The 48,202-nt window shown below is 42.5% G+C and carries 61 protein-coding genes, 3 tRNA genes and 1 pseudogene; 48 read left to right on the top strand and 17 right to left on the bottom strand.

Annotated elements, in window-relative coordinates:
* The 30 genes and pseudogenes from rpsJ to rplQ all read left to right on the top strand — a co-directional run.
* Positions 1–81: pseudogene (gene rpsJ, locus ACEYKX_RS05000) on the top strand (30S ribosomal protein S10); the annotation flags it as partial.
* Positions 82–97: 16 nt separating this feature from the next.
* Positions 98–724 (top strand): 50S ribosomal protein L3, encoded by a 627-nt coding sequence (gene rplC, locus ACEYKX_RS04995; RefSeq protein WP_010786462.1) that lies wholly within the window; start codon positions 98–100, stop codon positions 722–724.
* Between the two features lie 15 nt (positions 725–739).
* Positions 740–1,342 carry a 50S ribosomal protein L4 gene (rplD, locus tag ACEYKX_RS04990; protein WP_373767389.1) on the top strand — a complete coding sequence of 201 codons (603 nt, stop codon included), beginning with the start codon at positions 740–742 and terminating at the stop codon, positions 1,340–1,342.
* On the top strand, positions 1,339–1,644 hold the full coding sequence (gene rplW / locus ACEYKX_RS04985) for a 50S ribosomal protein L23 (RefSeq protein WP_005599290.1): 306 nt from the start codon (positions 1,339–1,341) through the stop codon (positions 1,642–1,644). The genes rplD and rplW overlap by 4 nt, the downstream gene beginning before the upstream one ends.
* A gap of 20 nt (positions 1,645–1,664) precedes the next feature.
* Positions 1,665–2,486 (top strand): 50S ribosomal protein L2, encoded by an 822-nt coding sequence (gene rplB, locus ACEYKX_RS04980; RefSeq protein WP_005711173.1) that lies wholly within the window; start codon positions 1,665–1,667, stop codon positions 2,484–2,486.
* A 28-nt stretch (positions 2,487–2,514) separates the two neighbouring features.
* Positions 2,515–2,790: a 30S ribosomal protein S19 gene (gene rpsS / locus ACEYKX_RS04975; RefSeq protein WP_005539416.1), complete on the top strand. Its 276-nt coding sequence runs from the start codon at positions 2,515–2,517 to the stop codon at positions 2,788–2,790.
* 10 nt (positions 2,791–2,800) lie between these two features.
* On the top strand, positions 2,801–3,133 hold the full coding sequence (gene rplV / locus ACEYKX_RS04970) for a 50S ribosomal protein L22 (RefSeq protein WP_005599292.1): 333 nt from the start codon (positions 2,801–2,803) through the stop codon (positions 3,131–3,133).
* A gap of 17 nt (positions 3,134–3,150) precedes the next feature.
* Complete coding sequence (gene rpsC, locus ACEYKX_RS04965) at positions 3,151–3,855, top strand: 30S ribosomal protein S3 (protein WP_373767388.1); 705 nt, start codon at positions 3,151–3,153, stop codon at positions 3,853–3,855.
* A gap of 13 nt (positions 3,856–3,868) precedes the next feature.
* Positions 3,869–4,279: a 50S ribosomal protein L16 gene (gene rplP, locus ACEYKX_RS04960; protein ID WP_006249357.1), complete on the top strand. Its 411-nt coding sequence runs from the start codon at positions 3,869–3,871 to the stop codon at positions 4,277–4,279.
* The gene (gene rpmC, locus ACEYKX_RS04955; protein ID WP_005711179.1) at positions 4,279–4,470 is read left to right on the top strand and encodes a 50S ribosomal protein L29; all 192 of its coding nucleotides are present in this window, start codon (positions 4,279–4,281) and stop codon (positions 4,468–4,470) included. The genes rplP and rpmC overlap by 1 nt, the downstream gene beginning before the upstream one ends.
* A complete protein-coding gene (rpsQ, locus tag ACEYKX_RS04950) occupies positions 4,470–4,727 on the top strand; it encodes a 30S ribosomal protein S17 (protein WP_373766574.1) in 258 nt (85 codons plus the stop codon). The genes rpmC and rpsQ overlap by 1 nt, the downstream gene beginning before the upstream one ends.
* A 230-nt stretch (positions 4,728–4,957) precedes the next feature.
* Entirely contained in the window at positions 4,958–6,067 is a 1,110-nt protein-coding gene (gene ald / locus ACEYKX_RS04945) for an alanine dehydrogenase (protein WP_373766575.1), read from the top strand.
* A 75-nt stretch (positions 6,068–6,142) separates the two neighbouring features.
* Positions 6,143–7,504, top strand: coding sequence for a sodium-dependent transporter (locus tag ACEYKX_RS04940; protein ID WP_373766576.1), 1,362 nt, complete (start codon positions 6,143–6,145; stop codon positions 7,502–7,504).
* Between the two features lie 286 nt (positions 7,505–7,790).
* Entirely contained in the window at positions 7,791–8,162 is a 372-nt protein-coding gene (gene rplN, locus ACEYKX_RS04935) for a 50S ribosomal protein L14 (RefSeq protein ID WP_005711998.1), read from the top strand.
* A gap of 12 nt (positions 8,163–8,174) precedes the next feature.
* Complete coding sequence (gene rplX / locus ACEYKX_RS04930; protein ID WP_135675885.1) at positions 8,175–8,486, top strand: 50S ribosomal protein L24; 312 nt, start codon at positions 8,175–8,177, stop codon at positions 8,484–8,486.
* A 17-nt stretch (positions 8,487–8,503) separates the two neighbouring features.
* Positions 8,504–9,043: a 50S ribosomal protein L5 gene (gene rplE, locus ACEYKX_RS04925; RefSeq protein ID WP_047977345.1), complete on the top strand. Its 540-nt coding sequence runs from the start codon at positions 8,504–8,506 to the stop codon at positions 9,041–9,043.
* Between the two features lie 11 nt (positions 9,044–9,054).
* Positions 9,055–9,360 carry a 30S ribosomal protein S14 gene (gene rpsN, locus ACEYKX_RS04920; protein WP_042802522.1) on the top strand — a complete coding sequence of 102 codons (306 nt, stop codon included), beginning with the start codon at positions 9,055–9,057 and terminating at the stop codon, positions 9,358–9,360.
* 36 nt (positions 9,361–9,396) lie between these two features.
* The gene (gene rpsH, locus ACEYKX_RS04915; RefSeq protein ID WP_005705955.1) at positions 9,397–9,789 is read left to right on the top strand and encodes a 30S ribosomal protein S8; all 393 of its coding nucleotides are present in this window, start codon (positions 9,397–9,399) and stop codon (positions 9,787–9,789) included.
* 16 nt (positions 9,790–9,805) lie between these two features.
* A complete protein-coding gene (gene rplF / locus ACEYKX_RS04910) occupies positions 9,806–10,339 on the top strand; it encodes a 50S ribosomal protein L6 (RefSeq protein ID WP_135675881.1) in 534 nt (177 codons plus the stop codon).
* A 14-nt stretch (positions 10,340–10,353) separates the two neighbouring features.
* Positions 10,354–10,707 carry a 50S ribosomal protein L18 gene (gene rplR, locus ACEYKX_RS04905; protein ID WP_005711987.1) on the top strand — a complete coding sequence of 118 codons (354 nt, stop codon included), beginning with the start codon at positions 10,354–10,356 and terminating at the stop codon, positions 10,705–10,707.
* A gap of 14 nt (positions 10,708–10,721) precedes the next feature.
* Entirely contained in the window at positions 10,722–11,222 is a 501-nt protein-coding gene (gene rpsE / locus ACEYKX_RS04900; RefSeq protein ID WP_005625147.1) for a 30S ribosomal protein S5, read from the top strand.
* A gap of 6 nt (positions 11,223–11,228) precedes the next feature.
* On the top strand, positions 11,229–11,405 hold the full coding sequence (gene rpmD, locus ACEYKX_RS04895; protein WP_006250021.1) for a 50S ribosomal protein L30: 177 nt from the start codon (positions 11,229–11,231) through the stop codon (positions 11,403–11,405).
* 4 nt (positions 11,406–11,409) lie between these two features.
* On the top strand, positions 11,410–11,844 hold the full coding sequence (rplO, locus tag ACEYKX_RS04890; protein ID WP_373766577.1) for a 50S ribosomal protein L15: 435 nt from the start codon (positions 11,410–11,412) through the stop codon (positions 11,842–11,844).
* Positions 11,845–11,847: 3 nt separating this feature from the next.
* On the top strand, positions 11,848–13,170 hold the full coding sequence (secY, locus tag ACEYKX_RS04885) for a preprotein translocase subunit SecY (RefSeq protein WP_373766578.1): 1,323 nt from the start codon (positions 11,848–11,850) through the stop codon (positions 13,168–13,170).
* A 26-nt stretch (positions 13,171–13,196) separates the two neighbouring features.
* Positions 13,197–13,310, top strand: coding sequence for a 50S ribosomal protein L36 (gene rpmJ, locus ACEYKX_RS04880; RefSeq protein ID WP_021117565.1), 114 nt, complete (start codon positions 13,197–13,199; stop codon positions 13,308–13,310).
* Positions 13,311–13,447: 137 nt separating this feature from the next.
* Positions 13,448–13,804, top strand: a complete 357-nt coding sequence (gene rpsM / locus ACEYKX_RS04875) for a 30S ribosomal protein S13 (RefSeq protein ID WP_005599322.1) — start codon at positions 13,448–13,450, stop codon at positions 13,802–13,804.
* Positions 13,805–13,820: 16 nt separating this feature from the next.
* Entirely contained in the window at positions 13,821–14,210 is a 390-nt protein-coding gene (rpsK, locus tag ACEYKX_RS04870; RefSeq protein WP_100289161.1) for a 30S ribosomal protein S11, read from the top strand.
* A 28-nt stretch (positions 14,211–14,238) separates the two neighbouring features.
* On the top strand, positions 14,239–14,859 hold the full coding sequence (gene rpsD, locus ACEYKX_RS04865; RefSeq protein WP_373766579.1) for a 30S ribosomal protein S4: 621 nt from the start codon (positions 14,239–14,241) through the stop codon (positions 14,857–14,859).
* Positions 14,860–14,891: 32 nt separating this feature from the next.
* Positions 14,892–15,881, top strand: coding sequence for a DNA-directed RNA polymerase subunit alpha (locus ACEYKX_RS04860; RefSeq protein ID WP_373766580.1), 990 nt, complete (start codon positions 14,892–14,894; stop codon positions 15,879–15,881).
* A gap of 35 nt (positions 15,882–15,916) precedes the next feature.
* Positions 15,917–16,303, top strand: coding sequence for a 50S ribosomal protein L17 (gene rplQ / locus ACEYKX_RS04855; RefSeq protein WP_373766581.1), 387 nt, complete (start codon positions 15,917–15,919; stop codon positions 16,301–16,303).
* A 143-nt stretch (positions 16,304–16,446) separates the two neighbouring features.
* Here the strand turns inward: rplQ and ACEYKX_RS04850 are convergent, their stop codons facing one another.
* From ACEYKX_RS04850 to truD, 11 genes are all read right to left on the bottom strand, one after another.
* Positions 16,447–17,823, bottom strand: a complete 1,377-nt coding sequence (locus ACEYKX_RS04850) for a factor H binding protein domain-containing protein (protein WP_373766582.1) — start codon at positions 17,821–17,823, stop codon at positions 16,447–16,449.
* Between the two features lie 387 nt (positions 17,824–18,210).
* A complete protein-coding gene (gene nudF, locus ACEYKX_RS04845; RefSeq protein ID WP_373766583.1) occupies positions 18,211–18,825 on the bottom strand; it encodes an ADP-ribose diphosphatase in 615 nt (204 codons plus the stop codon).
* 9 nt (positions 18,826–18,834) lie between these two features.
* Positions 18,835–19,257 (bottom strand): phosphate-starvation-inducible protein PsiE, encoded by a 423-nt coding sequence (psiE, locus tag ACEYKX_RS04840; protein WP_373766584.1) that lies wholly within the window; start codon positions 19,255–19,257, stop codon positions 18,835–18,837.
* A gap of 2 nt (positions 19,258–19,259) precedes the next feature.
* Positions 19,260–19,997 carry a 4'-phosphopantetheinyl transferase superfamily protein gene (locus ACEYKX_RS04835; protein ID WP_373766585.1) on the bottom strand — a complete coding sequence of 246 codons (738 nt, stop codon included), beginning with the start codon at positions 19,995–19,997 and terminating at the stop codon, positions 19,260–19,262.
* A complete protein-coding gene (locus tag ACEYKX_RS04830) occupies positions 19,998–20,564 on the bottom strand; it encodes a DNA-3-methyladenine glycosylase I (RefSeq protein WP_373766586.1) in 567 nt (188 codons plus the stop codon). It abuts the gene before it with no gap.
* 54 nt (positions 20,565–20,618) lie between these two features.
* On the bottom strand, positions 20,619–20,759 hold the full coding sequence (locus ACEYKX_RS04825) for a hypothetical protein (protein ID WP_373766587.1): 141 nt from the start codon (positions 20,757–20,759) through the stop codon (positions 20,619–20,621).
* 11 nt (positions 20,760–20,770) lie between these two features.
* Positions 20,771–21,967 (bottom strand): peptidoglycan DD-metalloendopeptidase family protein, encoded by a 1,197-nt coding sequence (locus tag ACEYKX_RS04820; RefSeq protein ID WP_373766588.1) that lies wholly within the window; start codon positions 21,965–21,967, stop codon positions 20,771–20,773.
* A 101-nt stretch (positions 21,968–22,068) separates the two neighbouring features.
* A complete protein-coding gene (locus tag ACEYKX_RS04815; RefSeq protein WP_373766589.1) occupies positions 22,069–22,566 on the bottom strand; it encodes a LysM peptidoglycan-binding domain-containing protein in 498 nt (165 codons plus the stop codon).
* Positions 22,567–22,574: 8 nt separating this feature from the next.
* A complete protein-coding gene (locus ACEYKX_RS04810; protein WP_373766590.1) occupies positions 22,575–23,159 on the bottom strand; it encodes a YqaA family protein in 585 nt (194 codons plus the stop codon).
* A 2-nt stretch (positions 23,160–23,161) separates the two neighbouring features.
* The gene (gene surE, locus ACEYKX_RS04805) at positions 23,162–23,926 is read right to left on the bottom strand and encodes a 5'/3'-nucleotidase SurE (protein ID WP_373766591.1); all 765 of its coding nucleotides are present in this window, start codon (positions 23,924–23,926) and stop codon (positions 23,162–23,164) included.
* Between the two features lie 9 nt (positions 23,927–23,935).
* Complete coding sequence (gene truD / locus ACEYKX_RS04800; RefSeq protein WP_373766592.1) at positions 23,936–24,949, bottom strand: tRNA pseudouridine(13) synthase TruD; 1,014 nt, start codon at positions 24,947–24,949, stop codon at positions 23,936–23,938.
* Positions 24,950–25,221: 272 nt separating this feature from the next.
* Here truD and tpiA point away from each other — a divergent pair, with 272 nt between their 5' ends.
* The 8 genes from tpiA to ACEYKX_RS04760 all read left to right on the top strand — a co-directional run bounded on the left by tpiA (position 25,222) and on the right by ACEYKX_RS04760 (position 29,812).
* A complete protein-coding gene (tpiA, locus tag ACEYKX_RS04795; protein WP_373766593.1) occupies positions 25,222–26,013 on the top strand; it encodes a triose-phosphate isomerase in 792 nt (263 codons plus the stop codon).
* A 163-nt stretch (positions 26,014–26,176) separates the two neighbouring features.
* Positions 26,177–26,252 (top strand) — tRNA-Lys (locus ACEYKX_RS04790).
* Positions 26,253–26,275: 23 nt separating this feature from the next.
* Positions 26,276–26,351, top strand: a tRNA-Lys gene (locus tag ACEYKX_RS04785).
* Between the two features lie 22 nt (positions 26,352–26,373).
* Positions 26,374–26,449: transfer RNA gene (locus tag ACEYKX_RS04780), tRNA-Lys, on the top strand.
* Positions 26,450–26,559: 110 nt separating this feature from the next.
* On the top strand, positions 26,560–27,594 hold the full coding sequence (gene mltG / locus ACEYKX_RS04775; protein WP_373766594.1) for an endolytic transglycosylase MltG: 1,035 nt from the start codon (positions 26,560–26,562) through the stop codon (positions 27,592–27,594).
* The gene (tmk, locus tag ACEYKX_RS04770; RefSeq protein ID WP_373766595.1) at positions 27,594–28,226 is read left to right on the top strand and encodes a dTMP kinase; all 633 of its coding nucleotides are present in this window, start codon (positions 27,594–27,596) and stop codon (positions 28,224–28,226) included. The genes mltG and tmk overlap by 1 nt, the downstream gene beginning before the upstream one ends.
* A gap of 44 nt (positions 28,227–28,270) precedes the next feature.
* Entirely contained in the window at positions 28,271–28,756 is a 486-nt protein-coding gene (locus ACEYKX_RS04765; protein WP_373766596.1) for a transposase, read from the top strand.
* A 66-nt stretch (positions 28,757–28,822) separates the two neighbouring features.
* Complete coding sequence (locus ACEYKX_RS04760) at positions 28,823–29,812, top strand: DNA polymerase III subunit delta' (protein WP_373766597.1); 990 nt, start codon at positions 28,823–28,825, stop codon at positions 29,810–29,812.
* Here ACEYKX_RS04760 and ACEYKX_RS04755 read toward each other — a convergent pair.
* The 3 genes from ACEYKX_RS04755 to ACEYKX_RS04745 all read right to left on the bottom strand — a co-directional run bounded on the left by ACEYKX_RS04755 (position 29,809) and on the right by ACEYKX_RS04745 (position 32,061).
* On the bottom strand, positions 29,809–31,341 hold the full coding sequence (locus ACEYKX_RS04755; RefSeq protein WP_373766598.1) for a YifB family Mg chelatase-like AAA ATPase: 1,533 nt from the start codon (positions 31,339–31,341) through the stop codon (positions 29,809–29,811). The genes ACEYKX_RS04760 and ACEYKX_RS04755 overlap by 4 nt on opposite strands.
* Before the next feature lie 102 nt (positions 31,342–31,443).
* Positions 31,444–31,749, bottom strand: a complete 306-nt coding sequence (locus ACEYKX_RS04750) for an addiction module antidote protein (protein ID WP_373766599.1) — start codon at positions 31,747–31,749, stop codon at positions 31,444–31,446.
* Between the two features lie 6 nt (positions 31,750–31,755).
* Positions 31,756–32,061, bottom strand: coding sequence for a type II toxin-antitoxin system RelE/ParE family toxin (locus tag ACEYKX_RS04745; protein ID WP_135675808.1), 306 nt, complete (start codon positions 32,059–32,061; stop codon positions 31,756–31,758).
* 213 nt (positions 32,062–32,274) lie between these two features.
* Between ACEYKX_RS04745 and ACEYKX_RS04740 the strand changes: the two genes are divergently transcribed.
* Positions 32,275–33,444: an FAD-dependent oxidoreductase gene (locus ACEYKX_RS04740; protein ID WP_373766600.1), complete on the top strand. Its 1,170-nt coding sequence runs from the start codon at positions 32,275–32,277 to the stop codon at positions 33,442–33,444.
* 29 nt (positions 33,445–33,473) lie between these two features.
* Here the strand turns inward: ACEYKX_RS04740 and hutZ are convergent, their stop codons facing one another.
* On the bottom strand, positions 33,474–34,013 hold the full coding sequence (gene hutZ, locus ACEYKX_RS04735; protein WP_373766601.1) for a heme utilization protein HutZ: 540 nt from the start codon (positions 34,011–34,013) through the stop codon (positions 33,474–33,476).
* 12 nt (positions 34,014–34,025) lie between these two features.
* The gene (hutX, locus tag ACEYKX_RS04730) at positions 34,026–34,520 is read right to left on the bottom strand and encodes a heme utilization cystosolic carrier protein HutX (protein WP_373766602.1); all 495 of its coding nucleotides are present in this window, start codon (positions 34,518–34,520) and stop codon (positions 34,026–34,028) included.
* Between the two features lie 159 nt (positions 34,521–34,679).
* Between hutX and ACEYKX_RS04725 the strand changes: the two genes are divergently transcribed.
* The gene (locus tag ACEYKX_RS04725; RefSeq protein ID WP_373766603.1) at positions 34,680–36,935 is read left to right on the top strand and encodes a TonB-dependent hemoglobin/transferrin/lactoferrin family receptor; all 2,256 of its coding nucleotides are present in this window, start codon (positions 34,680–34,682) and stop codon (positions 36,933–36,935) included.
* Positions 36,936–37,009: 74 nt separating this feature from the next.
* Here ACEYKX_RS04725 and ACEYKX_RS04720 read toward each other — a convergent pair whose 3' ends face one another.
* Positions 37,010–37,969, bottom strand: coding sequence for a transferrin-binding protein-like solute binding protein (locus ACEYKX_RS04720; RefSeq protein WP_373766604.1), 960 nt, complete (start codon positions 37,967–37,969; stop codon positions 37,010–37,012).
* A gap of 182 nt (positions 37,970–38,151) precedes the next feature.
* Between ACEYKX_RS04720 and ACEYKX_RS04715 the strand changes: the two genes are divergently transcribed.
* From ACEYKX_RS04715 to ACEYKX_RS04680, 8 genes are all read left to right on the top strand, one after another.
* On the top strand, positions 38,152–39,453 hold the full coding sequence (locus tag ACEYKX_RS04715) for a transferrin-binding protein-like solute binding protein (protein WP_373766605.1): 1,302 nt from the start codon (positions 38,152–38,154) through the stop codon (positions 39,451–39,453).
* Between the two features lie 96 nt (positions 39,454–39,549).
* Positions 39,550–40,479: a tRNA (adenosine(37)-N6)-dimethylallyltransferase MiaA gene (miaA, locus tag ACEYKX_RS04710; RefSeq protein WP_373766606.1), complete on the top strand. Its 930-nt coding sequence runs from the start codon at positions 39,550–39,552 to the stop codon at positions 40,477–40,479.
* A 100-nt stretch (positions 40,480–40,579) separates the two neighbouring features.
* Positions 40,580–40,852 carry an RNA chaperone Hfq gene (hfq, locus tag ACEYKX_RS04705; protein WP_373766607.1) on the top strand — a complete coding sequence of 91 codons (273 nt, stop codon included), beginning with the start codon at positions 40,580–40,582 and terminating at the stop codon, positions 40,850–40,852.
* A 57-nt stretch (positions 40,853–40,909) separates the two neighbouring features.
* Positions 40,910–42,235, top strand: a complete 1,326-nt coding sequence (gene hflX / locus ACEYKX_RS04700; RefSeq protein ID WP_373766608.1) for a ribosome rescue GTPase HflX — start codon at positions 40,910–40,912, stop codon at positions 42,233–42,235.
* 128 nt (positions 42,236–42,363) lie between these two features.
* Positions 42,364–44,715 (top strand): EcoAI/FtnUII family type I restriction enzme subunit R, encoded by a 2,352-nt coding sequence (hsdR, locus tag ACEYKX_RS04695; RefSeq protein ID WP_373766609.1) that lies wholly within the window; start codon positions 42,364–42,366, stop codon positions 44,713–44,715.
* A 45-nt stretch (positions 44,716–44,760) separates the two neighbouring features.
* Positions 44,761–46,230 (top strand): N-6 DNA methylase, encoded by a 1,470-nt coding sequence (locus ACEYKX_RS04690; RefSeq protein WP_373766610.1) that lies wholly within the window; start codon positions 44,761–44,763, stop codon positions 46,228–46,230.
* An 8-nt stretch (positions 46,231–46,238) separates the two neighbouring features.
* Positions 46,239–47,234 carry a virulence RhuM family protein gene (locus ACEYKX_RS04685; RefSeq protein WP_373766611.1) on the top strand — a complete coding sequence of 332 codons (996 nt, stop codon included), beginning with the start codon at positions 46,239–46,241 and terminating at the stop codon, positions 47,232–47,234.
* On the top strand, positions 47,231–48,202 hold a 972-nt coding region (locus ACEYKX_RS04680; protein ID WP_373780568.1), incomplete at its 3' end, for a restriction endonuclease subunit S. The genes ACEYKX_RS04685 and ACEYKX_RS04680, both read left to right, overlap by 4 nt.

Below are 48,202 nucleotides of genomic sequence, written 5' to 3'. Positions count from 1 at the left end.
GAGCCAACAGAAAAAACTGTTGATGCATTAATGCGTTTAGATTTGGCTGCCGGCGTTGACGTGCAGATCAGCCTAGGTTAATTAAGAGGTTATTACAATGATTGGTTTAGTCGGTCGTAAAGTTGGTATGACCCGTATCTTCAATGAAGATGGCGTGTCAATTCCAGTTACCGTTATCGAAATCGAAGCCAACCGTGTGACTCAAGTTAAAACTCTTGAAAACGATGGCTATACTGCAGTTCAAGTTACTACTGGCTCTAAAAAAGCAAGTCGTGTAACTAAGCCTGAAGCAGGTCATTTCGTTAAAGCAGGTGTTGAAGCTGGTCGCGGTTTATGGGAATTTCGTACTGAAGGTGAAGAATTCACTTTAGGTCAAGAAATCAACGTAGACATCTTCACAGATGTTAAAAAAGTCGATGTTACTGGTACATCAAAAGGTAAAGGTTTCCAAGGTGGTGTTAAACGTTGGAACTTCCGTACTCAAGATGCTACTCACGGTAACTCTTTATCACACCGTGTACTTGGTTCTATTGGTCAAAACCAAACTCCAGGTCGTGTGTTTAAAGGTAAAAAAATGGCTGGACACTTAGGTGCTGAGCGTGTAACCGTTCAATCACTTGAAGTTGTTCGTGTAGATGCTGAGCGTAAATTATTATTAGTGAAAGGTTCTGTACCTGGTGCAACTAATAGTGATGTTATTGTTAAACCAGCAGTTAAAGCATAAGTCTAGGAGATAGAGATGGAATTACAAGTTGTAGGTGCTAACGCACTAGCTGTTTCTGAAACTACCTTCGGACGTGAGTTTAACGAGGCGTTAATCCACCAAGTAGTTGTTGCTTATGCAGCGGGTGCTCGTCAAGGTACACGCGCACAAAAAACTCGTGCTGAAGTGTCTGGTTCAGGCAAAAAACCTTGGCGTCAAAAAGGTACAGGTCGCGCTCGTTCAGGTGATATCAAATCACCAATTTGGCGTTCAGGTGGTGTAACTTTCGCAGCGAAACCACAAGATCACAGCCAAAAAGTGAACAAGAAAATGTACCGTGGTGCAATCAAAAGCATTCTTTCCGAATTAGTTCGTCAAGACCGTTTAGTGGTTGTTGAGAAATTCGAAATCGATTCACCAAAAACTAAAGTTTTAGTACAAAAATTAAAAGATATGGCGTTAACTGACGCTCTTATCATCACTGCAAGCTTAGATGAAAACCTATTCTTAGCAGCACGTAACTTATACAAAGTTGATGTACGTGATGTACAAGGTATCGATCCGGTAAGCTTAATCGCTTTCGATAAAGTGGTTATCACTGTTGATGCAGTAAAACAAATTGAGGAGATGTTAGCATGATTCAACAAGAACGTTTGCTAAAAGTGCTTAAAGCACCACATATCTCTGAGAAAGCGACAAATAACGCAGAAAAAGGCAACACAATCGTATTCAAAGTCGCATTAGACGCTAATAAAGTGGAAATTGCGAACGCGGTTGAGCAACTTTTCGAAGTTAAAGTAGATTCTGTTCGTACAGTGGTTGTTAAAGGTAAAACTAAACGTCACGGTGCAAAATCAGGTCGTCGTAGTGACTGGAAAAAAGCTTATGTAACTCTTCAAGAAGGTCAATCACTTGACTTCGTTGAAGGTGCGGCAGAGTAATTTCGGAGGAATAGAAAACTATGGCTATCGTTAAATGTAAGCCGACCTCCGCTGGTCGTCGTCATGTAGTTAAAGTTGTTAATACTGAGCTTCACAAAGGTAAACCTTTTGCAGCACTTTTAGATACTAAATCTAAAACGGGTGGTCGTAACAACTTAGGTCGTATCACTACTCGTCACATCGGTGGCGGACACAAACAACACTACCGTTTAATTGACTTCAAACGTAACAAATTAGACATTCCGGCTGTTGTTGAGCGTTTAGAATACGATCCAAACCGTTCTGCGAATATCGCATTAGTACTTTATAAAGATGGTGAACGCCGTTACATCTTAGCACCAAAAGGCTTAGCTGCAGGTGATACGATCCAAGCGGGTGCTTCAGCGCCAATTAAAGTCGGTAACTCATTACCAATGCGCAATATTCCAGTTGGTTCTACTGTTCATAACGTAGAATTAAAACCAGGTAAAGGCGGTCAAATCGCTCGTTCTGCTGGTGCATATGTGCAAATTATCGCACGTGAAGGTAACTATGTCACTTTACGTCTTCGTTCAGGCGAAATGCGTAAAGTATTAGCTGAGTGTTCTGCAACCATCGGTGAAGTAGGTAACTCAGAGCATATGCTTCGCGTACTTGGTAAAGCAGGTGCAAACCGTTGGAGAGGTATTCGTCCAACCGTTCGTGGTACTGCGATGAACCCGGTAGACCACCCACACGGTGGTGGTGAAGGTCGTAACTTCGGTAAACACCCTGTTACACCTTGGGGCGTTCAAACCAAAGGTAAGAAAACTCGTCACAACAAACGTACTGATAAATTCATCGTACGTCGTCGTGGCAAATAATTTTTTAATTAATTAAAGAGGATAAGCCATGCCACGTTCTCTCAAGAAGGGTCCTTTCCTTGACCTACACTTGTTGAAGAAGGTAGAGAAGGCGGTGGAAAGCGGGGATAAAAAACCAATCAAAACTTGGTCCCGTCGTTCAATGATCATTCCATCAATGATCGGATTGACCATCGCAGTCCATAATGGTCGTCAGCATGTTCCAGTTTATGTTTCTGATGAAATGATCGGTCATAAATTAGGTGAATTTGCACCGACTCGTACATACCGCGGTCACGCCGCAGATAAGAAAGCTAAGAAATAAGAGGTAAAAGATGGAAACTATTGCAAAACATCGTTACGCTCGTACTTCTGCACAAAAAGCTCGCTTAGTTGCTGATTTAATCCGTGGTAAGAAAGTTGCGCAAGCATTAGAAATTTTAACTTTCACAAACAAAAAAGCGGCAGCTTTAGTGAAGAAAGTATTAGAATCGGCTATTGCGAACGCTGAGCACAACGACGGTGCAGATGTCGATGATCTTAAAGTTGCGAAGATTTTCGTTGATGAAGGTCCAAGCATGAAACGTGTTATGCCACGTGCTAAAGGTCGTGCAGATCGTATTTTAAAACGTACTAGCCACATTACTGTGGTAGTGTCAGATCGTTAATCAGTAGGAGAATAGCAATGGGTCAGAAAGTACATCCACATGGTATTCGCCTTGGTATTGTTAAGCCTTGGAACTCTACTTGGTTCGCGAATACACAAGATTTTGCCGATAATTTAGACGGCGATTTCAAAGTACGTCAATTTTTAAACAAAGAGTTAGCGAACGCGTCTGTCTCTCGTATTACTATCGAGCGTCCGGCAAAAAGTATTCGTGTAACGATTCACACAGCTCGCCCGGGTATCGTTATCGGTAAAAAAGGCGAAGATGTTGAGAAATTAAGAAACGCGGTATCTAAAATTGCCGGTGTTCCTGCACAAATCAATATCGCTGAAGTGAAAAAACCAGAGCTAGATGCAAAATTAGTTGCAGATAGCATCGCATCTCAACTTGAGCGTCGTGTTATGTTCCGTCGCGCAATGAAACGTGCAGTACAAAACGCCATGCGTTTAGGTGCTAAAGGTATCAAAGTTGAAGTTAGCGGTCGTTTAGGTGGTGCAGAAATCGCACGTTCAGAATGGTATCGTGAAGGTCGTGTACCTCTACATACACTTCGTGCTGACATCGACTATAACACAGCTGAAGCTCACACAACTTACGGCGTAATCGGCGTTAAAGTATGGGTCTTCAAAGGTGAGATTCTTGGTGGAATGGCTGCAGTGATTGAATCTGAGAAAGAACCAGCGGCACAGCCTAAAAAGCCAGCTCGCAAAGGTCGTAAATAAGGAGAATCACTGAATGTTACAACCAAAACGTACAAAATTCCGTAAAGTACACAAAGGCCGTAACCGTGGTATCGCGGGCGGTACAGAAGTGAGCTTCGGTTCATTCGGCTTAAAAGCAATTGGTCGTGGTCGTTTAACCGCTCGTCAAATCGAAGCAGCGCGTCGTGCGATGAGCCGTGCAGTAAAACGTCAAGGTAAAATCTGGATCCGTGTGTTCCCAGACAAACCAATTACTGAAAAACCATTAGAAGTCCGTATGGGTAAAGGTAAAGGTAACGTCGAGTACTGGGTAGCCTTAATCCAGCCGGGTAAAGTTCTCTATGAAATGGATGGTGTATCTGAAGAAGTTGCACGCAATGCATTCGCATTAGCCGCAGCTAAACTTCCGTTCAAAACCACATTTGTAACTAAGACGGTGATGTAATGAAAGCTCAAGAACTACGTAACAAAAGTGTTGAAGAGCTGAATGGTGAATTAGTGAACCTTTTAGGTGAACAGTTCAAATTGCGTATGCAAGCAGCCACCGGTCAGCTTCAACAAACCCACCAGTTAAAACAAGTGCGTCGTAGCATTGCACAAGTTAAAACTGTATTAACCGAAAAGGCGGGTGAGTAATGACTGATAAAATTCGTACAGTACAAGGTAAAGTTGTTAGCGACAAAATGGACAAATCATTTGTTGTAGCTATCGAACGCACGGTTAAACACCCGATTTACGGTAAGTTTATTCGTCGTACAACAAAATTACACGTACACGATGAAAACAACGAAGCTAAATTAGGCGATGTCGTTGAAGTAAGAGAGTGTCGTCCACTTTCTAAAACGAAATCTCATACTTTAGTTCGTGTTGTTGAAAAAGCTATCGAAGCTTAATCGACACAATATATCTTGATGAAAAGCCTTTGGTAGAAATGCCGGAGGCTTTTATTTTTTCGCCGAATGCGCAGGAATTGATCGTGAAGAGTATTTTCATCAGATTTGCAAAAAATAATGCGGATCTCACCGCTTGTTTTTTTGGAAAAATTTGGGATGCGTCACAGAATCCGATTTTGTGAATTCACTATAATAGCGTTAACAATTCAACTGGTTGAAGGAGAGAAAAAATGATTATAGGGTGTCCGAAAGAAATTAAGGTTCAGGAATACCGTGTCGGCTTAACGCCGGCGAATGTACAGTCTTATGTTGAGGCGGGACATACGGTTTATATTGAGCAAGATGCAGGCGCGGAAATCGGTTTTAGCGATGACGCTTATCGTGTGGCGGGGGCGATCATTAGTGATAAAGCGACGCTGTTTGCCAAAAGCGATATGATCATTAAAGTGAAGGAACCGATTGAATGCGAATATCACTACTTCCGTGAAAATCAAATTCTTTATACGTATTTGCACCTTGCAGCGGATAGGCCGCTCACCGAGATGTTACTTGAACGTAAAGTACAGTCTATTGCCTATGAAACGATTAAAACGCCGACTGGATTACCTTGCCTTGCACCGATGAGTGCGATAGCCGGGCGTCTGGCGACGTTAGAGGCAGCCAAATATATTCAAAAAACTTTTGGCGGTGCAGGGGTGTTGCTTAGCGGTACTGCCGGTACACCAAAAGCGAAAGTCGTTATTTTAGGCGCCGGTGTCGTCGGTTTAAATGCCGCTCAAATTGCAATGGGAATCGGGGCGGATGTGACTATTTTGGATATCAATGCAAGCCGATTGGCTTATATTGATCAAATTTTTGGTATGCGTATCAAAACGTTAAGCAGTTCGCGCGGTAATATCTTGAGCCTTTTACCTGATGCCGACGTTGTGATTGGGGCGGTATTAATTCCGGGGGCGAAAGCTCCGCATCTATTGCGTCATGATGATCTTCATTTGATGAAAAAAGGTGCGGTGTTGGTCGATGTCGCCATCGATCAGGGTGGTTGTTTTGAAACATCCCGCCCGACAACGCATAATGCACCGATTTATGAATTGAACGGCATTATTCATTACTGTGTCGCCAATATGCCGGGGTGTGTTGCCCGTACGTCGACTCTAGGTTTGACCGATTCCACACTTGAATACGGTTTGAAACTGGCGGATTTAGGTGTAAAAGCCGCATGCTTGTCCGATCCGGCATTATTGCAAGGACTCAATACGTACAATGGTAAATGTACGTTTAAAGGCGTTAGTGATGCGTTTGGGATTGAGTATACCGAACCCCAGGTCGCCTTAATTTAAATTACAGTATATTGATAAATATTCCTGAAATATCGGGAAGGGGCAGCTTTTGCTGTCTAAAAATGAGGTATAACCATGAGTGAAAATACAAGACCGGCTCGGCAATCGTGGTCTAATCAAATAACTTATATTTTAACGGTTGCGGGGGCGACGGTCGGTTTCGGCGCCACTTGGCGTTTCCCTTATCTTGTAGGTGAGAACGGTGGCGGCGCCTATGTGTTGCTGTTCTGTATTGCCATGATTGTTATCGGTATTCCGATGATTTTAGTTGAAAATGTTATTGGTCGTCGGATGCAGGTTAATTCAATCGATGCCTTCTCAGGACATGCGAACGGGAAGAAAATTCATCCGGTTTGGAAAATACTAGGTTATATGGGGCCACTTGGCTCTTTTGGTATTTTAGCTTATTACATGGTGTTAGGCGGATGGGTACTGACATATATAGGCAGCTTGATTTCAGGCGGACTTGATCTTTCTTCTCCGGTGACCATTGAAACGACGTCGGCATATTTCAAAGAGCATATCCAAAGCAGCCCTTCGACTGTACTTGGCTATACTGCGTTGTTTGTCGTGGTGAACTATTTTATTTTAATTAAAGGAATTAAAGAGGGAATAGAAAATTCAGTCAAATTGCTTATGCCTCTTTTGTTTGTGTTTTTAATCATCATGATTATCCGTAATGTAACTCTGCCGGGCGCGATGGAAGGTATTAAATTTTATCTTGTTCCGGATTTCTCTAAGATCACGAAAGAACTCTTCGTGTTTGTCTTAGGTCAGGTCTTTTTTGCCTTAAGTCTCGGCTTCGGGGTTTTGATTACCTTGTCGAGTTATCTGTCCAAACAAGAAAATTTGGTGAAAACGGCAACCATCACCGGGGTAATTAATACATTGATCGCATTGGCGGCGGGATTCATGATTTTTCCGTCATTATTTACGTTTAACGTCGCACCGGACTCAGGGCCGACACTTGTGTTTCAAAGCTTGCCGATCGTCTTCTCACATATGTGGGCGGGGACGTTCTTTGCGACTATCTTTTTCGGCTTATTGATCATTGCGGCGTTAACCACCTCCATTACCATTTATGAGGTGTTAATTACCGCCTTGCAAGAAAAAACGAATTTGAGCCGTAAGCAGGCGATCACATTAACCTTAATCGGTTCTTTTATTTTGGGCAATATTCCGTCGGTCTTAGGTGATAATGAATGGAGTCATATCCGGATTATCGGTCGTAGCATTTTTGATGCCTTTGATTATATCAGCGGAAATATTCTGTTTATTTTGACAGCCTTAGGTAGCGCCTTGTTCGTCGGCTATGTGTTAAAAGAAGATGCTATGAAAGAGCTGGGCGCCGGTGAAAAATTCACGAAGGTTTGGTTTAACTATGTTCGCTTTGTGATCCCGTTGCTGATTTTAGTGATTTTTATCAATTCGTTATAGAAACGGTTCAAAGATCGTCCCTATATGAAAAACACCCAATCCCCGATAGATATATCGGGGATTTTTATGAAGCTGTTTTGCAAAATTTTCATCAAATCATACCGCTTGTAAGCGAAAATTTCTTTCAATATGCCTCCATACTTACGCCGGCTGTGACTTTAAATACATTCCGGCTCAGAATCCTGTTGATCTTGCCAAGCCAACTGCTGTATAATCCGCATCCTGTTTGCGTTGGGCAAACAGGTTCGTCCCGAAAGGGTGTTTTTTATTTTAACGGAGCACTAATATGATCCAAGAACAGACTATGCTGGATGTTGCTGATAACTCAGGGGCTCGTAGCGTAATGTGTATCAAGGTTCTAGGTGGATCGCACCGTCGTTACGCTGCTATCGGCGATATCATCAAAGTTACTGTGAAAGAAGCAATTCCACGCGGTAAAGTTAAAAAAGGTGATGTGTTAAAAGCAGTTGTTGTGCGCACCAAGAAGGGTGTTCGTCGCCCAGATGGCGCAGTTATTCGTTTCGATGGCAATGCTTGTGTAATTTTAAACAATAACACTGAGCAACCAATCGGTACTCGTATTTTTGGACCTGTGACGCGTGAACTTCGTTCTGAGAAGTTTATGAAGATCATTTCTTTAGCTCCAGAAGTACTATAAGGAGAGAATGTAATGGCTGCAAAAATCCGTCAAAACGATGAAGTAATTGTTCTTGCTGGTAAAGACAAGGGCAAACGTGGTAAGGTAACTTCTGTGTTACCAAACGGTAAAGTGATTGTTGAGGGTATCAACATTATCACTAAACACGAAAAACCAGTTCCTGCGTTAGGCAAAGCTGGCGGTTTAGTGAAGAAAGAAGCTGCGATTGATGCGTCAAACGTCGCAATTTTCAACCCGGAAACAAACAAAGCTGACCGTGTAGGATTTAGATTCGAAGATGGCAAAAAAGTCCGTTTCTTCAAATCTAACGAGAAAACAATTTAATTAACTGGAGTAATGCGATGGCGAAACTGCATGATTACTACAGAGATACAGTAGTTAATGAATTAAAAGCGAAATTCAACTACTCATCTGTCATGCAAGTCCCACGAATCGAAAAGATAACCCTGAATATGGGTGTGGGTGAAGCATTGACCGACAAAAAACTGTTAGACAACGCAGTAGCGGATTTAACAGCAATCAGCGGTCAAAAACCTTTAATTACTAAAGCACGCAAATCTGTTGCAGGCTTTAAAATCCGTCAGGGATATCCAATCGGATGCAAAGTAACCCTACGTGGTGAACGTATGTGGGAATTCTTTGAAAGATTGATTACTATCGCTGTTCCACGTATCCGTGACTTCCGCGGTTTAAACGCGAAATCATTCGACGGTCGTGGTAATTACAGTATGGGTGTTCGTGAACAAATCATTTTCCCTGAAATCGACTACGATAAAGTAGATCGTGTACGTGGTTTGGATATTACTATCACTACAACGGCGAAAAGTGATGAAGAAGGCCAAGCTTTATTAGCGGCTTTCAATTTCCCATTCCGTAAATAAGGTAGGTTATCGTGGCAAAACAATCAATGATTGCACGTGACGTAAAACGTGCGAAATTAGCTGATAAATTCTACGCTAAACGTGAAGAATTAAAGAAAATCATCTCTGATGTGAATTCTTCAGACGAAGAACGTTGGGATGCAGTGTTAAAATTACAAACACTTCCACGCGATTCTAGTCCAATCCGTCAGCGTAACCGTTGCCGCCAAACTGGTCGTCCACACGGTGTGCTTCGTAAGTTTGGTTTAAGCCGTATTAAGGTGCGTGAAGCTGCAATGCGCGGTGAAATTCCGGGCCTTAAGAAAGCAAGCTGGTAATAACCTCTTTTAATTTGGAATCATGGGAGTAAATACATGAGCATGCAAGATCCAATCGCAGATATGCTGACCCGTATTCGTAACGGTCAAGCTGCGAATAAAGTTGCAATCAGTATGCCTTCATCTAAGTTAAAAGTTGCTATTGCAAGCGTTTTAGCTGAAGAAGGTTATGTTGAAAGCTTCAAAGTTGTTGAAGGTTCAAAACCTGAGTTGGAAATCACTTTAAAATATTTCCAAAACAAACCTGTTGTAGAAAGTATCCAACGCGTAAGCCGTCCGGGTCTTCGTATTTATAAACGTAAAGACGAATTACCAAAAGTAATGGGTGGTTTAGGTATCGCAGTAGTTTCTACATCTAAAGGTGTAATGACCGACCGTGCAGCGCGTCAAGCGGGCCTCGGCGGTGAAATTATCTGTTACGTAGCATAATAGTGAGGTAGGAAAAATGTCTCGTGTTGCAAAAGCACCTGTCGCTGTTCCTGCCGGCGTTCAAGTTACTTTGAATGGTCAGCTATTAACAGTAAAAGGTAAAAATGGCGAGTTATCTCGCGAAATTCACAATGCAGTTGAAGTAAAATACGAAGCTGATACTTTAACATTCGCTCCAAAAGCGGGTATCGTTAATGCAGATGCGCAAGCAGGTACAGCCCGTGCCCTCGTTAACGCAATGGTTATCGGTGTTACTGAAGGCTTTACTAAGAAATTGCAATTAGTGGGTGTTGGTTACAGAGCTCAAATGAAAGGCAACACTGTTGCATTAAGTTTAGGTTTCTCACACCCGGTTGAACATGAGTTGCCAAAAGGTGTAACTGGTGAATGTCCGTCACAAACTGAGATTATTCTTAAGTCTGCGGACAAACAGTTAATCGGTCAAGTGGCAGCTGATATTCGTGCATACCGCAAACCAGAGCCTTATAAAGGCAAAGGTGTACGTTACGCTGATGAAGTTGTACGTACTAAAGAAGCGAAGAAAAAGTAAAGTAAGGTAACACTATGGATAAGAAAGTAGCTCGTATCCGTCGTGCAAGCCGTGCACGTCATTTAATGAGAGAGCAAGGTGCAACACGTTTAGTTGTGCATCGCACACCTCGCCATATTTATGCGCAGGTAATTGCACCGAATGGCTCAGAGGTTTTAGCAGCAGCTTCAACTGTTGAGAAAGTAATTAAAGAGCAAGTTAAATATACTGGTAATAAAGAAGCGGCAGCAGTCGTTGGTAAAATTGTTGCTGAACGCGCTTTAGAAAAAGGTATTAAGGCAGTTGCATTTGACCGTTCTGGTTTTAAATACCATGGTCGTGTGCAATCATTAGCAGATGCTGCTCGTGAAGCTGGTCTTCAGTTCTAATAGAGGAATTTGAGATGTCAAACATCGAAAAACAAGCTGGTGAACTGCAGGAAAAGCTAATCGCGGTTAACCGTGTATCTAAAACCGTAAAAGGTGGTCGTATTATGAGTTTCACTGCTTTAACAGTAGTGGGCGATGGTAACGGTCGTGTAGGTTTTGGTTACGGTAAAGCTCGTGAAGTTCCGGCAGCAATCCAAAAAGCGATGGAAAAAGCTCGTCGCAATATGATCAATGTCGCTTTAAACGAAGGTACATTACAACACCCTGTTAAAGGTTCTCACACAGGATCACGCGTATTTATGCAACCGGCTAGCGAAGGTACAGGTATTATCGCAGGCGGTGCAATGCGTGCAGTATTAGAAGTTGCAGGTGTTCATAACGTACTATCTAAAGCGTACGGTTCAACTAACCCAATTAACGTTGTTCGTGCAACAATCGATGCACTAGCAAATATGAAATCACCGGAAATGGTTGCCGCTAAACGTGGTAAAACCGTTGAAGAAATTTTGGGGTAATTGGATATGGCAAAAATTAAAGTAACTCAAACTCGTAGCTCTATTGCTCGTTTACCGAAGCATAAAGCAACGTTGAAAGGCTTAGGTCTTCGTCATATTCGTCATACCGTAGAGTTGGAAGATACTCCGGCAGTTCGTGGTATGATTAATCAAGTTTCATATATGGTTAAAGTGGAGGAATAACAGAATGCGTTTAAATTCTCTTTCTCCAGCTGAAGGTGCTAAACACAGTGCAAAACGTTTAGGACGCGGTATTGGTTCTGGTTTAGGTAAAACCGGTGGTCGCGGTCATAAAGGTCAGAAATCTCGTACGGGTGGCGGTGTTCGCCGTGGTTTCGAGGGTGGTCAAATGCCTTTATACCGTCGTTTACCAAAATTCGGTTTTACTTCCCTTAAAGCATTACACGTAGCTGAAATCCGTTTAAGTGATTTAGCAAAAGTAGATGGTGATGTTGTAACTTTAGATGCACTTAAAGCTGCAAATGTAATCACAAAAGACATTTTATCCGCAAAAGTAATCCTTTCGGGTAAAGTTGAAAAAGCGGTTGTGGTAAAAGGCTTAGGTGTAACTAAGGGCGCAAAAGCTGCTATCGAAGCTGCTGGCGGTTCTATCGAGGAATAATAAATGGCTAAACAACCAGGATATCAAGGTAATACCCAAAGAGGGACTGGTGAATTAAAATCACGGTTATTGTTTGTTTTAGGTGCTTTAATCGTTTTCCGAATCGGTTCTTTTATTCCTGTTCCTGGTATTGATGCTTCTGTATTATCCGAATTGGTTCAGCAACAAAAAGGCACCATCATTGATATGTTTAATATGTTCTCTGGTGGTGCTTTAAGTCGAGCGTCGATATTTGCGTTAGGGATTATGCCCTATATTTCAGCATCAATTATTCTTCAATTATTGACTGCGGTACATCCTGCATTAGCTGAATTGAAAAAAGAAGGTGAAGCGGGACGTCGAAAAATTAGCAAATATACACGCTATGCAACATTGTTATTGGCATTCATTCAGTCTATTGGTATTTCGCTAGCATTACCGAATATGCTTTCCGGATTAGTTCCTAATCCAAGTATGCTGTTCTATGTAACTTCTGTAATTAGTTTAGTCACGGGAACGATGTTTCTGATGTGGCTAGGTGAACAAATCACTGAGCGGGGTATCGGAAATGGCATCTCGTTGATTATTTTTGCAGGGATAGTAGCAGATTTACCATCAGCAATCGGGCAAACGATCGAACAATCCCGTCAAGGGGAAATCTCATTGCTTGTATTGTTATTAATTGCAGTAATCGCATTTGCCGTAACATATTTTGTTGTCTTTGTTGAACGTGGACAAAGAAGAATCGTTGTGAATTATGCAAGTCGTCAGCAGGGAAGAATGATGTCTCCTGCGAGACAGTCCCATTTACCATTGAAAGTAAATATGGCGGGTGTTATTCCTGCAATTTTTGCATCCAGTATCATTTTGTTCCCGGCAACAATTACGCAGTGGTTTGGACAAAGTGAAGGGTTTGAATGGTTATTTGACTTGTCACAGTTACTACAACCGGGGCAGCCTTTATATATTGTTCTATTTGCAATGGCTGTAATCTTCTTTGCATTTTTCTATACGGGAATGCAATATAATCCTCGTGATACAGCGGATAATTTGAAAAAATCAGGTGCGTTTGTACCAGGTTATCGACCAGGCGAGCAAACATCTCGTTATATTGATAAAGTAATGACGCGTTTAACCTTAATCGGTGCGCTATATATTACTTTTGTTTGTTTGGTTCCTTATATCATAACGTCATTATGGAAAGTATCTTTTCAATTAGGTGGTACTTCATTATTGATTGTTGTGGTTGTTATTATGGATTTCATCGCACAAGTTCAGAGTCATTTAATGTCTCTACAATATGATTCTGTGTTGAAGAAAGCCAATTTGAAAGGCTTAGGGCAATAGAGCCCTTTGATAATGAAGGATAAGCAATGAAAGTTCGTGCTTCAGTTAAGAAAATGTGTCGTAACTGTAAAGTTGTAAAACGTGAAGGAGTTGTTCGCGTTATTTGTAGCGACCCTAAACATAAACAACGTCAAGGTTAATTGACATTATTTCTTGCAAAGAACCTGCTGGGCAGTTATACTGCTCAGCTCATTTCGTCCTGATATACTGTTTGAGTATCCTGAAACGGGCTTTTCAAGATCAGTATATCATTAACTTTAAGTAATAGGAGTGCATAGTGGCCCGTATTGCAGGCATTAACATTCCTGATCAAAAACACACCGTAATCGCACTAACTGCTATTTATGGCATCGGTAAAACTCGTGCAAAAGCAATTTGCGCTGCAACGGGTATTGCTGAAGATGTGAAGATCAGAGAATTGTCTGAAGAGCAGATTGAAAAACTGCGTGAAGAAGTTGGTAAATTTACTGTCGAAGGTGATTTGCGTCGTGAAGTGACTTTAAGCATCAAACGTCTTTTAGACCTAGGTTGCTATCGTGGTTTACGTCATCGTCGTAGTTTACCGGTACGTGGTCAACGTACTAAGACTAATGCGCGTACTCGTAAGGGTCCTCGCAAACCGATCAAAAAATAATCGGAGTAGATAAATAATGGCTAAAACACCAGTTCGTGCACGTAAACGTGTAAAAAAACAGATCGTAGATGGCGTAGCTCATATTCACGCATCTTTCAATAATACAATCGTAACCATTACTGACCGTCAAGGTAATGCCTTAGCTTGGGCTACTGCGGGTGGTTCAGGTTTCCGTGGTTCTCGTAAATCAACTCCATTTGCAGCTCAAGTTGCCGCTGAACGTTGTGCTGAAGTTGTAAAAGAGTTCGGTTTAAAGAATTTAGAAGTTATGGTTAAAGGACCGGGTCCAGGTCGTGAATCAACAATTCGCGCATTGAATGCAGCGGGTTTCCGTATCACGAACATTACTGATGTGACTCCGATTCCACATAACGGTTGTCGTCCACCGAAAAAACGTCGTGTGTAATTGACGTTAGGATAATTGGAGAAAGAAAATGGCAAGATATTTGGGTCCAAAACTCAAGCTAAGCCGTCGTGAAGGTACCGATTTATTCCTTAAATCAGGTGTTCGCGCGATCGAGTCAAAATGTAAAATTGATGTAGCACCCGGTCAACACGGTGCTCGTAAGCCTCGCTTATCTGACTACGGTAGTCAGTTACGTGAGAAACAAAAAGTTCGCCGTATCTATGGTATTTTAGAACGCCAGTTCCGTAATTACTATAAAGAAGCTAACCGCTTAAAAGGCAATACCGGTGAGAACTTATTAGTATTGTTAGAAGGTCGTTTAGATAACGTCGTTTATCGTATGGGGTTTGCGGCAACTCGTGCTGAAGCACGTCAGTTAGTCAGCCACAAATCTATCGTAGTAAACGGTCGTGTTGTAAATATCCCTTCATACCAAGTTTCTGTTGATGATGTGATTGCTGTTCGTGAGAAATCTAAAAAACAAGCACGTATCAAAGCATCCTTAGAGTTAGCAACCCAACGTGAAAAACCGACTTGGTTAGAAGTTGATGCAACTAAAATGGAAGGTGTATTTAAACGTACTCCTGAGCGTTCTGATCTATCAGCAGATATTAATGAACATCTGATCGTTGAGCTTTACTCTAAATAATAGTTAAAGCTTAAAAGCAAAGAGAGGATAAAATGCAGGGTTCTGTAACAGAATTTTTAAAGCCGCACTTAGTGAATATTGAACAAGTCAGTTCAACTCACGCCAAAGTGACCTTAGAACCGTTAGAGCGTGGTTTCGGCCATACTTTAGGTAACGCACTTCGTCGCATTTTACTTTCGTCTATGCCTGGTTGCGCAGTTACAGAAGTAGAAATTGATGGTGTATTACATGAATACAGCAGCAAGGAAGGTGTACAAGAGGATATCCTTGAGGTCTTATTAAATCTTAAGGGTCTAGCGGTAAAAGTGCAAAATAAAGATGATATTATTTTGACACTCACTAAATCTGGGATTGGCCCTGTAACTGCAGCCGACATTACGTACGATGGTGATGTTGAAATTGTGAATCCGAATCACGTGATTTGTCACTTAACGGATAAAAACGCATCAATTAACATGCGTATCCGTGTGCAACGTGGTCGTGGTTATGTACCGGCTTCTGCTCGTGTACATACACAAGATGATGATCGCCCAATCGGTCGCTTATTAGTTGATGCGCGTTTTAGCCCGGTTGATCGCATTGCTTACAATGTAGAAGCAGCCCGTGTAGAACAACGCACAGACTTAGATAAGCTCATTATTGAAATGGAAACTAACGGAACTTTAGATCCTGAGGAAGCCATTCGTCGTGCTGCAACGATCTTAGCAGAGCAACTCGCTGCATTCGTTGATTTGCGTGATGTTCGTCAGCCAGAAGTAAAAGAAGAAAAACCGGAGTTTGATCCGATTCTTCTCCGTCCTGTAGACGATTTAGAGCTGACAGTTCGTTCTGCTAACTGTTTGAAAGCAGAGACAATTCACTATATCGGTGATTTAGTACAACGTACAGAAGTTGAGTTATTAAAAACACCTAACCTTGGTAAGAAGTCACTTACTGAGATTAAGGATGTGCTCGCTTCTCGTGGTTTATCACTGGGTATGCGCCTTGAGAATTGGCCTCCGGCAAGTATTGCCGAAGACTAATTTTAGGTATAGATTTTCTTAAGAAGGAATAGGTTATGCGCCATCGTAAGAGTGGACGTCAACTCAACCGTAACAGCAGCCATCGTCAGGCGTTGTTCCGTAATTTAGCCAGTGCATTGGTAAGTCATGAAATTATCAAGACGACATTACCGAAAGCAAAAGAATTACGTCGTGTAGTTGAGCCGTTAATTACTTTAGCAAAAGAAGATAGCGTTGCTAATCGTCGTTTAGCTTTTGCTCGTACTCGCAACATCGAAACCGTTGCTAAATTATTCAATGAATTAGGTCCGCGTTTTGCACAACGTGCGGGTGGTTATACTCGTATTTTAAAATGTGGTTTCCGCGCAGGTGACAACGCGCCAATGGCATACATTGAGTTGGTTGATCGTCCTGAAGTTGCAGCTGAACAAGCGGCAGAATAATTTTAAAAAAGCCCGATATATTTCGGGCTTTATTTTTTTATAGTAGATAAAAGGTCTATTATGCTGAGAGAAACAGCCCGTTAGGCTAATCCGACGGGCTGTTTTTTATCACAAGTGGTCTGTTTGAACGGGAATTTTGCAAATTATTCCGTGACAAACGGACTGACACTGCTACCGGCGAAGGCTTCGTAGAAATTATCGTTACCGTCGTTAATTTTTCCGACCACTTCTTGTGCCGTTGGTCCCATGAATTTTCCAGTATAGCTACCGACAACATCTTTATTCGTTGTGTAATTTGCAACACCGGAGAAAACGGCTTGGCTATTTTCAGCGATAATATTGGTTTTTTGTAAGATGATATCGCCAAGGGTTGTACTCGTGCCGGTCAAGAATCTGTCGGTAACCGAACCGGATAAGGTTTTATCGGCGAAATTTGCGGTTAATTCAAGATTACCTTCTGATTTCACACCAAAGGATTTACCGAAATAATGGATTAAACCTGTTGACGGTAGGTTGGCATATTCGGTGCTTATCCCGACGGCACCATAGCCTAAGTTTTCCGTATCGTAAGCGGAGGTTAACTGACCGTAAACATCGCTGGTGATATTTTTCGGTAAAGCATAACCTGCAGCAGAATAAGCTAAGTTGTAGCCTTTCACTTGAGCATTTTCGGTATCTATAATGAAATAACCCAATGCCTTATCAGCTAAACTGATTTCTGTACCGTCCACTTTCACTGTCTTAACAGTGCGTAGCGTATTTGTATTTACTAAATCAGCAAAATTATAGGCTTTGGCTTCTTCAATTCTATTAAGATCTGCTTTAGCGTTTGTTACTGCATTGGCAGCATACGTAGCAGCTTGTGCTGCTTCATTAGCTTTAACTTCTGCGGCAGACGCTTCCGCTGTGAGTCTGCTTGATACAGCCAATGCTTCGGCTACTTTAGCATCAATTTCCGTTAATGTAAGTGTATTATAAGATGCCAGTAAGGCTTGTTGTTGTGTAGTTAAGTTTTGTGTTTGTGATATTGAATTCTGTAATGTCGCTGTTGCAGTTTTATTGCTACTTGCTATTTCAGCAGCAAGTCGAGCTGCTACATACGCTTTCGATGCTTCATTAGCTCGATATGCTGCAGTTTCACTTGCTCTTTGGGCAAGTTCTGCTTGTTTATTGGCTTCTGCTGCTTTTTCTGTAGCTAACTGAACTGCTTTTCTAGCGGCTCGGAGTGCTTCTGTTTCAGTTAAACTTGCTGCAGCTTGGCTTTTTATTTTGGATTCAATATTATCGGCATATTGTTTTGCCTCATTTCTTGCGGCTTCAGCTTCTTTCATTGCTTGGAGCGCACTTAGATTAGTCGATTTGGTTTCCGTTACAGAAGGTTCTATTTCTTTTCCTTTTGAAATGGCTTCATTGGCATAGCTTTGGGCTTGTTTAGCCGGATCGCTGCCGCCACCGCCTGAACAAGCTGCCAGTACAGATAAAGAAAGTAACGTTAATGATAGTTTTAATGTACGAGTCATGATGTTTTCCTTAAGTAGATTACAAAATACGCTATATTTTACATTTATATATATATATATATACAATCAATGTATTTTAAAAATTTTTGTAAATTTTAAGTGTTGTGCATATTCTCTTGCTTATAAATCTATTTGTTTTAACTTGATTTTTATATGACGAATTATATTTAGGTTTGTCAATGTTTAGCCGTTTGAGAGGTTTTTAGGCGGTTAATGTATTGATAAGTAATAGAAATTATCTATTTATTTGCTAAACCAATGTTAATTGGTCAGTAAATCGTAATCGGGTGGAGAAACAAGCGGTCTGATCTTGTCTGTTTTTTGCAAATCGGGAAGGGTAATGAAAAACGGGGCGATCGCCCCGTTATCGGTATCTCAATATGATGATTATCGGCGGTATTTTTGGTAATTGAGTTGCAGCCATTGTAAGCCGACAACGGCAATCACGTTGTCAATTTTGCCTTCAACGACCCATTGATACGCTTGCTCACGGCTCACAACGTGGACAAGGATATCTTCGTTCTCTTCTTCCAAGCCGTAAACACCGCCGACTTGGGTGCTGTCGACCAATCCCAAAAAGAGATGTAAGCGTTCCACTGCACCGCCAGGGCTGTCCCAAATGCTTAAGGCGTGTTCCACATTGCTGACGGTCAGCCCGGCTTCTTCGTAACTTTCACGGATGGCGACGTTTTCCGGGGTTTCCCCTTCATCTACCATACCGGCAATCAGTTCGACCAACCAAGGCGATTCGTTACTCGTCGGATCGTAAGCGCCGATACGCACTTGTTCCACCAAGACCACACTGTCTTTGACGGGATCATAAGCAATTAAGGCGGAAGCGGCGCCTTTAATCATCAACTCGCGAACCACTTCGCCGCTCACGCCGCCCTTAAACAGCTTATGGCGAAAGTACATTTTTTTCATGGTGAAGTGACCTTGATACACCACTTCTTCCCGAATGATTTCTAAATCGTTTTGCTGAAATTGACGAATTTGAGTCATAAAGTTTCCTTAGCTTTTATGCAAGCGGTCTGTGTGGACAACGTATAATGCAATGACCATGACTAAAATGGCTAACGCAAACAGTAAGGTGTGCATTGCATTGGAATGATCGACAATGATTAAACGTACCATGGCGGTAATGCCGATGTATAAGAAATAGCGCAGCGGAAAGTGATAGTTATATTTAAAATACTGTACGATCAAGGCAAGAAATTCAAAATATAAAAAGAAAATCACGATTTTTTCAACCAATTGGAATTTATCGCTGTGGCTGAAAAAGAGCTCCGTCAATGAATAGGCTTCATAGAAAAGGGAGTAGGCAAGAATTGTTCCGATAGTCAATAAGGAAATATTGAGGATCCATTGAAATCCTTCGGAAATCAGTTTACCGAAGCGGGAATGTTGGCTTTCGAGTTGTATTTTTGACGTCATAGTTAATTTACTTGATAAATGAGCGGTGCAGGGGATTGTAAGGTGATCCACTGTCCGTTTTGCCAGCGGCTGATTTGAGGCAATGATAGCACAGATGATGAATGTTCAAAGAAGTAAGCCAAATAAAAAGGCAGCCGATCATAAAAACAGAGTGTACCGGAAGGGCAATGGGCACTGGTGATCTTCCGCTCACTGAGTGAATGCGAGACCTCGGCGAGCTTGACAATCCCGACACCTTGCGATTTTAACACCGCTTCGCGCAGACACCAGCTGAGATAAAAACGGCTTTCGAAAGCAGCCAGCTCGGGCAATATTGCCGGATTATTGATCTCGGTGAGCTCTTGCTCACCGGCGTAATAGGTCAATAAATCACGAAAACGGCGCGTTTTGTGCGGATGTTCGAGATCAATACCGACGGCTTTTTTCGGTGAAGCGACGGAGACGATCACCGCCACCCACTCGCCCGAATGCGTAATGTTAAAATCAACCTCGGGATGATCGACATAAGGTCGACCGCTTTCGGTTTTTTTCATGTCAGTTAACAGTTTTTTATCCAACTGTGCTTTGTCAAAAATGTGATGCAACAGAAAATACGCCAAACGACGGCTTTTCCATTTTTTGATTTGGCGCTCAGACAATTCTTCCACTGATTTATGTGCCGGTTTGGCGTAGCTGAGAAATTCCGTCGGAATCGGCTCGTCGTAGTGGGCGAATAAAATATACAAGCGGTCGGTTTTCATTTATTTTTTGCAATTTGTTTTACAGAAGCAGTCGTTCACATGGTCATCGACCAACCCCATGGATTGCATAAAGGCATAGCAGGTGGTTTCACCGACAAAGACGAAGCCTTTTTTCTTCAATGCTTTTGACATGGCGGCGGATACGGCGGTTTTGGCGGGAACCGTCGTTAAATTTGGTACATCATTGATACGGGGCGAGCCGTCAACGAACGACCATATAAATTGGCTGAAGTCTTCACCGTTGGCCTGCATGGCAAGGTATGCCTTAGCATTTTGAATGATGGCGGCTAATTTTGCCCGATGGCGGATCAAGCCGGGATTTTGCATTAAACGATCAAGATCGGCATCCGTCATTCGCGCAATCTTATTCGGGTCGAAACGGTGAAAGGCTTCGCGGTAAGCATCGCGTTTTTTCAATACGGTGATCCAAGAAAGCCCCGCTTGCTGTCCTTCGAGACAAATCTTTTCAAACAATTTTTGACTGTCGTATTCCGGTTTTCCCCATTCGAGATCGTGGTAATTGACATAAATTTCACTGTCTCCAACCCAGCTGCAACGTGTCGCCATTGCCGTTCTCCTTGTAAAAAACGACCGCTTGCAATAACAAGCGGTCTGTTTTGGTTAATATTTTGCAAATGACTTGGTGATTTGCCATGCGCCTTTCGTTTTAGTCAGGCGGATTTTTTGATTAAGAATGATATTGTCAAAAAGATCTGCCGTCCACATGATTACCGGTAATAGTGCGGTGAGTTTTTGTAACATCACAATCAATCCTATTGTCTTGGTAAATAACGTGCAGGGTCAACGGACTTACCTTGATAACGGATTTCAAAGTGCAGTTTGTTGCTGTTTGTCCCGGTGCTGCCTAAGGTGGCGATTGTTTCGCCCGCTTTCACGTTATCTTGTTCATCGACGTTAATCGAATCGTTGTGAGCATAAGCACTGAGGAAATCGTCATTATGTTTAATGATGATTAAGTTACCGTAACCTTGAAGGGCGTTGCCCGCATACACGACGCGACCTGCCGCAGCGGCTTTAACCGGTTGCCCTTTGTTACCCGCAATATCCAAGCCCTTATTACCGCCTTCGGCAGAAGAGAAGCCTGAAATGACGCGCCCTTGGGTCGGCCATTGCCATTTAATCGAAGAAACCGCCGGAGCCGGTGTAGTCGTTGCACGTACATTTGGTGTTGTCGCAACCGTACCGGCACTTGCCGAAATGCCACCTGCCGTCGCTGTTGCCGTTCCTGCTTTAATCGGACCGGTTACCGTACCGTCAGAACCGAAAGCGGTACCGTGCGGTGCTTGGGTATATGTAACCGGCGGTTCGACCGGTTTGACCGGCTGTGTCGGTGCCACCGCAGTGGTGCGGGTCGGCTCTTTGCTTAATTTAAGGGTTTGCCCGATACGTAATTGATAGGGTTCGCTCATATTGTTAAGCGCCGCAATCTCTTTCACGTCTTTACCGGCAATATAGGCGATCAGAAACATGGTATCGCCTTTGCGCACGGTATAGGTGTCGCCGTTATAGAAACCTTTATCGATTTGGCTGTAGATCGGGGCGTTTTTTTCATCACGCGGAATGGTGAAATCCTGTGAAACCGGTTTTTTTGCCGGCGCTTTTTGCGTTACCGGTTGTTGAACCGACTGTGGAGCAGCAGGTCGCGGCGCTTCGTAAGTCGGTGTCGGTTGCGGTGCAGGTGCTTGATAGACCGGCTGTGGTGCAGGAGCTTGGTAAACCGGTTGAGGTGCCGAATAAGTCGGGGCACTCATGTTGCCCGGCATTTCGGCGGCCTGCACATCGGTTTGCCAACCGTAGCCGTTTTCGGTGGCACCCGTACCGGCAACCGGCTGCATTACACCCGGTGTTAAATCGGAGCCGTCGGCATTCACGACCGGTGCAGGTGTATTCGAACCACAAGCAGTTAAAATCAGTGCGGTGAATGGTAATACCAAAAAGGATTTTTTCATTTTTACGTCCTTCATAAAAGCATAGAGACGCCAAACGGGGCGTCTAAATTAAGTTAGTGACAGCAAAAGGGGGTGCTTACTCCCTTTTGCCGTTATCGTCATTATCTTACGCGAAGTACTTGTCCGACTTTAAGTTGGTAAGGTTGAACAAGATTATTTAATGCGGCAATTTCATCTACGGTTTTACCGGTTAAATAGCCGATCAAAAAGATTGTATCGCTTTTACCGACGGTATAGCTGTCACCCGTATAGCAGCCTTTTTGGATTTGGCTGTATATCGGGGTATTGTTACCGTCGCGTACAACGTGACAATTGCCGACGGTTTCGGCATTGCCCGAATAAGTCGGTTGGTTATAACCCGTTTGACCATAACTCGGCTGCGCTACCGGTGTGGTAGGTTGCGGGGCGGAATAAGTTTGTTGTTGAGGGTTGTTGTATACCGGCTGAGACATTGAGCTCGGCATATCGGCTTGTTGTACTTCGGTTTGCCAAGAACTGTTCGCATCGGTCACTTCAGCGTTGGTTGCTTCCGTTGATGAATTTGAACAAGCGACTAATGTCATTGCCACAAGCGGGAATAAAAGAAACGATTTTTTCATACAATTTCCTAGTTAAATAAGGTATAGAGAAGATAAGCGACTACAGCAAGTGCAACGGTGCCCCACCCAATAAGTTCGATAGAACGACGGATTTTATCTGCATATTTCTCACCGCCCCATGCCGACAGTTTTGCCACCAAAATAAAACGGGCAAAGCGGGAAACCGCAGCCGTAATCACGAACGGTAAAAATGCCATTTGCATCACACCGGCGCAAATTGTAAACACTTTAAACGGAATTGGCGAGAACCCGGCTAAAAAAACAATCGCAACACCCCAAGTTTCAAACCAAATCATGGCTTGATCGAAATTGGCTTGCATGCCCCAGTCCGAGATAATACCTTTGACCCAATCGAAAGCAAAATAGCCGATAAAGTAACCGATAATACCGCCTAGCACAGATGCTATTGTAGTATAGATTGCATAACGCGTCGCCATATGCGGTTTGCTCATCGACATCGGAATCAACATTACGTCGGGCGGAATAGGGAAGAAAATGGCTTCAATAAAACTGACGAAACTGAGCCAAAATGCGGCAAAACGGTGTTTTGACCATGCCATCGTTTTATCATAAATTGCACCGAATAATTTCATCGTTATAAAATGTCCTTTAAAGCTTGAATGGATTTGTGTGCCGTCATATCCGCCTGGATTGGCGTGACGGACACGTAATTATGATTAATGGCGTAAAAATCTGTCCCTTCGCTTTCATCGGTCGGTTTACCCGTTGTCCCGATCCAATATACATTGGAACCGCGGGGATCTTGTTGTTTAATGATCTCTGCTGCAGGTGAGCGATCACCCAAACGGGTAACCATCATGCCTTTTAATTCCGTATAAGGAATGTTAGGGACATTGACGTTTAACACTTGGTTTGCCGGAATCTTATCGGTGACCACTTTAGGTAATAAGTCCAACACAACCTGTGCGGCCGTTTCAAAATGGCATTGTCCGACCAAATAATTTGCGCCTTTGTGTCCGACAAGAGATACGGCGATAGACGGTAACGGTAAATGGCGTCCTTCTAGCGCGGCGGCGACCGTGCCGGAGTAAATGACATCATCGCCCAAGTTTGCGCCGTGATTAATACCGGAAACCACCAGTTCAAACGGGTCATCGAGCAAACCGTTTAACGCCAGGTGTACGCAATCTGCCGGTGTTCCCGCAATAATCGCACAATCGCCGTTTTCAAATTGGTGTACCCGTAACGGATCGACTAACGTTAAACAGCTTGATGCGGCACTGCGGTTGCGATCGGGCGCAACGATAGTCACTTTATGCCCCGCTTCTCTTAAGGTACGGGCTAATACTTGAATGCCGTGGGCGTGGAAGCCATCGTCATTACTTAATAAGATATTCATTTGATTCCTTTATTTATCTTCAATTTGAATTAATTCTCGTACCAATGCCGTCGCATAGCTGCCCGCATCTAAGAAAAAAGAGAGCCGTAAGCCATCCGACTCGAATTTCCATTGGAAGTTCTGCGGTTTACAAAACATTGCGCGCCGTGCCGCCTGCATTTTTTCTTGTGCCATTAAGTCGAGCAATGCGTGTTGTTCGGCAACAATATCTTGCTCGTATTCGGAAACCGTTTGGCTGAATGAGTTTGCGCCGATCAATGGTGCGGTTAGTAAAATATCGCCCGAATCCAACCGCTTGTTGAGTGCATCCAACTCATCTTTTTGGGCGACAAACCAGCTGTTTGTACCCGCCAGTTGAACAATATCATTCTCAATCACCTGCTGCGTTAAGCCTCGAGCGATCCGATCGGAGACCACCAAATTGAAGATCTCGCTGCGGGCGGCAGAGAGGTAAAATCCGCGCTTTTTGCGATCTTTGATGCTGATCTCACCACTTGCCCAACGCATCGCTTGGGTTAAATTATGCCCGTCACGCCCGAAGCGCTGTTCGGTAAAATAATTCGGAAAACCGAGCGCTTGTAGTTGCGTCAACCGAGCGGTTAGATCGTCGCTTTCTTTTACGTCTCTTAAGAACAACTCAAAATGATTGCCGGCTAAACTGCCGATACGGATTTTGCGATGATGGCGGGTAACCTCGAGCACTTCCACACCTTCCGCCTGAAATTGAGTAAAATCAGGCGTTTCTTTGCCGGCTAAGTGCAGGCAAAACCACTGTTCCGTCACGGCATGGCGATCTTTGAGTCCCGCATAGCTCATTTGTTTCGCAGAAAGATTTGCGAATTCTGCCAATTTTTCACCGACAAACAAGGTATTTGCATCAGTTTTACGGATCTTTACAGCGACAAATTCACCTTCACCGCTAAGTGGGTAGCCCAATTCTTCTTTCACGATAAAATCTGCAAATTCCGCTTTCAAACGACCCGCTTGTAACGGCTCTGCAAAAAGATAGTTAAGTTTGTTCATCAAAATCCCATTAAAAAAGGCACTGATGTAAGTGCCTTTTTATGTTTAGCCTAAATTGTTGGCAATTATAACGTAATTTTAGCTCGACGAAATGCTGTTTTTTCATTTCATTATTTTTGTTTACACGATGATTTTGCTAAAGATTTGTCGTTTAGCAAAGATTATCGCCATTTAGATGAGCAAATTCTGACGAAAATCATCAAATTCTTTTGCAAAATTTGCTATAGTTCGTACCGCTTGTATTTATTTTTAACTCACATAGGAGAAACACAATGGCACGTCGTCCGTTAGTAATGGGTAACTGGAAATTAAACGGTAGCAAAGCATTCACGAAAGAATTAGTGGAAGGCTTAAAAAGAGAACTTGATGGAGTAACGGGTTGTGATGTGGCAATCGCTCCGCCGGTAATGTATTTAGCGGAAGCGGAAGCGGCATTAGCCAGCTGCGGCTGTGATTGTTCAACCAAAAAAATCATTGCATTAGGCGCACAAAATGTCGATGTGAACGTGCAAGGTGCTTTCACCGGCGATATTTCAACCGCAATGTTAAAAGATTTCGGGGCGAAATATATCATTATCGGTCACTCTGAGCGTCGTACTTATCACAAAGAGAGCGATGAATTTATCGCGAAAAAATTTGCGGCATTAAAAGAAGCGGGTTTAGTGCCGGTGTTATGTATCGGTGAAACCGAAGCGGAAAACGAAGCAGGTCAAACCGAAGCAGTATGTGCGCGTCAATTGGACGCGGTCTTAAACACCTTAGGTGTCGAAGCGTTTAACGGTGCAGTGATTGCGTACGAACCGGTATGGGCGATCGGTACCGGTAAATCGGCAACTCCGGCACAAGCGCAGGCGGTTCACGCTTTCATTCGCGGTCACATTGCAAAACAGTCACAAGCAGTGGCAGATCAAGTGATTATCCAATACGGTGGTTCGGTAAATGATGCCAATGCGGCGGAATTATTTACTCAACCGGACATTGACGGTGCGTTAGTGGGCGGTGCGTCACTGAAAGCCCCTGCCTTTGCGGTCATCGTAAAAGCGGCTGAAAAAGCGAAAGCGTAATTCTATCCGTTGACAAGCGGTGCGATCTTGCAAATTTTTTGCAAGATCGCACCGCTTGCATTTTCTAAATCGTTTGCAAACTATGCAAATAATTTAAAAAAAGAAAAAAAAGGTTGATCGAACCTTTAAAATCCGTATGATATGCCTCCGTTACGCAAATTAAGGGTCGTTAGCTCAGTCGGTAGAGCAGCGGACTTTTAATCCGTTGGTCGAAGGTTCGAATCCTTCACGACCCACCACTTAATTCAGCGTCCTTTCTAAAGGGTCGTTAGCTCAGTCGGTAGAGCAGCGGACTTTTAATCCGTTGGTCGAAGGTTCGAATCCTTCACGACCCACCACTTTAGAATTCCATTCCCACACGGGTCGTTAGCTCAGTCGGTAGAGCAGCGGACTTTTAATCCGTTGGTCGAAGGTTCGAATCCTTCACGACCCACCATTTATTTCATTAATTTGCAAAAAATCGAGCGAATCTCACCGCTTGTCGTAGCTTTTTCTGTGGTGTTATAGTAAGGTTTATCTCCTTTTATTTTTGAGTGATTTAAAATAATGTTTAAAAAGTTTTTATTTATCATAGGGTTAGTTTTTATTGTCGCAGCGGGCGGGGCCGTTTATGTATGGCAAAAGCTGGATACGTTAGCTAACCAAGCGGTGACAACCACACCGGACCAATTATTTGTCCTTGAAAAAGGCACATCAAGCCAAAAGCTGGCGAATCTATTGAAAGAGCAGGGTATCATCAACAGTTCGGATATTGACTTATTGCCTTATTTGATCCGTTTACACCCTGAGCTCAGTAATTTCAAAGCGGGGGTTTATTCGTTGAACGGAATAAACTCGTTGCAAGAACTGTTACAGCATTTCAACAGTGGTAAAGAAGTTCAGCTAAACGTACAATTTATTGAAGGAAAAACATTTAATACTTGGCGGGAGCAGCTGACGAAAGCGCGTTATTTAGAGCAAACCTTAACGGGTAAAAGTGAAGCGGAAATTGCTAAATTGCTTGGTGTACCTCATGAAAAGTTAGAAGGCTGGTTTGCTCCGGATACTTATAGTTATGTCCCTTATTCAAAAGACATAGAGGTGTTGAAACGAGCCTATCAAAAACAGCAAAAAGCGTTAGAACAAGCTTGGCAAAATCGGGCGGAAAATCTACCGCTTAAAACGCCGTATGAAATGCTGATTTTAGCTTCGATTGTAGAGAAAGAAACCGGCGTGGCAAGCGAGCGCCCGCAAGTCGCTTCGGTCTTTATTAATCGTCTGCGTGACGGTTGGAAACTACAAACCGATCCGACCGTCATTTACGGTTTGGGTGATAAATATGATGGCAATATCCGTAAGAAAGATTTGCTTGAACCTACGCCTTATAATACTTATGTAATTGATGGCTTACCGCCGACACCGATTGCAATGCCGAGTGAAGCGTCGATCAAAGCGACGGCACAGCCTGACAGTACGCCTTATTTCTATTTTGTGGCGGACGGTTCGGGCGGACATAAATTCAGTCGTACCTTAGATGAACATAATAAAGCGGTGCGAGAGTGGATCCAAATTGAGCGAAATAAAAAGAGTGAGAACAAATAATGCGTGGAAAATTTATTGTCATTGAAGGATTGGAAGGGGCTGGCAAAAGCACTGCACAACGTGTCGTGAGCGAAACCTTAGCAGCTCACGGTATTCCATTTATCACGACGCGTGAACCTGGTGGAACGCCGATTGCTGAAGCGCTTCGCAATCTATGGAAAGAAGGCAAAGACGGCGAGCATACAACCGACAAAGCCGAAGTTTTAATGATTTTTGCAGCCCGCACCCAGTTGGTTGAAACCGTGATTCAGCCGGCATTGGCAACAGGAAAATGGGTGGTCGGCGATCGTCACAATATGTCCAGCCAAGCCTATCAAGGTGGTGGGCGTGGGTTGGCAGATCTGGTGGATAATGTGGGCTCGGTGATTTTAGGGGATTTTGAACCTGATTTTACGATCTACCTTGATATTGAACCGTCAATTGGTTTGGAGCGAGCAAGGGGACGTGGGGCGTTAGATCGTATTGAGCAACTCGACATCGACTTTTTCCACCGTACCCGTGAGCGTTATTTAGCCTTAGTCAAAGACAATCCGAAAGCGGTTGTTATTAACGCTGAACCTGCGATAGAGCAAGTGTCGGCAGATATTCAACAAGCGGTTGAAAATTTCCTAAAAGTAGTATTAAAGGATTAATGCGGGCGGACACGTCGGTCCGCCCCTACAAAAATATTGTTGATATGGATAAACCACAACGAAAAATTATTCGTTTACAACATTACGATTATTCTCAGGTAGGATTATATTTTATTACAATTTGTGTTCAAGACAGGTTATGTGTTTTGAGTAACATTAGAGATGAACAATATATTCTGACTTCAGCAGGTAGAATGGTTGAGTATTGGTATCTCGAAATAGCATCACATTTTTCAGGCGTTCGTTGTTTGGACTATATAATAATGCCAAACCACATACACTTTATATTATTTATTGAAAAAGGATTATCACATTCATTATTTAAGATAATTCAATGGTTTAAGACAATTACAACTAATCATTATATTAAAAATGTAAAAGAGAATAACTGGCAACCATTTAATAAGAAGTTGTGGCAACGAAGTTATTACGAGCATATCATTCGTAATGAGCAATCTTATTTGCAGATCTGCGACTATATGAGAAATAATCCGTATTCTTGGAAAAATGATGCGTTATTTACAGAATAATGGTTGCTAATAAATGTAGGGGCGGACCGACGTGTCCGCCCGAAATGAAGAACAAGACGAGAAATAATGAACCTTTACCCTTGGCATCAACAAACCCACCACCAAATCACTTCGACTTTTCTACAAGGTCGGGGGCATCACGCCTTATTGTTTAAAACAGAAAGCGGTTTAGGAACTGAGCAACTTATTCGCCATTTTGCCCATTGGTTGCTTTGCCATTCGCCACAGCAGAACCAACCTTGCGGACAATGCAAAAGCTGTTTGTTATGGCAGAGTGGCAATCACCCTGATTTTCACCTGTTAGCGCCGATTGATGATAAAGATATTGGGATCGATCAAGTGCGGGAGATCACTGCCAAATTACAACAGTTTTCTCAACAGGGCGGAAATGCCGTAGTTTATCTGGCGGGTACGGAACGTTTAACGGAAGCGGCGGCGAATGCGTTACTGAAAACCCTTGAAGAGCCGAACCAAAATGTCTATTTCTTATTGGAAGCTCCTTTGCAAGCCACAATGCTTGCCACCATTCAAAGCCGCTGCCAGACGTGGTTAATTCACACGCCTGAGCCGTCACAAGCCTTTGAATGGTTACAGGCGGAATGTCCGACCGCACAGCCAAGTGAGATTGAAACCGCACTTCGTTTATGTCACAACCGCCCATTGCTTTGCAAAAGGTTCCTTGAAACTGACCGCTTGCCAAGCCGTAAAACCTTTTTGCAGACCTTTTGGCGTTTTTACAAAAGCCGAGATGTTTTCTTGCTCTTTTCTGCTTTTGACAAAGAGCCTGAGCAAGTGCTACAACAGCTTGAATGGCTGGGTTCGTTTTTCAGCGATGCCCTGAAAGCCAAAATACAAATCGCAACAGGTTGGCTCAATCCTGATCTGCAAAACGGTATTCTGCCTTTTAGCGAACAGCTGACGGCTCAAAGTTTACTCAAAGGGCATCAAATTATCCAACAAACCCAACGGGATTTACGCGAAGTCAATGCGGTCAATCAAGAGTTGATGTTGTTGGACTGTTTGAGTAAGTTGGTGTTAGAGGTTTTTGAGAACTAACTTTCTCCTTGTAGTCGCTGTAATAAACGATCCATCGCCCGATAGCCCAAAGCTTCAGCCAAATGCGGTTGTTGAATTTGGGCTTCCCCAGCCAAGTCAGCAATGGTGCGAGAAACTTTGAGAATACGGTGATAAGCTCGCACTGACAAACCTAATTTTGTTAAGGCATTTTCTAAAAATAACGCATCTCGATCAGCCAGTTTGCAATCTTGTTCAATCTCTTTGGTCGTCAGTTGAGCGTTGATTTTCCCCCGACGGTTAAATTGCAAATGTCTTGCTTCAAGTACCCGCTTGCGAGCCTGTTCGGTGGTTTCGCCACGTTGATCGGTATTATTTTGCAACGCACCTTGTGGCAGTAGCGGAACTTCAATCGAGAGATCGAAGCGGTCGAGAAAAGGCCCTGATAAACGGTTGAGATAACGCATTAATTGCTGTGGCGATGTTCGGTTATGCGTACCTTGATAATGCCCTGTCGGGCTTGGGTTCATTGCAGCAATCAGTTGAAAACGAGCTGGGAACTGCACCTTAGCATTGGCTCTGGAAATAATGATTTCTCCCGACTCCAACGGCTGGCGTAATGCATCTAACACTTTCCGTTCAAATTCGGGCAATTCGTCTAAAAACAGCACGCCATTGTGTGCCAGTGAAATTTCCCCTGGTTTTGGGATCGAGCCACCACCGACCAACGCAACCATTGATGCACTGTGATGTGGGGAGCGGAAAGGGCGTTTTTTCCAGTTCTGAAAGTTGAGTTCATTTTGTACAAGGCTGGTGACAGATGCCGTTTCAATCGCTTCATCATCTTCCATTTCAGGCAACAGATCGGCAAGGCGGCTGGCGAGCATTGTTTTACCTGTACCGGGTGGACCTAAGAACAGCAGATTATGCTGACCGCTGGCGGCAATAATCAATGCCCGTTTGGCGTGCTGTTGCCCGATAATATCGGTTAAATCACGGCTGACAAGCGGTCTGTTTTCGGCAATATTTTGCGAAAGCTGTTGAGCAATCGGCAGTTGATCGCGATTGTTGAGAAAATTGACGACCTGTAACAAGGTTGAAGCACAGTAGGTTTGGGTATTGGAAACCAAGGAAACTTCATTGGCATTTTGTTGTGGTACGATAATTTCCCGTTTTGCTTTACTTGCCGCCAACACCGCAGGAATTGCACCGTGTACCCCACGCAAATGCCCCGTCAAAGACAGCTCGCCAAGCAATTCAATCCGTTTGAGTTTATCGCTGTCAATTTGCCCCGATGCCGCCAAAATCCCGATGGCAATCGGTAAGTCAAAACGTCCGCCTTCTTTGGGGAGATCGGCAGGGGCAAGGTTGATAGTAATACGTCTGGCAGGGTAATCAAAATTCGCATTCATTAAGGCACTTCGCACCCTATCCTGCGCTTCTTTGACGCTTTTTTCAGGTAATCCGACTAGGGTGAGTCCCGGGCTACCGTTGCTGATATGTACTTCAATGGTAACTAAAGGCGCTTCTACGCCAATAGAAGCTCGGCTATAAATAATGGCTAGTGACATACTTTTTCCTTTTTTATATTAGCCTAAAAAGTATGTGTATCTTTGAATAGCAAAAAATGTTGGTTTTTCGACGAGTGTCACAAAAATAGTGAAAAGATAAAGCTATTGGGTAGTTTTAACCTTTGGCACTAGCTCAATATTTAACGCTGAAAGAATTTTCACAATGGTTTCAAAACGTGGTTTTTTGCTTGAAAGTGTTTGATATAAACTTTCTCTGCCGATATTGGCTTTTTTGGCTAATTCATTCATTCCTTTTGCACGGGCAATGGTATTTAACGCTTGAATAAACTCGGCTTCATCACCGTCTTTTAGCACTTCCGATAGATAAAGTGCGATAAGTTCATCGTTATTGAGATACTCAGCAGCATCGAAGGTTGATATTTGTTCGTTAAACGATTTATCTTTCATCTTATTTTATTCCTGTTCAAGTTGATATTGTTGCCAAAACCTTTTTGCTATGGCGATATCTTGCTCTTGGCTGTCTTTGTGTCCGCCGTTGATAATGAGATAGATGATTTCCCCTTTTCTTGCATAGTAGATACGGTAGCCTTTGTTGATCATCAATCGCATTTCATAAATGCCGTCACCTAGCGATTTATGATCTCCAAAGTGTCCGTTTTTTGCTCGTTCTAGGCGACGGATAATGGTAATTTTGGCAATAGGATCTTTGAGTTCATTTAGCCATAATTTAAAGGTCTCAGTTTGTTCAATGATGTACATAATTGATTTTCTATGATTGTAATGTTTTCAATACAAAATGACAAGTGAACTTCAACGCTGTGAAGTAATCACTGGATTGTTAATCTTTATGGTTGAAACTCAAGTGAGAGAAAATCATTTTTCGACGAGTGTCACAAAAATTTTGCAAAAATCAATGCGGATCGCACCGCTTGTAGTAAACTTCCGCCTAACAAATTTGAGAGGAAAATGACGATGGCTCAACAAGATGTGATTGTAATGGGTGGCGGAATGGTCGGGGCGGCGACAGCGTTAGGGTTGGCAAAGCTGGGGCTAAAGGTTGTGCTGATTGAGAAAAATCCGTTGCCGACATTTGATCCAAGTGCACCTTATGATGTGCGAATTTCGGCGATTAGTGTGGCTTCCGTTGCGTTGTTGGAGAAACTAGGGGCGTGGCGGGCGATTGAAGCAATGCGGGTTTGCCCTTATGACAGCTTGGAAACTTGGGAAATTGATGGCTTTAACACCGCTTTTCACGCGAATGATCTTGGCTTAGATAAGTTGGGTTATATGGTGGAAAACAACCTCATTCAGCTTGGACTTTGGCAAGCGTTGGCACAATATCCGAACTGTCAGCAAGCGGTCGGTTTTGAGCAGATTTCTGCAAATCGTGATGAGAGCGGTATTTGGACGGTCGAGCTGGATCAGCAGGCGTTTTCCGCACCGCTATTAATCGCTTGTGATGGCGCAAATTCCCTTGTGCGTCGCTGGTCGGGTATAGGTTTGACGAGCTGGCAATATCGCCAACATTGTCTGCTTGCCGTAGTCAAAACCGCGTTACCGCAACAGAGTGTCACTTGGCAACAGTTTTTTGAAAGCGGCCCAAGAGCCTTTTTGCCGTTACTTGAGCATAACGGTTGTGTGGTTTGGTATGATTCGCCACAACGCATTGCTCAATTGCAACAGATGAGAAAAGAGAAATTGAGTGCAGAGATTCAGAGCTATTTTCCGAGTCGTTTAGGCAAGGTTGAAGTGACCGCTCACGGGAGTTTTCCGCTCACACGTCAGCACGCCCAAAGCTATGTGCGAAATGGGATTGTCTTAGTTGGGGACTCTGCTCACACGATTAATCCACTGGCAGGGCAGGGGGTTAATCTCGGTTTTAGAGATGTGAAAACCTTACTTGAGATCGTCGAACAAGCGGTCGGAAAAGGGCAGAATTTTGCAGATGAAGCGGTGTTAAAACGTTACGAACAAAAACGTAAGCCTGATAATCTGTTAATGCAAACAGGAATGGACGTATTCTATAAAACCTTTAAGACAGATTTATTACCTGTGAAAGTTGCGCGTAATGTTGCGTTAATTGTAGCAGAACGTGCAACGCCGTTGAAAAAACAAGCGTTGAAATATGCGCTAGGATTGTAAAAATAGGGCGAGTTTTCGCCCTTTTACAATTATGCCTCTTTCTCGTGCGGACCGATTTCCTTATTATGCCCTTCATCAAGATGAACAAAATTCACTAACTCATCAGCACTCACTTGGAACGCTTTACCAAACCCTTTTACAAATAACCCTTGTTGTGGTTTAAAGCAGAATAGTTTGAAGTCTTGTAAGGTTGCTAACTCATCGATTAAATCACCGTGGCGGGCTTTTAATTTGGCAATGCCGTCATTCCACTCTTCACTATGACGTTCAACAATGCGAGCGGTTGCATCAAAGGTCAAACGGCGGCGGGCAAAAATTTCACGGCTTTGACTTTCATCTTCCAGCAACATTAATGATACTTTTGGTACTTCCTGTAAGTTGCGAGCGTGGCGGGCAATGGTGGAAATCAGTACTTGATATTCGCCGTTGTTGATCACAAACGGCGCATAACTCACGTTAGGCGTTCCTTCTTTATCGACAGTGGCAAGTACCAATGTTTTCGTTTTGGCTTTAAATTCTTGGATTTCAGGACCCAAACGATTTTGTAAGACTTCTTGACGATTTGACATAATTTCTCCTTCTTATTGAAATGTTTTAAATTTTTCGACTTGTTCGGGTAAGAGCTGACGTTGTTCGTCCCTGCCGAGATAAATTTTAAACATCGTTTCACCGCTGTGAGCGACAAAAGCGATGTGATAGCTCTCTTTACCGCGGAACGGCAGGCTGACAAAGACAATGTGCGCAATGTTGTCGAGTTTTATATGCCCGTGTAACGTCCCTTCTTGCGCTTTCATATTTAAATTGTAATAACCGCGCCCGACGATGCCGCTCGGAAAGCGATCTTTGATTTCAAAAATCGACCCGGCTTTTTCAATGATGGTGGTGAAAGTTCCCCATCGGCTGACGGCTTGCAGGATTTCTTCCGCACGTTCTGCAGGGAACAAGCGGGCGGATTCGCGCGGTAAATTGCAAAGTACTTGCCCTTCCGGGATGTTCAGCTTTTCTGCAATTTCAAGGGTGATGATATTCGGATTTTCAGCTAAGAGCTGTGCGATTTGTTGTTGAAGTGCTGTCATTTTTATTATTGATAGTAATTCTCAATTTTTAGATTTTAAAATGAGAACGGTATAAAATCAAATTTTTTACAAAAGAGATTTATTCTCATTTGTGTGGAAAATGGCTAAAGCTACCGTTATAATTTATTCACAGTATAAAAATGATTGATATGAGGAAATATGAAAAAACGAACGGTGTTACCTTTAACCGGCATGATCGGCTTCGCATGTTGGAATATGGCTTATGCGGAAACGGCGGAATTGGACGAGGTGAAGGTTGTTGCAAAAGAGGAGAGTAAATCGACCGGGGAAATCAAGAAATCCCGGCGTATTATTCAAGATGAATTGATCATGACGACGAGGGATTTGGTGCGTTATACCACCGATGTCGGAATTAGCGATAACGGTCGGCATAATAAAGGCTTTGCCATGCGCGGGGTGGAGGGAAACCGTGTCGGTATCAGTATTGACGGGGTTGCACTACCGGATTTTGAAGAAAACAGTTTATACGCCCGTTACGGTAATTTTAACAGTTCCCGTATTCAAATAGACCCCGAATTGGTAACGGGGATCGATATTATGCGCGGTTCCGATTCCTTTAACCAAGGTAGCGGTTCGTTAGGCGGCGGCATCAGTTATCGTACGGTCATTGCCGATGATATTATCCCCGAAGGGGATAAGTTCGGCGTACTGCTACGTTCAGGTTATGCGAGCAAAAACCGTGAATGGACGTATACGGCGGGTACCGCCTATAAAGATGAAAAATGGGAAATCGTCGGGCTGTATTCTCAACGTCGCGGGCATGAATTAAGCAGTTTGGGGAACGGGGAGGATACTTACGGCTCCTCTCGTGGAATTCCGGATCCGTCACATCATAAAAATCATAATTATTTGGCTAAACTCGCCTATTTCTTTAACGATCACCATCGTCTCAGCGTGTCTTATTCCGGGCAGAATCATGAAAATAATACGGAAGAGAAATCATACACCTTTACGGCAAACGCTTGGCGTAATACCAAAGATATTACCGAGCGGGATAATCTCAATGTAGCTTATGAATATTTCCCGACGGAAAGCCGTTTGGCCTATGTGAAAGTTGACTATGATTGGCAGAAGACGACAACCGGAGCCATTAACTTTAAAGGTTCTCAGCCGGGCGATTTGGATGATGTGTATGATCGCAATATGAAAAACGATTTCCATCGGTTAAGTTTCCGCGCTGACGGTGTGCCGATAGAAACGGCGTTCGGTACGCATACGCTATCGTTGAAGAGTGCCTATTCGGAAAAAATGTTTAAAAATATCAATAGGGATATTGTCGGTTTCGGCGAAAATTACCAAGCGGTATATTCTTATATGATTCAAAAACCGATTAAAACCCGTCAGGCATATCTTGCTCTACAGGATAAGGTGATTTGGAACGATAAATGGTCAAGCGAGGTCGGGGTGCGTTATGATTTGACCAAAATCACGCCAAAATCCTCGGACGTTTATTGCCAATTTTGCGGGCAAGTATCTTCCAACAGCACGACATTCCAAAGCTTAAGCGGTAATGCGGGGATCGCATATCAGTTTAACCCGACATGGAAAGGCAGTTATTATTTATCCAGCGGCTACCGTGTACCTTCGGCATCCGAAATGTATTTCACGTTTTTGAATGCGTCGGGTAACTGGTTGGCTAATCCGAATCTGAAACCTGAGCAGAGTTTGAATCACACTCTCGCATTACAAGCGGACAGTTCTGCCGGGAATTTTGCAATTCAACTGTATCGAACCCAATATCGGGACTTTTTATACGAAAGGGAAACGTTGGGATGGCAACTCAATCCGAACTGTGATTTTCGCTGTTCTTCGCCTTACTATTCCACCTTGTTCCAACAAGCGGTCAATATTGATAAAGCGAAAATCGAAGGGGTGGAAATTAGCGGCAAAGCGAATTTGGAACAATGGATTTCGTCAATACCGGTAGGGTGGAACGTCATGGGGGCAATCGGTTATTCCAAAGGTAAGCTTTATAACACCGATGAAAGTTTGCTCTCCATTCAACCGGTAAAAGTGATTTTGGGGGCGGGCTATGATGATCCGCAGGACCGTTGGAGCATTCAAGCACGTTGGAGCTATTTAGGGGCGAAGAAAGCGAAAGACGCCCAAATTCTGACGTATTATTATGATCGAAACGGCGGAACGGAAACCTATCCGTTTTTAAACGGTTCGGCAACGCTATTTGACATATTCGGTTTTGTGAAGGTCGGAAAAAATGTCATCTTACGGGCGGGCGCCTATAATATTTTTAACCGTAAATATCATACGTGGGATGCCTTACGCGGTATTAATTTACAGAGTACGACAAACACGGTTGATCGGGAGGGCAAAGGGCTGGAGCGTTTTTATTCGCCGGGACGAAATTTTGCGTTGATGATGGAAGTGAAATTTTAGCCGCCAAGTCGATAAAAAATCTCCTCGTGCCGAGGAGATTTTTTATGGAGAACCGTTCGGACATATCCGTGTTATTATTGTGCATCCCGTCTTTTATCGGTAGCGCCGAAAACACCGTGATAACCCGCTTCTTCACCTTCCGTTCGATAAAACACGCCTGCAACTTGGTTTGCTTGGCTGCCGTAGAAAGCGCCCTTACTGTCTATACCGTTGTGGCTTGCGCTAAAGGTATTGCCGTCAATGCGGCTTGAAAACGCCAGTTTCTCGCTTTGGGTAGCGCTTTCTTTTAACGAAACCTGTAACTGCTTATTGGTAAAATCGGCGGTGACGTTCGCAATGAGTTGTTGGTAATTGCCGTCTTTACCGTAGAGTGCATCGCCTTTGTTATAGGTAAATTTACCGCTTTTAGGCATCGCATATAGTGTGGCATAGCCGTTTTCCAGCTCACTGACCGTGCCGCTGACGGGCGTTTGTAAGCCTTGAACGAATAACGTGTGTTGACTGTTCATATTGAGTACGCCGAAGCGGACGAATTGATAGTAACGCACATCACGGTATTCGCTTGTCGCTTTATTGGTATATCCGTGGATTAAACCGAGTTTGTCGATTGGCGAAATCGTTTTAAACCCTGCTTGATCATCTTCCGCACTGACCGGTAATAACGGGACTTCAACGTTGTTGACCATTAACACGTTCAGATCTTCGCCTAAATAACTTTTTAAATTTTGCCCTGTGGTTTCACCGCTATTCTTGATGGTGATAAGCGCCCCTACAAATTTATCACCGTGTTGACCTTGAAACAGATTGCCGTTGATCGGGCTTGCTGTGTTGAGTGGCGGGATTGTCGAATCGGACGGTATGGCGCTATCGTTGCCGGAATCGGTGGCGGATGTATTCGTGTCGGCGTTTGTGGTCGGTTTTTCGGTAAAATACACCGGAGCATTGCCGCCACCGCCTCCACTGCTGCTGGAACATGCCGTTAGCGTACCGATACAACCGGTTGCAATGAGAGAAAGCAGTAATTTGGTCATCATATGTTTTCCTATTTATTTTTATTGAATTTATTCCGCTTATTTTATCAATCAAAAAGACTATCATCAAATAATAATTATTATCAACAAGGTTGAGTTTGTTTTTGTTAGTTGTTAAACTTTCTTGCGTGTTAAACATATTTTTCACTATAAAGATATTCATTCTGTTTAGGAGGCAACGACTCATGAAAACCCATTCTTTATCTCTTCTCACTACGGCATGTATTTTGGCATTAACGGCTTGTTCAAACGGGAGTAAATCCGGTGTGAATGATTATTTAAGCAGTCAAGCCAATACCGAACTAAAAGAAGCGCATGCCAAATCGGAAGAGGCGCAACAGGCATTACAAGCTGCGGAACAAAAAACGAAGGAAGCCGTTGCCGCAAAAGAAGCTGCTGAGAAAGAGGCGACAAGTGCCAAGAGCACGTTAGAGGGTTTGGCGCAAAAATTACAAGCGGCGGAAGCGGCACAAGCGGAGGCTGAAAAAAAAGCCGAGGAAGCACTTTTAGCGAAAAAAGCGTTGGAAGATCACATTGAATCGGAAAAACGCGCAGAGGCTCAGCGTATTGAGCAAAATAAAACCGAGCTGAAAAAAGGGTTTTTGAACCAGCCTTTAGAGCTGGTCACAACCTCCAAAGTGGATGAATGGACAGGGCTTACCAAAACGGAAACAACGCACTTCAGTTATGTAAACGGGAAATTGTTGGCGGTGGAAGGGAAAAACCTGACGGATAATCCGCTGGTTAACGAGCATCGTGATCTGAATCAGTTAATTGTCGACGGTACGACCGTCACGCTGTTCTCAAAAGCAGAAATTGATGCCCGAAAAGCAGGTTCACACGAAACGTATAATATCAAGGCGTTAACGAATGCCGACTTGCCGGAGGGTAGTACACAGAATTTAACCGGTCACGTCGGCAGTTTACCTAAGGTGAGATATGACAGTGAATTTGCACAAATGCGTTACGGCTATGTGACCTTAGACGGTAAGACGACGCTGTTTGTCCAAGGGCATTTAACCCCGGAAGCCACCGTAGAAACATCTCGCTATGATCATATGTACTATGGTACCGAATTGGGGGCGAGGGGAACCGACTTGGATCCGATGCCGACGAAAGGTGTGTTTGAATATGTCGGTTCGGCATTCTATGGTAAGGACGGTGCTTATACGGAGCTAAGTTCCTCAGCCGTTGCGGACTTTAATGATAAAAAAGTCAAAGTGACCGTGTCCGATAGTCAGGGTGAAAAAGCGGTCTTCGGCGGTATGATTAGCGGTAATACCTTTACCGGAAATTATAATGATATTGTTACCAAAGGGGCATTCTATGGTGACGAAGCACAAGATATAGGCGGTATGTTCTACCGTACCGCAGGCAGCGAACAAGATTATCACGGTGTTTTCGGTGCAACAAAAGCAGGCTGCACATGGCGAGGTTGTCCGCAATTGGCGGAAAATACCTTGAAAGATTTCTCGGTGACGGAATAATTCGTGGAAATCACGAATACAAGCGGTGAGATTCGGTGGCATTTTTGCAAAGTTTCGCTAAAATCATACCGCTTGTTATTTTCGTGAATCTATTCAATGTCAAAACCACTCGCCATCTTTTTAATGGGCCCGACGGCATCGGGCAAAACGGACTTAGCCGTCAAACTGTGCCAAACGCTTCCGATGGAAGTGATCAGTGTCGATTCCGCATTGATTTATAAAGGCATGGATATAGGTACGGCAAAGCCGAGTAAAGCGGAACTTGCGCTTGCGCCTCATCGTTTGATTGATATCCTCGACCCGCGGGAAAGTTATTCGGTCATGAATTTCCGTGAAGACGCTTTACGTGAAATGGCGGATATTACCGCTCAAGGAAAAATTCCTCTGCTGGTCGGCGGCACCATGCTTTATTACAAAGGATTGTTGGAAGGACTATCGCCATTACCGTCTGCGGACGACGCGGTTCGGGCCGAAATTGAATCCAAGGCGACACAGCACGGTTGGGCGGCATTACACCGGGATTTACAGCAAATCGATCCGATTTCTGCTGCGCGAATCAACCCGAATGACAGCCAACGCATCAACCGAGCCTTGGAGGTCTTTTATATTTCGGGTAAGACGATGACCGAGTTGACGGCGCAACAAGGTGAAGCAATCCCTTACGATATTTTACAGTTTGCCATTGCGCCGCAAGAACGTGCGATCTTACATCAACGTATTGAACAGCGTTTTTATAAAATGATCGAACAGGGTTTCGAACAAGAGGTACGTGCGTTGTATGAGCGGGGGGATTTAACACCGGATTTACCGTCTATCCGGTGCGTTGGTTATCGTCAAATGTGGGAATACATTGCCGGTAATATCAGTTTGGACGAAGCGATTTTCAAAGGGATTTGTGCAACCCGACAGTTGGCAAAACGTCAAATAACCTGGTTAAGAGGTTGGAGCAGTGAATTGGAGTGGCTTGACAGCTTGGATCCGCATGGTTCCTATATGCAAATCATTGAAAATTTGGCGCCAAAATAAAATAACTGTGGTAATATCATTTTGCCTTTGGCGGTGGGATGATAAATATTTTATCTTCCTAAAATTTACATAGAAATATAATTATTAGAAGGAAAAGAAAATGGCAAAAGGTCAGTCTTTACAAGATCCATACTTAAATGCGCTTCGTCGTGAGCGTATTCCCGTTTCAATTTATCTTGTTAATGGTATTAAGTTACAAGGGCAGATCGAATCATTCGATCAGTTCGTTATTCTCTTAAAGAATACGGTCAGTCAAATGGTGTATAAACATGCTATTTCGACGGTTGTCCCTGCACGTGCAATTTCGCATAACAACAATAATAATTCAGGTCACACACCACAGCAAAGTGATGTGGCGGAGAAAGCGGAATAGTTGCAACTGAATACGACTTCTCACTCTCTACCGTCAAAACCAAACACGGAGAGATCGGTGTTTGGTTTTACTCTGTCTGAAAACGGGCAACATACGCCTGATAAAGAACGAGCCGTGTTGGTGCATCTTTACCTTTCTCAAACCAAAGATGTTGAAAATCTGATGGAATTTCAAACTCTTGCCGAATCCGCAGGGGTAGAAGTTGTCACCACATTGACAACCACACGTTCCGCTCCCCATATCAAATACTATGTTGGTCAAGGTAAAGCCCAAGAAATTGCTGATGCAGTCAAAGATTTTGATGCCACGGTAGTTTTGATTAACCACCAACTCAGCCCAGCGCAAACGCGTAATCTACAATCCCTTTGCGATTGTCGAATCGTCGATCGTACAGGTTTGATTTTGGATATTTTTGCTCAGAGAGCAAGATCTCACGAAGGCAAATTGCAAGTCGAATTAGCACAGCTTCGTCATTTATCCACACGTTTGGTTCGTCGTTTAGGCAATCAAGATCAGCAAACAGGCGGTGCGGTAGGCTTACGAGGCCCGGGGGAAACGCAGCTAGAAACGGATCGCCGTTTAATCAAGGTGCGGATCCAACAACTACAAAATCGTTTGGAAAAGGTGAGTAAACAGCGGGATCAGAACCGCAAAACCCGTCAAAAAGCCGATATTCCGACCATCTCCCTTGTGGGTTATACCAATGCAGGTAAATCCACACTGTTTAATGCGATTACAGATGCCGGCGTGTATGCCGCCGATCAACTGTTTGCTACCCTTGACCCGACATTAAGACGAATTCAAATTCAAGATGTCGGCACCGCGATTTTGGCGGATACCGTGGGTTTTATTCGCTTTTTACCCCACGACTTAGTTTCTGCATTTAAATCTACCCTGCAAGAAACCACGGAAGCAACCTTGTTACTCCACGTGATTGACGGAGCGGACGATCGTAAAAATGAGAATATTGATGCGGTCAACCAAGTGTTAGATGAGATTGAGGCGTTAGATATCCCAACCTTGCTCGTGTATAACAAAGTCGATCGTTTGGACGGCATTGAACCGCATATCGAATACAACGATGACGGTAAACCTGTGGCGGTTTACCTTTCGGCACAACAGAATCAAGGCATTGATCTGCTGTTTGAGGCAATGCGAATCCGTTTGAAAAATGAATTAGTGCGTGAAACGGTGCTGCTCCCCGCAACAAGCGGTCAGATTTACACAAAATTTTGCAATCAGCACTGTATTAAAGCCGAACATTTTAATGAATTCGGCGATCGCTTGGTCGACATTGAGATCGATAAAATTCAGTGGCAAAAGTGGCTCAAACAATATCCTGAATTAACGGAATTTGTTGAGTTTGCGAAGTGGGAATGTTAAGCCACAACGTACCAATATTTCTCATCTCCTGTAAATTAAGTATTGCAATTAGCTTTATAGATTCTTATTTTGAACTGTTTTCGCTATAATTCCTTCCCATAAGTTTGACTTATCGGAAGGAATTGCCTATGTTTAGTGCTCAAGAAAAAAAGAAGATGAGCGAACAAGATATTCGCACAAAATTCATTACCCCTGCGATTCAGAGAGCGGGATGGTCTGATCGTCAAATGCGAGAAGAATTTTCCTTTAAATCGGATAAGTATTTTACTGATGGGCAGATGATCGTTGATCCTAAAACCCAAAAAGCCCATCGATTAGATGCCAAACGGGCTGACTATCTACTTTACCATTCACCTAATCAAAAAATTGCTATTGTTGAAGCTAAAGATAATAAACATACCCCAAGGGATGGTTTGCAACAAGCGATGGATTATGCACGCTTACTTGATATTCCTTTTGCTTACAGTTCTAATGGCGATGAGTTTATTGAGCATGATTTCATAACAGGTGTTCAACGCATTTTAAATATGGATCAATTCCCCACTCCTGATGAACTTTATCAGCGTTGGTCAAAACAATATACGCCAGAAGAGCTGAAAATTATTCAACAACCTTATTACACAAGTGCAACGGAAACATTCAAAGAGCCCCGTTATTATCAAGAAATTGCAATTAACCGTACCGTTGAAGCTGTCGCAAAAGGACAGCCACGTATTTTATTGGTTATGGCAACGGGGACGGGAAAAACCTATACCGCTTTCCAAATTATTCATCGATTAAAAACAAGTGGAACAAAAAAGAAAATTCTGTTTTTGGCAGATCGCAATGTATTAGTTGATCAACCGATGACCCAGGACTTTAAACCATTTAAAGACAAAATGGTAAAAGTCACGAATAAAACGCTTGATAGTGCTTTTGAAGTCTATTTAGCGTTATATCAACAGCTTGATGGTTCTGCAGATAATGAACTCTTTAAGCAATTTCAGCCGTCTTTCTTTGATTTAATCATTATTGATGAATGTCATCGTGGTAGTGCGAAAGAAGACTCTAACTGGCGTGCGATTTTGGAATATTTTAATGAAGCAACGCATATCGGTTTAACTGCAACCCCAAAAGAAACAACGGATGCCAACAACATCACTTATTTTGGCGAACCAATTTATACTTATAGTTTAAAACAAGGTATTGAAGACGGCTTTTTAGCTCCTTATCGGGTAATTCGTGTAGATCTTGATTGTGACCGAGGCTGGCGACCAACTAAGGGAATGAAAGATAAAGAGGGTAATGAAATTGAAGATCGTGAATATACGGTAAAAGATTTTGATTACAACATTATTCTAGATGACCGTACTCGCTTGGTTGCAGAACGGATTAGCGAATTTTTGAAGAAAACCAACCGCTTGGATAAAACTATCGTTTTCTGTGCCAATATCAACCACGCACAGCGAATGGTGGCAGAGCTTTGCCGTTTAAATGCCGATATGTTACAGCAAAATTCCAAATATATTTGCCAAATCACAGGCGATCAATCAGGGAAAAGTGTTGATTTGGAAGAGTTTTGTGATGTACATAATGAAAGTAAAGACTATCCGGTTATTGCCGTTACATCTAAATTAATGACCACAGGTGTGGATAGTAAAACCTGTAAACTGGTTGTGCTGGATGCCAATATTCAGTCAATGACTGAATTTAAACAAATTATCGGGCGTGGTACACGTTTACGTCCAGACGCAGGCAAAGAGTTTTTTACTATTTTAGATTTTCGTGGCGTAACAAAATTATTTGCCGATCCTGATTTTGATGGTGAACCAGTCGTTATTCTTGACGTGCCAGCAGGTAAATCTTTTGATAATCAAAACGACGATGAAAATAGCTCCACTAAGAAGTCTAACGATGGAGTAGGCGAACCCGAACCGACTTATAAACCTATTATAGAAGTTGGCTTGCTCAAATTAAGAATTTTAGATGAGAAAGTACAATATCTTAATGAGAAAGGGGAATTAATTTCAGAAGACATTGATGTATTTTCAAAACGTGAAATTCAAAAAGATTTTGCTAGCTTTGAGCAATTACAACACCAATGGCTAACAAGCGGTGAAATTCCAGCAAAATTTTACACCGATTCCAAATGGCTCAACGCACTACGAAAAAAACAAGCCCTATCCGAAGAATTTGATGATCTAGACGTTATCGCTTCCGTTGGTTTTGGTAAAAAACCTTTAACCAAAAAGCAACGAGTCGAGAGAGTCAAACAAAGTCATTATCTCAATCAATACTCTGCTGAAAATCAGCAAGTCTTAGGTTTATTGCTTGATCAATATATGAAATCAGGCTCAAAAGATCTCTCCAAAACCGAATTATTACAAACACCACAATTTAGCCCTTTAGGTGGGCTCGTTTCTATTGTTAAAAAATTTGGCGGTAAGGAACTTTACCAAAAAGCTGTAAAAGGCTTAGAAAAGATGATTTATTCGGAATAACAAACGGAAATTTTTAATTAGCACTACACTATAAAAAGGAACAAAATGAGCCTAAATAATTTAGTAAAATGCCTGCAAGATGTGATGCGAAATGATGCGGGAATTAATGGTGATGCACAACGTATTGAACAAATTGTCTGGATATTATTTCTTAAAATTTATGATGCTAAAGAACAGGAATGGGAACTATTGAATGATGAATATCGTTCTATCATTCCAGAAAAGTTACGTTGGTCAAATTGGGCAAAAGATAACAAAGACGGAAAAGCAATGACAGGCGATGAGTTACTCTCTTTTGTCAACAATGATTTGTTTCCTACACTTAAAAATTTGTTAATTTCTTCAGATATGCCAATGAATAAGCGGATTATTCGAGCCGCTTTTGAAGATAATAACAATTATATGAAAAATGGTATTTTGCTTCGCCAAGTTATTAATATCATTGATGAAATCAACTTTGAGCAATACCAAGAACGTCACGCTTTTGGTGATATTTATGAAAATATCCTAAAAAGCTTACAAAGTGCAGGTAATGCCGGTGAGTTTTATACGCCACGAGCAGTCACCGATTTTATGGTTAAAATGATCAAACCAAAACTTGGCGAACGAATTGCTGACTTTGCTTGTGGAACGGGCGGATTTTTAACTTCCGCATTGAAAGTATTAGAAGCTCAAATTTCGTCTGTTTCCGACCGCACTTTATTTAACAATTCTGTGTATGGTATTGAGAAAAAAGCATTGCCACATTTGCTTTGTATTACAAACTTGTTGTTGCACGATATTGATAATCCCAATGTCCATCACGACAATGCTCTTGAAAAGCCCGTCAAAGATTATACAGAAAAAGATAAGTTTGATGTTATTTTAATGAACCCACCTTACGGCGGTGCGGAAATTGATCAAATTAAAACCAATTTCCCTGCTGCCTTGCGTTCTAGCGAAACAGCTGACCTATTTATGTCGGTTATTATGTACCGTTTGAAGAAAAATGGACGAGTAGCAATCGTATTGCCTGATGGCTTCTTATTTGGTACAGACAACGCAAAAATGGCAATTAAGAAAAAACTGATGACAGAAATGAATTTACATACTGTTATTCGTTTACCACACAGCGTGTTTGCCCCTTATACGTCTATCACGACTAATATTTTATTCTTTGATAACACCAAACCGACTGAAGAAACTTGGTTTTATCGTCTGGATATGCCACAGGGTTATAAAAATTTCTCTAAAACGAAGCCAATGAAATTAGAACATTTCAATGATGTTATGGAATGGTGGGATAACCGTCAGCCTATTGAAATTGATGGCTTTGACAAGGCTCGTTGTTACTGTTTCCAAGAAATTGCCGATCGTCAATTTAATATTGATCTTTGTGGTTTCCCACACGAGGAAGAAGAAATTCTACCGCCAGATGAACTTATTGCAAATTATCAGCAAAAACGAACCGCTTTAAATGCAGATATTGACCGCATTTTAGGGGAAATTACGGGGATTTTGGGGATTAAATTGTAGGGGAAAAGATGAGTGATTTAATCATTTATAACACCGAAGATGGAAAATCCAAAGTTTCACTTTTTACAAGTGATGACGATGTGTGGCTGTCGCAAAATCAACTAGCTGAACTTTTTGATACCTCTGTTCAAAATATAGGCTTACATATAAAAAATATCTTACAAGACAAAGAGTTAGATGAAGTTTTAGTTATAAAGAATTTCTTTATAACTGCTGATGATGGTAAAACTTATCAAGTAAAACATTATGCTTTATCAATGATTCTTGCTGTTGGATTTCGAGTTCGTAGCCCTAGAGGTATCCAATTCCGCCGTTGGGCAAATACTAGTTTACGGCATTATCTTGAAAAAGGTTTCTTAATTGATGATGAACGCTTAAAAAATCCAAAGGGGCGAGTAGATCACTTTGATGAATTACTTGAACGTATTCGAGATATTCGAGCTAGTGAAATGCGTTTTTATCAAAAGGTCCGCGAGCTTTTTAAATTATCTAGCGATTATGATAAGACAGATAAAGCTACGGAAATGTTTTTTGCAGAAGCACAAAACAAATTAATTTATGCTGTTACAAAACAGACTGCGGCGGAGCTTATTTGTCAGAGAGCTGATGCGGCTAAACCGAATATGGGGCTAACAAGTTGGAGCGGTGAACGAGTATTAAAAGCTGATATTATTGTTTCAAAAAATTATTTAAACGAAGATGAAATTGATACGCTCAATCGACTTACCGTAATTTTTCTAGAAAGTGCAGAATTAAGAGCTAAAAATCGTCAAGATTTAACGCTGAGTTTTTGGAGAAATCGTATCGACAGTATTATTGAAGATAATGGATTTACAGTTTTATCAGGGAGTGGCTCTCGTTCACGTCAGCAAATGATCGATTTTACGGATCAACAATATACTGTTTTTAAACAAAAACGGCGTGAAATGTTAGCGAAACAAGCAGATGAAGAAGATTTAATTGCTATTGAGCAATTAAGCAAACAGGTAAAAAATAAAAAATGAAAGCCCAACAATTAAAAAATGCTATTTTACAATTAGCCATTTCTGGAAAACTTGTACCACAAGATCCTAATGATGAACCTGCCAGTGAATTACTCTGCAAAATTCAGGCAGAAAAAGACCGCTTGATCGCAGAAGGAAAAATCAAAAAAAGCAAAAAATCTGCCGATAAAGCCCCTTATTCGAAGATCGAGCCACCGTTTGATATTCCTGAGAGTTGGGTTTGGGTGAAGCTTGGTGAATTAGGTGAAATTATTGGCGGTGGTACACCTAAAACCACCGATATTGATAATTGGCAAAACGGTACTATTCCTTGGGTTACCCCAGCAGATATGAAATATGTTATAGGAAAATATATAAAATCGGGTAATAGAAATATTACAGAAAAAGGATTGTCTTCATCATCAACAAGATTATTGTCCACTAATTCTATTATTTATTCTAGTAGAGCTCCTATTGGTTATATTGCTATAACAGAAAATACACTTTGTACAAATCAAGGTTTTAAATCTATTGATTTATATGTGAAAAGTTTAGTTGACTATATTTATTATTGTTTAATCCAATTAACACCTGAAATTCAAAGCCGAGCATCAGGAACAACATTTAAAGAAATATCAGGGACAGAGTTTGGAAATACAATAATTCCACTTCCCCCATTAAACGAACAACACCGCATTGTTGCAAAAATTGAAGAGCTATTGCCATTTATCGAACAATATGATCAAAAGGAACAACAACTTACTGCATTAAATAAAAATTTCCCTGAACAACTTAAAAAATCTATTTTACAAGCTGCAATTCAGGGCAAACTAACAGAGCAACTTCCAACGGATGAGCCCGCCAGTGAATTACTGAAACGTATTCAAGCGGAAAAAACACGCTTGATTTCAGAGAAAAAATTAAAGAAACCAAAGCACAGTTCTGAAATTATTATTCGTGATAATTTAGCGTATGAGATCAAAGACGGT

The organism is Glaesserella sp. (assembly GCF_041817755.1).
GTDB lineage: Bacteria > Pseudomonadota > Gammaproteobacteria > Enterobacterales > Pasteurellaceae > Glaesserella.
This window is presented reverse-complemented; position numbering and strand designations above follow the sequence as displayed.

Bases quoted from the DNA above. Each gene is read 5' to 3' on its own strand.
- hutX (WP_373766602.1), bottom strand. From the start codon at position 34,520: ATGACAGCACTTCAACAACAAATCGCACAGCTCTTAGCTGAAAATCCG.
- ald (WP_373766575.1), top strand. From the start codon at position 4,958: ATGATTATAGGGTGTCCGAAAGAAATTAAGGTTCAGGAATACCGTGTC.
- tpiA (WP_373766593.1), top strand. From the start codon at position 25,222: ATGGCACGTCGTCCGTTAGTAATGGGTAACTGGAAATTAAACGGTAGC.
- rplB (WP_005711173.1), top strand. From the start codon at position 1,665: ATGGCTATCGTTAAATGTAAGCCGACCTCCGCTGGTCGTCGTCATGTA.
- miaA (WP_373766606.1), top strand. From the start codon at position 39,550: ATGTCAAAACCACTCGCCATCTTTTTAATGGGCCCGACGGCATCGGGC.
- rpmJ (WP_021117565.1), top strand. From the start codon at position 13,197: ATGAAAGTTCGTGCTTCAGTTAAGAAAATGTGTCGTAACTGTAAAGTT.
- rplR (WP_005711987.1), top strand. From the start codon at position 10,354: ATGGATAAGAAAGTAGCTCGTATCCGTCGTGCAAGCCGTGCACGTCAT.
- ACEYKX_RS04835 (WP_373766585.1), bottom strand. From the start codon at position 19,997: ATGAAAACCGACCGCTTGTATATTTTATTCGCCCACTACGACGAGCCG.
- secY (WP_373766578.1), top strand. From the start codon at position 11,848: ATGGCTAAACAACCAGGATATCAAGGTAATACCCAAAGAGGGACTGGT.
- nudF (WP_373766583.1), bottom strand. From the start codon at position 18,825: ATGACTCAAATTCGTCAATTTCAGCAAAACGATTTAGAAATCATTCGG.
- rpsC (WP_373767388.1), top strand. From the start codon at position 3,151: ATGGGTCAGAAAGTACATCCACATGGTATTCGCCTTGGTATTGTTAAG.
- rplF (WP_135675881.1), top strand. From the start codon at position 9,806: ATGTCTCGTGTTGCAAAAGCACCTGTCGCTGTTCCTGCCGGCGTTCAA.
- surE (WP_373766591.1), bottom strand. From the start codon at position 23,926: ATGAATATCTTATTAAGTAATGACGATGGCTTCCACGCCCACGGCATT.
- rpmC (WP_005711179.1), top strand. From the start codon at position 4,279: ATGAAAGCTCAAGAACTACGTAACAAAAGTGTTGAAGAGCTGAATGGT.
- rplW (WP_005599290.1), top strand. From the start codon at position 1,339: ATGATTCAACAAGAACGTTTGCTAAAAGTGCTTAAAGCACCACATATC.
- ACEYKX_RS04830 (WP_373766586.1), bottom strand. From the start codon at position 20,564: ATGGCGACACGTTGCAGCTGGGTTGGAGACAGTGAAATTTATGTCAAT.
- rpsE (WP_005625147.1), top strand. From the start codon at position 10,722: ATGTCAAACATCGAAAAACAAGCTGGTGAACTGCAGGAAAAGCTAATC.
- ACEYKX_RS04850 (WP_373766582.1), bottom strand. From the start codon at position 17,823: ATGACTCGTACATTAAAACTATCATTAACGTTACTTTCTTTATCTGTA.
- hfq (WP_373766607.1), top strand. From the start codon at position 40,580: ATGGCAAAAGGTCAGTCTTTACAAGATCCATACTTAAATGCGCTTCGT.
- ACEYKX_RS04815 (WP_373766589.1), bottom strand. From the start codon at position 22,566: ATGAAAAAATCGTTTCTTTTATTCCCGCTTGTGGCAATGACATTAGTC.
- tmk (WP_373766595.1), top strand. From the start codon at position 27,594: ATGCGTGGAAAATTTATTGTCATTGAAGGATTGGAAGGGGCTGGCAAA.
- ACEYKX_RS04715 (WP_373766605.1), top strand. From the start codon at position 38,152: ATGAAAACCCATTCTTTATCTCTTCTCACTACGGCATGTATTTTGGCA.
- rplN (WP_005711998.1), top strand. From the start codon at position 7,791: ATGATCCAAGAACAGACTATGCTGGATGTTGCTGATAACTCAGGGGCT.
- ACEYKX_RS04765 (WP_373766596.1), top strand. From the start codon at position 28,271: ATGGATAAACCACAACGAAAAATTATTCGTTTACAACATTACGATTAT.
- ACEYKX_RS04725 (WP_373766603.1), top strand. From the start codon at position 34,680: ATGAAAAAACGAACGGTGTTACCTTTAACCGGCATGATCGGCTTCGCA.
- ACEYKX_RS04750 (WP_373766599.1), bottom strand. From the start codon at position 31,749: ATGAAAGATAAATCGTTTAACGAACAAATATCAACCTTCGATGCTGCT.
- ACEYKX_RS04745 (WP_135675808.1), bottom strand. From the start codon at position 32,061: ATGTACATCATTGAACAAACTGAGACCTTTAAATTATGGCTAAATGAA.
- rplC (WP_010786462.1), top strand. From the start codon at position 98: ATGATTGGTTTAGTCGGTCGTAAAGTTGGTATGACCCGTATCTTCAAT.
- psiE (WP_373766584.1), bottom strand. From the start codon at position 19,257: ATGACGTCAAAAATACAACTCGAAAGCCAACATTCCCGCTTCGGTAAA.
- ACEYKX_RS04755 (WP_373766598.1), bottom strand. From the start codon at position 31,341: ATGTCACTAGCCATTATTTATAGCCGAGCTTCTATTGGCGTAGAAGCG.
- rplX (WP_135675885.1), top strand. From the start codon at position 8,175: ATGGCTGCAAAAATCCGTCAAAACGATGAAGTAATTGTTCTTGCTGGT.
- ACEYKX_RS04720 (WP_373766604.1), bottom strand. From the start codon at position 37,969: ATGATGACCAAATTACTGCTTTCTCTCATTGCAACCGGTTGTATCGGT.
- rplO (WP_373766577.1), top strand. From the start codon at position 11,410: ATGCGTTTAAATTCTCTTTCTCCAGCTGAAGGTGCTAAACACAGTGCA.
- ACEYKX_RS04810 (WP_373766590.1), bottom strand. From the start codon at position 23,159: ATGAAATTATTCGGTGCAATTTATGATAAAACGATGGCATGGTCAAAA.
- ACEYKX_RS04940 (WP_373766576.1), top strand. From the start codon at position 6,143: ATGAGTGAAAATACAAGACCGGCTCGGCAATCGTGGTCTAATCAAATA.
- ACEYKX_RS04685 (WP_373766611.1), top strand. From the start codon at position 46,239: ATGAGTGATTTAATCATTTATAACACCGAAGATGGAAAATCCAAAGTT.
- truD (WP_373766592.1), bottom strand. From the start codon at position 24,949: ATGAACAAACTTAACTATCTTTTTGCAGAGCCGTTACAAGCGGGTCGT.
- rpsK (WP_100289161.1), top strand. From the start codon at position 13,821: ATGGCTAAAACACCAGTTCGTGCACGTAAACGTGTAAAAAAACAGATC.
- rplP (WP_006249357.1), top strand. From the start codon at position 3,869: ATGTTACAACCAAAACGTACAAAATTCCGTAAAGTACACAAAGGCCGT.
- hutZ (WP_373766601.1), bottom strand. From the start codon at position 34,013: ATGTCAAATCGTCAAGAAGTCTTACAAAATCGTTTGGGTCCTGAAATC.
- rpsH (WP_005705955.1), top strand. From the start codon at position 9,397: ATGAGCATGCAAGATCCAATCGCAGATATGCTGACCCGTATTCGTAAC.
- mltG (WP_373766594.1), top strand. From the start codon at position 26,560: ATGTTTAAAAAGTTTTTATTTATCATAGGGTTAGTTTTTATTGTCGCA.
- rplQ (WP_373766581.1), top strand. From the start codon at position 15,917: ATGCGCCATCGTAAGAGTGGACGTCAACTCAACCGTAACAGCAGCCAT.
- ACEYKX_RS04820 (WP_373766588.1), bottom strand. From the start codon at position 21,967: ATGAAAAAATCCTTTTTGGTATTACCATTCACCGCACTGATTTTAACT.
- ACEYKX_RS04860 (WP_373766580.1), top strand. From the start codon at position 14,892: ATGCAGGGTTCTGTAACAGAATTTTTAAAGCCGCACTTAGTGAATATT.
- rpsD (WP_373766579.1), top strand. From the start codon at position 14,239: ATGGCAAGATATTTGGGTCCAAAACTCAAGCTAAGCCGTCGTGAAGGT.
- rplD (WP_373767389.1), top strand. From the start codon at position 740: ATGGAATTACAAGTTGTAGGTGCTAACGCACTAGCTGTTTCTGAAACT.
- rpmD (WP_006250021.1), top strand. From the start codon at position 11,229: ATGGCAAAAATTAAAGTAACTCAAACTCGTAGCTCTATTGCTCGTTTA.
- ACEYKX_RS04825 (WP_373766587.1), bottom strand. From the start codon at position 20,759: ATGTTACAAAAACTCACCGCACTATTACCGGTAATCATGTGGACGGCA.
- ACEYKX_RS04740 (WP_373766600.1), top strand. From the start codon at position 32,275: ATGGCTCAACAAGATGTGATTGTAATGGGTGGCGGAATGGTCGGGGCG.
- rplV (WP_005599292.1), top strand. From the start codon at position 2,801: ATGGAAACTATTGCAAAACATCGTTACGCTCGTACTTCTGCACAAAAA.
- rplE (WP_047977345.1), top strand. From the start codon at position 8,504: ATGGCGAAACTGCATGATTACTACAGAGATACAGTAGTTAATGAATTA.
- ACEYKX_RS04690 (WP_373766610.1), top strand. From the start codon at position 44,761: ATGAGCCTAAATAATTTAGTAAAATGCCTGCAAGATGTGATGCGAAAT.
- hsdR (WP_373766609.1), top strand. From the start codon at position 42,364: ATGTTTAGTGCTCAAGAAAAAAAGAAGATGAGCGAACAAGATATTCGC.
- rpsQ (WP_373766574.1), top strand. From the start codon at position 4,470: ATGACTGATAAAATTCGTACAGTACAAGGTAAAGTTGTTAGCGACAAA.
- ACEYKX_RS04760 (WP_373766597.1), top strand. From the start codon at position 28,823: ATGAACCTTTACCCTTGGCATCAACAAACCCACCACCAAATCACTTCG.
- rpsS (WP_005539416.1), top strand. From the start codon at position 2,515: ATGCCACGTTCTCTCAAGAAGGGTCCTTTCCTTGACCTACACTTGTTG.